Here is a 57,671-nt window from a genome sequence, read left to right as displayed (position 1 = left end):
GTTTATTACCCGAAAAAGTTCGAATAATTCTGTAGTTACTGAAATTGAAAAAATACTGACCGGATATTTTAATGCAAAAAGCAATACCGAAAAAGGATTACCAACTGTAAAATTTCTGGCAGAACAAGTACATCTTTCACCAAGTTATTTAAGTGATCTGCTAAAAAAAGAAACGGGCAAAAACACTCAGGACCATATTCATTTTTATTTAATTGAAGAAGCCAAAAACGTTTTATTAAACAGTGATAAATCGGTCAGCGAAATCGCTTATTCATTAGGGTTTGAATATCCGCAGTATTTCAATAAACTGTTCAAGCAAAAAACAGGGAAAACGCCAATAGAATTTAGAAGTCTGAATTAAATTCGTAATCAATTATCGCTGCAGGTAAAAATATGTTTGGAACCTTTGCTGAGTGAATTAACAATTGCATCCTTTAAGCCGGATCCTAAATTAGAGGTAATCACCCTTAATATTTCTTTTAAATCATTAAAATTATTTGGCTTGACAAAATAGCAAATCGACCCTAAACTTGCAGCTGCTTCCATATCCTTTTTATGCGAGGATGTCGAAATCATAATTACGGGTATATCCTGATACGCCGGATCTTTTTTTAATAATTCCAAACAGTTCCAGCCATTCATAATCGGCATATTGAGATCCAGAAAAATAAGTTCCGGTTTTTCATCAATTGTCTTTAATATTTCAAATATTTCTACACCATTAACGGCACAATGACATACAACATTTTCATTTACATCTTCTAATGCCTCACAAAACATTTCTGTATCATCGATATCATCATCAGCCAATAAAATTATTTTCTTTTCCATAATCTAAATATCATTTTCATTTTGTTTTAAAGGGAGTGTTATAATAAAAGCGGCACCTTTTGTATTACCTTCTGCAACAATATTTCCTCCATGCCGTTCTGCTATTTTTTTACAAAGTGATAATCCTAAGCCGGTTCCTTCGTAACTATCTTTAGAATTGAGACGCGTAAAAGTTTCAAATATCCGCTCTGCCTGTGCAGATTCAAAGCCAATTCCGTTATCTTCCACTGTAATTACAGCAAGACTTTTATCCTCCTGAGTAACTATTTTTGATGATAATTTAATTTCTGGCGGCGTTTCATTTTTGGCAAACTTAATAGAATTATTAATAAGATTATAAAAAAGCTGATAAAGAAGTACCAAAGCTCCTTCAATTGTTGGGAGATCGTGATAATGAATTTTCCCGCCTGTTTTTTGCAAAATGATTTCTAAATCAATTTCAATATTTTTTATAACCTTATTGAGATCAACCAAAGTTGGTTTCTGCAAATCGGCGTTGATTTTAGAATATGCCAAAACGCCATCAATCATATTGTACATACGATCTGTCGCAACGTGAATTCTCTCTATAAACCTGCTTGCAGATTCGTCTAACTTTCCATCAAGATGATCTTCCAGCCTGCTTGTAAATGTTTTAATTTTTCTTACCGGTTCTTTTAAATCATGAGAAGCCACATGTGCAAACTGCTGTAAATCTTCGTTGGAACGTTTTAATTCTTTCGTTCTGTTTTCAACCAGAACTTCCAGTTTTTCAGTAATCGTTTTTTGTTCATGAATATCGGTGCAGGTACCAAACCATTTGACAATCACTCCCGATCCATCTTTTATAGGTACTGCTTTACTTAAAAACCATCTGAATTCTCCTGTATCTCCATTTTTTAATCGCAGTTCAATTTGATATGCAGTACCTTTTTGAACGCTTTGATACCAATATCCCAATACCAGATCAACATCATCCGGATGCAGGAAAGGAGTCCAGCTTGTATCTCCAAATTCATTTTCTTCAAAACCGGTATATTCATACCAGCGTTTATTATAATAATCGACAAAACCATCCGGTTGTCCGGTCCAGATAATTTGCGGTACCAAATCTGCAAGAAGTCTGAATTTTTCTTCGCTTTCCTTAATAATCTGCTCTACCTCTTTTTGCGAAGTAATATCACTTGCTGCACCAAACCATTCAATTATATTATTTTCATGGTCTAATATTGGGATTGCCCTTGAAAAAGTCCAACCTAATGATCCATCTGCGTTTAAAACTCTGTATTCTAATTCAAAAACACTTTTGTTTGCTATTGATTCCTTAATATGATTCAGCACTATTTGCTTATCATCCGGATGAATGTATTTATCAAACCAATTTATAGTTGGTTCTTCAACATCAGATAAAAATCTGCTTCCTTCCATGGTTCGCATTATTGTCCAGTCTGCATTCATGCTGTACACCATATCAGATGAAGCATTAACCAAAGCGCGGAAACGGGTTTCACTTTCCTCCATCTTTTTTCGGGCCACTACCTGTTGTGTAACATCAACCGCTACCTGAATCATACCGGTTATTTTTCCATCTTCCACTAAAGGACGATAGGCCAGATTATAGTAATAATCGACTATTATACCTGTACGGTTATGCTGAACCAGGACTTCACTCTGGTCAAAAGAAATTCCTTTATTATAAACATTTTGAACCTGGGTCCAAACGTACTGCCCTTTTAATTCGGGCAAAACTTCAATCAGGGGCATGCCTATTATCTCCTCGTCGCGACCAATCAGGGTGAGCATATGTTTGTTAATCTGCTCGATAACCAAATTGTCACCCATTAATACCAAAGTTGGAGACGGCGTTTGATCGATCATAGATTTTAATCGGGCTTCGCTTTCTTCTATTTTTTTTCGGGATAAAAACTGATGTTCCTCTGCCAGTTTTATTTCAGTAATATCACGCGTCGTACCTGCAATAGCTTCTACTTCTCCTTTTTCATTTAAAACCGGGGCAAAAATGTAATCGTAAATTCTTTTTCCCAGTTCTGCATGCGGAAAAGAAACTGTTCCCCTAATAGATTTTTTAGAAGCAACAACTTCGTCAATTTCTCTTTCATGCATTGCAGCATGCCATTCTTCATATCCGTTTTCTCTTAAACCTTTTCCAATGGCATCTTCTGCTGATTTCCCCCACATGGTAAGCAAGGCTTTATTGGCATATGTAAACTTGTATGATAAATCGAATACATAGACCAAATCCGGTGTTGTACTTGTGATGGAGTCGTAAAGTCTTTTTTGTTTTTCTGCAGCTGTTAAGGCATTGTTGAGTGTAATTTCTGCTTTTTTTCTTTCGGTTATATCTTCTGTGGTTACAATGAGTAATTCATCTTGTTTTACAGCCGTAAACCGAAACCAAAGCTGTATTCCCTCTCCATCATACCAGCTTTCAAAATTAGCTGTTACTCCGGTTTGAGCCGCTTCAATAAATCTTTCAAGAATACCATTTTTTTTTATCGTGGGAAAAACAGCACTGAACCGTTTGTTTTTGTATTCGATATCGCCAATCCATTTTTTGGTATAAGTATTAAAAAGTAGTATAGAAAAGTCTTCTATTTCGCCTTTATCGTTAAACAAAGACTTTATAACTGCGATTCCGTTTGCAGCAGAATTAAAAACAGTTTCAAAAAAATCATTATTTTCTGTTAATTCCATCGCAGCATTTTAGTGTAATGAATATTTTTTATTGCTATGCTAATGCTAATATAATTAATTTTATGGCATAAATAAAGTAATTATTTATGATTCATTCCGCTTTATAATTTCACACTAAATGCTGTATTTTTTTCAATCTTCATTATAAGGATCAAAATGATTTAAATTAAAAAACCCCTTTATTGAATTCATAAAGGGGTTCGGTTTTTGTTTTATTCAAAAGATTAATTTTTAATAAACTTTTGTACATAACTAGCTTTATCAGTTACAACATTTATAATGTATAATCCTTTTATTAAAGAACTTACGTTAATTTGTTTATTATTAACCTCAGCATTAATTGCTTTTCCTGAAATGTCATAAACATTCACGCCTAATACTTCATCTTCTGTTTGAATATTCAGGATTTCTGCAACCGGATTAGGATAAACTGCCAGTTTTACTTTTGTAAATTCCTCTGTTCCTAAATTAATTGATGCTTTAACAGTAATTGATTTTTCAACAAATTTACCATTCGAATTAAAACTGATTACAACTGTCGCATTTCCAGTCTTTTTTGGTGTTAAAACCAACTCGTCTTTTTCATTTATTACCGCTGTAACAATTTGTGCATCACTATTTGATTTTACCGATTTTGCAATGGCAAGAGATAAATTATCTGCATCCGAAACAATATTTTTTAAATCAATTACGGTTGCATTTTTCACTGAAACTTCTGAAGGCAACGTCGCACTTATTACTGGCGAAGCATTATCCGGAAAAACAGTCATAGCAGGAAACCAGTAATAATCATCTAAAATTTTAGTGTTTGTTAAAACTCCTTTGTTATCAAAAGTATGAATCCAGTTTTTTTGGTAATGCGCTCCAAATCCGCTTTCTGTTGTGTTCAGAATTAATTTATCAGAAACCGGATCAATACGCAATGCTGCTCCATAAGGAATTTGCTTAAAAGTTCCTGTTTGTCCCGGAATTACTGCAAAATTCTCATTGAACGTTTTTGTGGCAACATCAAACTTTACAATTTGTGTTCCTGAATTAAAACTATTAATAGAATTTATCCAATACAAAGCGTTTTGCTGATTACTGTACGTAAAACTTCCTGCATTCCAGGCTCCCCAAGATCCTAAATATTTCGTAGTTGGAATTGCATATTCTGTTAGGGCAAAAGTCGTTTCATTAATATTGATTAATTTTTGATTCTGAATTCCCCAAACACTTCCGTCTTTTGCCTGAACTACAGAATGAAATGCTCCGGTAATAGTAGTTTTTACACTATTTGTCGCTGGATCAATAACCAGAATTCCTGCATTTTGTTTTACAGCAAATACATAATGAGAAGTACGAATCATATTTCCAATTTGTCCGGAATACTGACTTCCGCCGCCTGTTCCTGTTACTAGGCTTCCCACTTTTAGATTGGCAATATCAAAAAGAAAAACTCCGTTTGAAGCACCAATATAACCCGTCTTTTCGTCAACACCTACAAACGAACGTCCGTCGCCTCCGCCAATATCATTAAATCCGGCAATTTTTTTCATCGTTTTTGCATTCGCAACAACTAATCTTCCGCCCGGAGTATATTGACTGTCTCCTCCATCTGAAGCTTGCTTTGAAATAAAGTAAAACTTATCTCCATAAATTGTTCCATACTGCGTTGTTGCCCCAAAAGCCTGACTGCTGTTTGTCGCACTGTAAACACGGTAACTAATATTTCCGTCAGCATTCACAAAATTTACAGATCCGTTGGTGTGACCAAACCATTCTTCGTTTACCAAGAAATAACCCGCAGTAAAATCTGTTGTCGCAACATATGGCGTTACCGCAGTAAAAGTTGACGCAATATCAAACGAATTAAATCCCGGATTATAATTCCAAACATCCCAGGAACCGTTTTCCAAAACACGGATGCTTGCTCCCAAACCAGAATAACCAAATTCAGTATCCGTTGGATTTTTTACCCAATACGACCAATATCCGTTACTTGTCCAGCCAGACTGCCAGTGATCTGCAGCATCAATAGGCGTATATAAATCAAAATCGTATTCTGTCGTATTTACAATTCCGTTTACCGGATAATAAGGATAAGTTACATTTTTATCTTTATAAAGTCCGTTTGTATTGGCTCCGTTCAAATCAAAACCAAGTCCGCCAATTGCAGATCCAAACTGAGTTCCCTGATATAAAAGAGAGAAAAAACGGCGATCTGCTTTTGCAATTGCTTTTAGCATATCTTCTCCCGTTGCATTTCCATCCCATCTAAAACCCCAAATTAAAGCATCGGCATTTTTCTCGTCATTCCATTGTACCACAAATGCCGCTTGATTTGCGCCAGTTCCTACCCAATATTTAATTTGAGCAAAATCTGCCGCGCTAGCCTTTTTTTTACTCGTCAGTTTTTTAACCGATGATTTTTGCTGAATATCATTTCGCGGAACACCTTGCACCGTTACCTGTGCATTGGTAAAGAATGCGATAAATAATAGTACTATTAAAAAGTAATTTTTCTTCATATTATAGTTGATTTAAAAAATTTGTTAGTTTAGATATAAGTCGTAAGCTCCTGCTACTTCTGTAGAAACTTCTCCCAACCAGCCCGCTTCCTGATTGATTGCTGTATGTATTTTAATGAAATCTATTCCGGGAAGTTTTACATAATTTCCGTTTTTATCTACGGCCCAGGCAATGTCAATATTTGAGGCTTTGTCATTATTTGGAGCATTATCGGCATAGCCAAAATCAAAAGATTTCCCTACCCAATAATTTCCTGCGCCGCTTTGATCGTAAAAATTGTCTGCTATTTTTGTTCCTTTCAGCGTATAAGAAGCCTCCGAAATCCAAAGCGGATAATAACTTTGTTCGTGGAATATATTTTTAGATTTATAACCAGAATTTCCGAGATTATCCTGCCATTTAATATATTCAGAATCCATTTGCCAGGATTCATTTCCTTCAGCCACAATTGGAGTTTTATTGGGATCTGGTTTAAAATAAGTGATACTGTAATTTTTTAAAGTTGTGTTTTTAAAATATTCACTTCCTGCTATTTCGTACCATTCGTCTTCATCGGGTTTTCCGTTTTTATTTTTGTCGTAAGCGACTGAAATAATTCCGGCCTCACAAGATCCTGAACGTGCTTCATTCGCCTGATTTCCCCAAAAGGCATTTCCTAAAACTTTAAAATCACGTCCAGCCATATTTGGAATTGTATGATCAAAGCCAAAAACCACATGTCCTCCAAAACCGCCTAATGAAACCATAGTCGTATTTGAACCAACAAGTGCTTTTTTTGCTGCACTAATAAGATTGTTTTGCGTATTCCCCGTTACATATTCCGGAATTGTATTCGTAAACTGACCTGCTGCCGGACGAAAATCAAATACATTCGAGATATATTTGCTGTAAGCTTTTGTCTCTTGTACAACATTGATTGTCGATGTATAAGTTTTTACAGATCCATTAATTTCAACTTTTAAAGTCAGTTTGTAATTTTTTAAATACGGACTAATAAAATCCAGCTGAGAATTCTGCGAAATCAAAGAATCTTCATTTGCAATCCACGTTAACTTTGAATTCGCTGGCAGATTTGGCGCAATATTCAGCACTTTAAATCGGTCAATTGAATAATATTCTTTTAGTACTTCTGCGGGAATTTCAACATTGTCTTCTTCCTTATCGGTTTCACAAGCAATGAATCCCAAAAAGAGAATTGACAGCAACGTGGTTTTTAAAATTTTAAAAGGAATTGTTTTCATTTATGATATTAGATTTTTTTACTTCTTACTTTTCTCTTTTCTCTTTTCACTTCTCACTTCTCAATTTTTAGTGATAAAAGCGATATGCGCCGGAATATTTCCTGCTGTTGTTTTCCATTTCAATTTACCTTCGGGTGTAAAGCAATAGATGTAACCTGTTACGACATAATTCTGGGCATCGGTTATATAAATCTCTTTTGTTTCGGGATTTACCTGAAGTCCGTACGGAATCATAATTTGCTTTTCAGTTCCGTCTGTAATGATTTTATCCGTGATTATTTGTTTGGTTTTCGTGTCGAGGATTCCGTAAATAATTTTGTTGCTGTTGGTTAAATAACTCCACGATACGCTGTAGAAATAAAGTAAATCATCGACCAGACAAGTATCTGAAACCGGAATGTCGAGCTGCATTTTTTTCTCATCGGTTTTGGTATCAATTACAAAAAGATTAGAAGGCGTGTTGTAATAATCTCCTCTGGAACTCACATAAATATCACCGCGGCGGTCAATCTGCATGCTGTACAAATTGATTCCCACATCTATTTTTTTGATTTCTTTGAATGTTTCCAAATCAATTACAGAAACAGTTCTATCGTAATTCGGAACTCGGTAACCTCCGGAATTCGCTACATACAATTTTCCGTTATGAACCACCATTTGTTCGGGTTGATAGCCAACGGTTACTTTTCTTTTTATTTCTAATGATATGGTATCGATTTCGGCAACAAAACCAATTTCTGCATTTGGATCAATGGCAACTGGACCAGAATACGAACTCACATACGCTTTGTCTTTATAAAAAGTCACGTAACGACAATTGGGAATGTCAATTTTTTTGATGCGTTTTGCTGTCCATTTTTCTATGACCTCAACTTTGTTGGAACAATTGATTACAGCGTAGACTTTATTCCCATAAATTTTAATATCGTTCCCTACATCCCCTAATTCTTTTACAACCGTTGGGTTTCGTTCCGAATAAATATCCGTAGTATAATTTCCGGTTCTGTAATTAAAAACGTCAATACTGGCGCGGTTCATTCCCATATTTCCTTCGTTCAGAAGATAAAAACCTTCGATATTTCCGTCGCTTCTTGGTGCAGCAACACTTTTATCTGTTGACGGAAAAATAATTTCGTCTTCTCTGCAGGAAGCAAAAGCCAGAATGATACATAAACTGAGAATTATTTTTGCGGTTATCTTTTTCATAGCTCAATACTTATTATAAATTTCACTGTGCGGCCCGGCATTGGATAATTGTATATCACTTCATAATTTTGGTTGAGAACATTGTTGAGTTCTACTGCGCCTTTTAATTTATAATTATGAAATGCAAAAGATTTTTGAACGGCTAAATCATGCGTATACCATGGCTGAACTTCATTAATTTTTATATTATTGACATTTCCGTTATAGCGTTTTCCGACATAAATAAAACTGTAGTTGAAATTCCAGGTTTCATAATCAGCGTTTAAGATTCCTGAACCGCTATGCCACGGTGTATACGGAATTTGGTCTCCGTAAGAGGACAATTCAAGGCCGCCAAATTTGGTATAATCTTTACTTTCAGAATAGGTGTAAGTAAGATTTGCGGCAAGATTAACTTTGCCGAAATGTGTTCCCATATTCAAAACAGATTCTATTCCTTTTCCTTCTACCTGCCCGATATTCGTCATCATCCAGCGGAAAAGATTTCCGGTTGGCGCGGCGATTATTTTATCTTTTGTATTGGTATAATAACCGTCTAACTGAAAAGAGAATTTGTCGAAAAAACCTTTATTCTGAGGAAAATTATACGTGAATCCAACATCGTACTGATTCATATATTCTGGTCGCAAAGTGCTTGAACCAATCATGGTATAATACAAATCGTTGAAAGTGGGCATTCTGAAAATTCGTTTTGCAAACGCTCTCAGATTAAAATCGTAGTTTTTAAATGGTGTATAGCCTAAAAATAATGCCGGAGTAAATTCTGTTTTGTCTGGAGCTTTTGCGTTGTAGCGAACTTCTTCCTGAACATTGGTTCCAATAACGCTTCCTAAAGCTTTAAAACCGCCAATTCTGTAAGTGCTGGCTAAAGAAATTAATGTAGTATAACGCTGTGGATATGAAAATTGAGTCTGGATTCCTCTTCTTGTGGCGTTTAATCGGTTGTATTGAAAATCTGTAGACAGTGAAACATCCCAATTTGATAAAATACTGTACATATTGACCGCCGTGATATAATATTCCTGCTGATAATAACTATCGTCAGACTGTGCGCCTTCGGTTACGGTTTCGCCTAAAATATTCGTGGTATCTCTGGCAACGTAATGTGTATAATCATAAGCGAATTTTGCTCTTGCCTGAAATTTATATTTTTCGGTAAAGTCTTTTACCAGAAATGCCTGAGTGAAAAAATTCTTGTCGTATTGCCTAAAACCGTCTGAGAATTTGTTTTCGACAATCGCGCCCGGCGCTCCTCTGTCTGAATCATAATAATACAGTTTAGCATCCCAGGAACCTTTATTTATTTTTCCGTAAAGACCGGATTCTACTCTTAAAGCTTCAATATCACTATTATGTCTCGTGGCTGTGGTATCGTAAGCGATTGTTCCGTCGAGATTATTTCTTTTGTATCTGAATTTATATTCTCCGTTCGATTTTATGTATTCAGAACTAAAACTCATGCTCACTTTGTCGCTTAATTTTTGTTCCCATCTAAAAGAAGGATCAAAATAATTGATTGACATTGTCTTGAAACGTACTAAGAGATTTGTTTTTTTATAGCCAATAAAAACCGGACGTTTTGTTCTTAAATAAATTGTAGAAGCCGCCGCAAAGTCTTTTGCCGATTGGAATATTTCGCTTTTCTGTCCGTTATACATCGTTAGGGATTCCATGTCGTCAAGAGAATATTTCCCTAAATCGGTAACGCCGTTTTGTGCATTTCCTAATTGTATTCCATCATAAAAAACACCTACGTGATGTGTTCCCATGTTACGAACATCAACGGTTTTAAGACCGCCAAGTCCGCCGTAATCTTTTATTTGGGTTCCGGCAAAATAACGAAGAGCATCGGCAACATTATGGCTCGACAAATTTTCGAGTAATTTTCCCGAAAGTGTCTGCACGGGAATAACTTCCTGATAGGGTTTTCCTTTTAAGATTACTTCTTTTAAAACCCGCAGACTATCTGTATCTACTTGCGAATGAAGTACAAACGGAATAAAAAGTATAAAAACGAATAAGAGTATTTTTTTTCTATAATACATCACCAATTAATTAAATAAACTTCGGGATGTAATAGCAAAAAGAGATAATCCTGTTATGTAAATAACAGGTCAATTCTTGTTGTCAACTTTATTCCACGAAAGTCTTAAACTATGTGATTGTGGCAGGTCTCCTGACTTGTTCCATCTTTAAAACAGCCTTCTCATCCACACGGGACAATGGCAATAGTAGTGTTTAAAGACTTATATAGAACTTACAGTAGCGGGTCTGTTCAGGATTTACACCTGATTCCCTTTTAACTGTTTTTTCATAAAACTTGAAAAAACAGACCAAAATCTGGCGCAAAGATAGAACTATCCTGAAAAAATCAGGCAGTAATATCTAAAATTAGTTGATTTAAAAATTTAAGCAATTTTTCAGGATCAGATAAAATTTAATCAGCACCGCCGTCGACGCTGTCAAAAGTTTCTCTTTCTTTAGGTGTGATACTGTATTTTACAGAAACCATTGGCCCGTAATACACATCAAACTGAGTTCCGTTTGTACGCAATTGCATCTGACCAATGATGCCAGCCAGAAAATGGATATTGGGCGTTATACCTGCCGTGTAGTAAACTGATAATCGAAAAATATCAAAATGCTCTTCGGCATAATCTTTTGAGGCAAACTTTAGCATTAATTCTGTATAATAGCCAATGTTTGGTGCTAAAAATATAGGTTTCTCTTTGGTTTGACGCAGAAAATGATTCACACCAAATCTTGCTCTTAATCTCGGAATTGTCTGCGGAACTCCGTTTCTGTCATCAAAAAATTTGGTTTCAAAACGCACTTGTTCAAAAATGGAACCTTTTGGCATATCCTGAGAAAAAGTTCCCATTACAATAAGCCTGTTTTCTAAGGTTTCATAATTTCCGGCTTCTTCTACGGCATATTTTTGATTGTGAGCATAACCCAGCCACAGTTTTATATTTTTAAATCCGGAATAAATAAGCCACGGCCTAACTACAACACGCTGTGTATAAGCAAAAGGATTTCCATTTGTATACGCACCTTGTGTCACCAATTGAAAATCGGCCTGTCCACTCAAATGCCATTTTTCATAAATTGGGAAAGCAATATCTCCCTCTTCAATTGATGCCGGAATAAAACCAATAGAATATGGAGCATCCTGCGCTTTTACAATTTGTATAAAAACTGCAAAAAATAATAACAGAAAACCTTTTTTAATCGTACTCATAAATCTTAGTTTACTTATTTAAAATAAAGTTTAAACAGGAGTATAACAAAGATAAAAAGGCTGTGTGTTATGCTTAAAGGATTTAAGGTTGCAGATTATAATATGAAACCAAATTTTCGCAGATTTTTATTTCTTTTTTGAAAAAGTAAGTTTTCCAATTTCCCTTAGAAATTCAGAATCAAACTCAGAATAAGCGCGTAACATATACTTTTCGTCCCGTTCGTGCATGACCAAACGAATTTTTTGAACCATAAGCCAAATAGGTTCGTAGCGTTTGTGTCCTAAAAGATATTGCAATTGTAAAATGGAGAATTTCTTTTTAGAAAGTGTCATTAATTCAATACAAATCATCCAGTATCTAAAGGGTAAATTGGAGTTTTCCATCACGGTTCCGGATCGAAGACTGATTCTGTTTTTGCATTTTTTACATTGAAATTTTAAATCGACTGTTCTGAAAGAATGGGAATTATGCCCGCACTTTTTACAAACCAAACCGTTTTCCAGTCGTTTGTTTTTAAATTCCTCAATGCAGGTTTCTTCGTCATTGTATTTTTCGAAATATTGCCGTAATTCCATTATAAAAAATCGCTTTTCTGAAACTAAATATAAAATAAATCTTTGCTTACAAAAAACGATCTTTAATAAAAAAGAGGAAATTCAAATTAGAAAATCCTCTTTAAAATTATAAAAAAATACAATTACAGTTTGTGGGCTATTTCTTTTTTATACTTATTCAATATAGATTTTGTCATACCTAAATTGGCTTTGGTCGAGTCTACTGCCAAATAAATAAAATACTCTCCGTTATCAGAAACATCAATAATATGAATTTGGGAAGTCAGCGTAATCATAACGTTATCAACAACCTGACCTTGTAATTTTAAAGCTCTTATGGCGTTCATTTCTGCTTTGACGACTTCAAGATTATAGGCAGATGCCAGTTCCGGGTCAAAATCGCTAAAAGCTGATTGTGAATAATAGGACATTCCGCTTTTGATTTCTGCTACAGAAACTGCGATAAAACCAGGTACGTTCTTTTTAAGATCTTCTCCAAATTGTTTTAAAAAATCAGACATATGTTTTGGGTTTAATAGGATTCTAAAATGTTATTTCTTGTGGTACTTGACACAAATTTATAGATCTGATTTTATTTAATTATCCGCAATACATACCTTTTTTTATTTTTTTTCTTACTTTTTTCCAAAACAAAAAGGATACAAAAAAAGGGGAAAGATATCGAATACCTTTCCCCTTTTTATAACTAACCTCTGAATTTAAAAAGTAACAAATTTTGCACCTAAACTGAACCATCTTGCCGGCAAAGGAAATGCTCCAATTTCATAATAAGTAGTATTGAAAATGTTTTGTGCATCAATAAAAATGGTAAACTTTTTAATGGACTGACTAATTCTGGCGTCATTAATCCAGTAAGAAGCTCCTGTAACTCTTTCGTTAAAACGAGTTGCCAATAAAACGGAGAAATCTTTATGCTGAAAATCTATCGTATTGGTTACCTGATGTTTTAAAGACGAAATTAAATATTTAGAATACGGTTCGTCGCGGGTATCTTTAAATTTAGAATCTAAGTAAGAATATCCTAAAGTGAAATTCATTTTCGAATCATCAGAAAAATTAAAACTGTATGATCCACGCATGTTGATTCCGTTTGTAATTAAATCCCCGTAGTTTTGACTTTGCCACGGCACCGTTGTTACCATTCTGGTCCAGTCGATATAATTACTGATTTCTCTGTAGAAATAATTCACGTTTAAGTTTAAAGATTTTCTGTTGAATTTAAACCCGAATTCACTTTGAAAAGCATTTTCAGATTCCAAATCTGGATTTCCAATATTTCCCGGACGCTGATTCAAGTACAAGTCTGTAAACGAAGGAATCCTTTGACTAGTCCCCACATTAGCAATAACCTTAAACTCGTTTGTCAACTCGTAACTTGCATCAAGCCCTGGATAAATCTGCCATTTATAATCTGAATTATAATTAAGATATGTTCCTAAATTCACATTTAATTTCTCAAACAAATACGTTTTGTATTCTGCATAAATCCCCACATTTTCACGATCGTGATCGCCAATGTTTGAGGAATGAATATCTTCATTTCTGAATTCGGCACCAAAACCAATTTCACCTTTTTCAGTTTTGATAGAAGAATTTAATTCTGCCGCAATAGAATTAGTATAATGCTGACTTCTTCCTGCATTCAGGTTGTTATTTCCTAAATATCTGTAATCATCATAATTGTATCTGTAGGTAACTCTTGGCATTATTTTCCAATTGTCTGTAATAGCATGTTTCGACTGAATATTAGCAAAAGTTGTCTGTACTACTTCCGTAGAATTTTTATCGCCGGGTGCAGCGTAAAATCCGTTAGCACCAAATCCGTTTTTTACATAACCAAACGAACCTAAAATTTCGTTAGAATCGTTAACCTGAACATTTCCCTGATACAAAATTTTATTGTTTTCAAATCCTGTATTATAACGGTATCCGTTACTTTTATCATGCGATGCAAAAATCGAATGCTGCTGCTTTTCTTTTCCTAAAACAGCGCCAACCTGAACTCCGGTTCCAAAAAATGTATCTCCGGTATCGTCAGAATCTTTCTCAAAATTAGAACCCGCATAAGTGCTCAATAAAACGCCCGATTTTGTTGGCTTTTTAGTAATAATATTAATTGCTCCCGTTAAACTGTTGATTCCGAAGATTCTCGCAGCAGGACCACGCAAAATTTCGATTCTTTCAATTGCTTCAACCGGAAGCGGCAGATTAAGCATATTATGAGCCGTTTGAGAGTCAATTATTTTCGCACCATTTAACAAAACAACAGTCTGCTCAAAACTTCCTCCGTCTACACTTATATCGGCCTGTCCTCCAAAAGGTCCTCTTTGTCTTATATCAACCCCGTTTGCATATTGCAAAACTTCCTGAAGCGTTCTTCCCGGTAATTTTTTAATCGTTTCGTTACTAATAACATAAACGTTTCTGTTTTGTTTTGAAATTGGCGTGCTTAATCGGTTTTCATGAATAATTACCTCATCAATTTCTATAATCGAATCCTTTTTTGTCTGGGCATAAAAGTTGGTACATATTAATGCTGTAACAGCAAAATAGATTTTTTTCATCCTGGTTTTAATTTTTTTGCAAAAGTAGTACCTTGCCGTACTAATCAAGTATACCAGTTTTGTAATTATGAGTGGTCCGGTTCAAATTCCTTTTAAAAGCTTTATTCAGCTTAAGCCAGAAGAAAGCACTGCAATTTACCTGCAGATCGTTTTTGAATTTATAAAAGCGATACAAACGGGATTTCTTCCAGAAGGAACAAAACTTCCGGGAACACGCATTTTATGTAAACTTTTAGCCGTAAACCGAAACACTTTAATAAAAGCTTTTCAGGATTTAGAATCGCAGGGCTGGATTGAAACGCTTCCTAATAAAGGAACTTTTATCCTTTCTCAGCACAAAGAAAAAAGTAATGCCGAATTTATAGTTCCAAAGGAAAATAAAACGCAGGAAATCAATATTGGTTTTGAATTCAAACGTTCGACCATTCTTGAAAACCCTACCGAAACCAGTAATCTTCCGTATCAGTTTAATGACGGAATGCCGGATTTAAGATTGGTTCAAAATGATATTTTGGCGCGACTGTATGTTTCAAAATTAAAAAGACAGAAAACATCCAAAACATACGAGCAGATTCAAATTCGGTCGCATTTAAATTTTAAAACTCATTTCTCGAATTACCTCAATCTTACTCGCGGATTACGAATTGCTACGGCAGATTTATTGACGACAAGCAGTCATGAAATTAGTTTGTATCTGGTTACAAAACTGCTGATTTCTCCGGGCGATAAAGTCGTTGTCGCTTCTCCGGGATATTATATTTCAAACATGACTTTGACGAATACCGGAGCGCAGATTATCACGATTCCCGTTGATCCCGACGGAATTGACACGAATCGTTTAAAAGAGATTTGTGAAGAAACCAAAATCAGGCTTTTATATCTGACTTCCAATTATAATTATCCAACGACTATTTCTTTGAGTGCCAAAAGAAGAAAGGAATTACTGGAACTCGCCAATCAATACGGATTTGTGATTCTGGAAGATGATTACGATTTTGATTTCCATTATGATAATAATCCTATTTTGCCTTTAGCGGCTTTTGATTCCAATCAAAAAGTGGTTTATATTGGTTCGTTTGGACGATCGCTTCCGTCTGGATTTAGTTATGGTTTTGTCGCCGCTCCGCCGGAATTTATTTCTGAATTAGAAAAACATCAAAATATTCTGGAACCCGGAATTGATGTTTTAAAAGAACAAGTTTTAACCGAATGGATTAACGAAGGCGAAGTGCATCGGCTTTCGAAAAAAAATAAAAAAATCTACAAAGAACGTCGGGATTATTTTATTTCCTTATTGAATGAAAAGCTGAAAGGCAAAATTAAATTTAAAGTTCCCGCGCGTGGTTTGGCGGTTTGGATTGAATGGCTTGATAAATTCAATTTGATTACACTGCAAAAAGAATGTGCCAAAAATGATTTGTTTCTGCCCAAAACTATTTTATACCAAACAAAAGATGTAACCGCGACAAGATTAGGTTTTGGACATTTAGAAAAAGAAGAAATGGAAAAAGCAGTTTCTATTTTATGTAAATCTATTGAAGCGATTGGAACACAAAAGTCCTGAATTTGAACACTTTTTAAGCTTATAGTTTTTTGAATTTTGCTTTATAATTAAACACAAAAATTATGAGCAGTCAAAAAGTATGGTTTATAACCGGAGCTTCAAAAGGAATGGGACTTGAAACTGCAAATGCAGTCTTAAAAAATGGCGATAAAGTAGCCGCAACGTCCAGAAATCTAAAAGAATTAATCGACCAAATTGGGAATCAAAATGAAAACTTTCTTCCGCTTCAGGTTGATATTACAAATGATGCAGCAGTAAAAAACGCGATTCAGACTACAATTGATACTTTCGGAAAAATTGATGTTGTCCTGAATAATGCGGGTTATTATTTAGTGGGAAGTATGGAAGAAATAAGCGACGAAGAATTCCGCAAAACGATCGATGTCAATTTATTTGGAACTGTAAATGTTATTAGAAATGTGATGCCCTTTCTGCGTCAGCAAAAATCGGGACATATTTTAAATATTGCTTCCAATATGGGCTATATTGGTTATGCGAATACGGGAAGTTATAATGCTGCTAAATTTGCCGTTATCGGACTTTCTGAAGCTTTGGCACAAGAAGCAAAACAATTCGACATTAAAGTTACTGCAATTGCGCCGGGAATGTTTAGAACGAGTTTTATGAGCGACAGCACTTTGGCGCAGGCCAAAAATAAAATTCCAGTTTACAATGTAGAAAAGCACGTAAATATGCTGAAAAGTTTTGACGGAAACCAGCCCGGCGACCCAAAAAAACTGGCTAGAATATTAATTGATGTTACCCAATTAGAAAATCCGCCTGTGCATCTTCCTTTAGGAAATGACAGTTTTAACTCGATTATTGAACATCGAAAAACCGAAGCCGAAGAAATGGAATCATGGAAACATCTTTCGTTTGCGACTAATTTCGATTAATTTGTAAATTTGTTTAGATGAAAAAATCGGTTCCACATAAAATCAAAAGTATTTCAGAACTGCATCAGTTATTTGCACTTCCTAAACCAGATCATCCTTTAGTCAGCGTGATTGATTTTGCTTTACTGAGTTATAAACACAGCGATATCTGGGAACATTTTTCGAATGATTTTTACTGCATTACTTTGAAAAAAGGCGTTAACGGGAAATTCAAATACGGCCAGCGTGATTATGATTTTGATGAAGGAATGATAACGCTCACAAAACCAGATCAAATATTTTCGGTTACACAGATAAATGATAATCCTGTTATGGGTTTTATGCTGGTTTTTAAAGCTGATTTAATCCGAAATTATCCTTTAGGAAAAATGATTAATAATTACGGTTTTTTTTCTTATTCCATTGCCGAGGCATTACATCTTTCTGATAAGGAAGATGTAATTATTTCAGGGCTTTTAAAGCAAATGCAGGACGAACTGAAAAACAATATTGATCATTACAGTCAGGATTTGATTGTGGCGCATCTTGACTTGATTCTTAATTATATTAACCGATTTTACGGCAGGCAGTTTATTACCCGAAAAACCGCTGCACATGATTTATTAAGCAGATTAGAAGAATTATTATTTGATTATTTTGAGAAAGAAAATCCTGTTTTAAAAGGACTTCCTACGGTGCAGTATTTATCGCAGGAATTAAATATTTCTGCCAGTTATTTAACCGATTTACTTCGAAATATTACGGGTTTAAATACCCAGCAATATATTCAGAATCATATTATTGAAAAATCAAAACAATTGCTTTCGACAACGAGTTTAAGTGTAAACGAAATTGCCTTTTCATTAGGTTTTGAATATTCGCAGTCGTTTAGCAAACTCTTTAAAAAGAAAACCAATTTAACGCCGCTTCAATTCAAAAAATCTCTTAACTGATTTTAAAAAATCATTCAAAATTTTGAATTCAGCTTATTTTTTATATAATTTTGTACCGATCATTACAAAATAAATCTGCGATGCGAGGAAGACCGACAATTTACGAAGACGCTAATATTATAAAGAAAGCTCAGGAAGTTTTTTGGCAAAAAGGATACAGTGCCACTTCACTGAGCGATTTGCAAAAAGCAACCGGAGCCGGAGCCGGAAGTTTTTATAATACGTTTAAAGGCGGTAAAAAAGAGGTTTTCCAAAAAGCAATTGAAGAACGCAGATTGGCTTTTGATGCTTTTAAAATTGAATTAAATAAAAGCGATTCACCTTTAGAATTGATTAAGAATTTTTTTAGAAGTATCGCTGCCGCGGATGAAAACGAACATCTTAAAGGCTGTATCATTGCTAATACGGTTGTTGAAATGACTTTTATTGATGAAAAACTAGAAGCCAATGCGGTGCAGATTTTAAAAGAAGTGGAAGAAATGTTCACGCAGGCGATAAAGCTTGAACAGGTAAACGGAACTTTAAAAACAAAAACGGCTCCCGAAATATTAGGGAAATATTTGATCACTTTTTGGTGTGGATTAAATACGCTGCGCCGAATGTACCCCGACAAAAATGTCTTAAAAAATCAAATCGAAATGCAATTAGCTGTTCTCAGCTAATTTTTTTGATTATTTATGTATCAATCATTACAAAATTAAAACAATAAAAATGAATTTAAAATTAGAAGGAAAAAAGGCTTTTATAAGCGGTTCAACTCAGGGAATTGGTTTTGCAATTGCGCAACAGTTATTAAATGAAAAAGCAGAAGTTATCATTAACGGCAGAAATGAAGAAAAAACGAATCTTGCCGTACAAAAATTAAAAGCTGAATTTCCCGATGCAATTGTTTCTGGAATAAAAGCTGATTTTAGCAATAAAGAAGAAGTTTCAAATTTATTGAGCAAATTAGACAATATCGATATCTTGATTAATAATGTCGGCATTTTTGAATTAAAGGCTTTTGAAGATATTCAAGAGGAAGATTGGTACAAAATTTTTGATATTAATGTGATGAGCGGTATTCTTCTTTCACAAAAACTTTTACCGAAAATGCTGGAGAAAAATTCAGGACGAATTATTTTTATCAGCAGTGAATCTGGAGTGAATATCCCCGGAAATATGATTCATTACGGAATGACAAAAGCATCTATGATGGCTGTAAGTAATGGTTTGTCCAAATTAACAAAGGGAACAGAAGTTACAGTAAATACCATTCTCGGCGGGCCAACTTATTCTGACGGCGTTGCGGCTACCATTGAACATATTGCTTCATTACAAAATATAGAAGTCGAGCAAATGAAAAGTGCTATTATTCAGCAGACAAATCCGGATTCTTTATTGCAGCGTTTTATAAATCCAGACGAAATTTCTTCTCTTGCGGCTTATCTTTCAAGTCCGCTTTCGATTGCAACAAATGGTTCTTGTTTACGCGCTGATGGCGGGGGTTTTAAAAACTGTTTAATCTAAATATTCTAAAGCCTTGACAATAAAAATCAAGGCTTTAGTTTTTAATTTATTTAAGATGTTTTTCGATAATTTAAAACGGCGGCAATATTCAAAACAATAGCAAAACCTATAATGACTAAAATGTGTTTTTGAACATCTTTAAAACCGCTTCCTTTTATTACAACCATTCGCATTACATCAATAAAATAACTTATTGGATTAAATTTTGAAACTGTTTTTGCCCAATCCGGCATACTGTCTATTGGTGTAAATAAACCGCCCATTAAAACAAATATCATTACAAAAAAGAACATAATAAGCATGGCTTGCTGCTGTGTGTCGCAGATTGTGGAAACCAATAACCCGAAACCTAAAATAGCCAGCAAATAAACGGCGATAAAAGCGTATAAAACCAACAGATTTCCCAGCGGAATTATTCCGTAAAAAATCCAGCCAACTAATAATCCTAATGTAAAAACTACATTGCCAAGAATCCAGAACGGAATTAATTTCCCTAAAATGAAATGGTATTTTTTGACCGGAGAAACATTAATTTGTTCGATTGTTCCGGCTTCTTTTTCTTTTACAATATTTAATGCCGAAAGAAATCCGCCAACAAGTGTCACCAAAATAGCCAGAATTCCCGGAACCATATACAATTGATAATTTAAATGCGGATTGTACCAGTTTGATGATGTAATTTCAATTACCGGCATAGCATTAAAACTTGTTGGAACATTCATTTTTTTACGCAAACCATTATTGTATTCTCTTATAATATCGCTGATGTAACCAGCGCCTAATCCGGCTTTTGTTCCGTTAATGGCGTTTACACCAATAAAAAGCTGCTGTTTGTTTTCTTTTATAAGATCTTCTTCAAATCCATGTGGAATTTCCAGAATTAAATCGGCATTGTCTTCTTCTAATTGTGTGAACGCTTGTTTATACGAATCGTTATAAGTTCTTAATTTGAAATAACCGGAAGCAATAACCTGATTGATTAAATCTCTGGAATAATCAGATCGGTCGTTGTCCACCACAGCCAGATTGATATTTTTGATTTCATAATTGGCTGCAAGCGGCAAAATAATAAGCTGTATAACGGGCATTACCATAATCACGGCTAAAATGGCGCGATTACGAAATATTTGTTTGAACTCTTTGATGAGTAAAAATTTGATGATTCTCATGACAAACGTATTTTAAAGCTTTTAAGACTTACAATCAATAAGAAAATGGTGATTCCGAACAGGATTAAAGTTTCTTTCCATACATAGGAGAATCCTAGTCCTTTTATCATGATTCCTTTTACAATGATATAATACCATTTTGAAGGCACAACATTTGAAAACCACTGCAAAGGCAGAGGCATATTTTCGATAGGAAACATAAAGCCACTGAAAAGTAAGGTTGGCAAAAGCATTCCTAATAATGAAATCAACATGGCAGTTTGCTGCGAATCGGTTTTAACCGAAATAAAAATTCCTAAAGTCAAACAGGTTATAATGAACAAAGTGCTTTCTGCAAAAAGTAAGAGTATGTTTCCGGCAATGGGTAAATCGAGCACAAAGACGCTCAATAATAAAATGGAAACTACATTTACCATTGAAAGTAAAAGATACGGAACTGCTTTTGAAAGTATCACCATTAAAGGTTTGAACGGAGAAACCAAAAGAATTTCCATGGTTCCGGTTTCTTTTTCTTTTACAATAGCAATTGCCGTCATCATCACGCAGACTAACATTAAAACCAAAGCCATAACGCCGGGAACAAAGTTTGGCGCGCCTTTTAACTGCGGATTGTATAGCATTTTTACTTCGGGTTTTATCTGCAACGGCACTGCATTTTCCTGATTCAATTGTGCCTGATAATCGTTTATAATTGATGAAACATAATTGGTCAAAGTTGTCGCATTATTTGGGTCTGATGCATCGGCCAAAACTTGAATCTGTGCTTTATTTTGATGTAAAAGCTGGTTATTAAATCCTTCCGGAAATATCACTGCCATTTTTATTTCACCGGTTCTAAAAGCGGCTTCCAGTTCTTTACTTCCGGCAAGGGTTTTTCTAATTTCAAAATAACGGCTTGCTTCTATTTTAGTAATGATTTCTTGTGAGGCAATATCTTTGGCATAATCAACGACTACTATTTGGGAGTTTTTTACTTCATTGGTTAAAGCAAAACCAAAAATAAGAATCTGCACCACCGGCATTCCAAAGAGAATCAGCAGTGTTTTCTTGTCACGCAGTACGTGCAAAAATTCTTTTTTTACGAATGTTAGAAATTGTTTCATATTCGGATTATTTTTTCTTTTATCCTGCAAGGTTTCCAAAACCTTGTAGGTATGCTATTATTTGGTGCACTTTATATTTAGACCTACAAGGTTTTGAAAACCTTGCAGGATGGAATTCGTTTAGAATATGGTCTATTCTTAATACCTACAAGGTTTTGAAAACCTTGCAGGACGAACAACTATTCTCCGCGTTTGGCTTCTCTGGCAAGATGATAAAATACCTCATCCATTGTGGTTACGCTAAATTGTTTTTTTAGGTTTGTAGGCGTATCGAGTGCTTCTACTTTTCCGTCGACCATTATCGAAACTCTGTTACAATATTCGGCTTCGTCCATATAATGCGTGGTCACAAAAATGGTAATTCCGTTTCCGGATGCTTCGTAAATCAAATCCCAAAATTGTCGGCGTGTTACAGGATCGACGCCGCCTGTTGGTTCATCCAGAAACACAATTTCTGGTTTATGAATAATCGCGGTTGAAAAAGCCAATTTTTGTTTCCATCCTAACGGAAGTGAACTGACTCTTTTGTCTGCCTGATCTTCCATTCCTAATTGTTTCAAAAGTGCGGCACTGTTTTCTTTGATGGCTTTATCACTTAAACCATAAATTCCGGCAAAAAAGGTAATGTTTTCCTGAACCGTCAAATCATCGTATAACGAGAATTTCTGACTCATATATCCTATACTTTTCTTTATTTTTTCGGTTTCTTTATAAATATCAAAACCTGCAATTTTTGCTTCGCCGGATGTTGGGTTCGATAAACCGCAAAGCATTCTCATGGCTGTTGTTTTACCTGCACCATTTGCGCCTAGAAATCCGAAAATTTCTCCTTTTTCCACTTCAAAAGTGATGGCATCTACGGCGGTAAAATCTCCAAATCGTTTGGTTAATGCTTTGCACGAAATTACTTTCTCGTTCATATTTTTTTTCTGTTGCTTAATTTTTTAAACACATAGGAACATAGATATTCGTTGAGTTGAAAAGGCGTTTCACTTGTTTAAACAAACATAGATAGAGATGTTTTAAAATGACATTATATTTAATATAGCCAGTGGTTTCAACCACTGGGACGCTGGATAATCACGATGCGTTTCCAGTGGTTGAAACCACTGGCTATGTTTAAAAAAATGAGTAAAATGAAAATTCAATATCTATGTTCCTATGTGTTTAAAAACCATATTAACTTAAGAGCTTAATAAAACTGTCTTCTATCGTTACGGCAGCTTCTTTTATTTCTATATTTTTAATTCCTTTTGTTTCCAAAAACTGTAATAAATCTGCTTTATCTGGGTTTTCTTTGAAAGAAAAATGAGCAAATTCTCCAAAAGCATAACTCATTAACCGATTTGGATATATTGCCAAAGCTTTCAAAAGTGAATACATATTATCTGCTTTTACAGCAAAAAGTGCATCAGGATAATTCTGGATTATATTTTTCGGACTGTCGATTGAAAGAATTTTTCCGTCCTGAATCAATGCAATTCTGTCACAAAGATTGGCTTCGTCCATATAAGGTGTTGAAACAATAATGGTAATATCCTGTTTTTTCAGTTTTTGGAGCATTTCCCAAAATTCCTTTCTGGAAACAGGATCAACTCCGGTTGTAGGTTCGTCCAGAAACAAAACATTTGGTTTATGGATTAAGGCACAGCACAAAGCTAGTTTTTGTTTCATTCCGCCCGATAATTTTCCTGCTCTTCGGGTTTTAAAAGGTTCAATCTGAACATAAATATCTTTGATCAAATTGTAATTTTCCTCAATTGTGGTTCCGAATAATGTGGCGAAAAAATTAAGGTTTTCTTCGACTGTTAAATCCTGATACAAGGAGAATTTTCCCGGCATATAACCAATTGTATTTCTGATGGATTTAAACTCTTTTACCACATCCAATCCGTCAATTGAAGCCGAACCGCTATCTGCTAATAAAACCGTGGTCAGAATTCTGAAAATACTGGTTTTTCCTGCGCCGTCCGGGCCAATTAATCCAAAAAGTTCGCCTTTGTTTACCGAAAATGAAACATCATTTACAGCAACCTTTTTCTCCTTTCCGTAGGTTTTGGTAATATTTTTTACAACAACGGATTCCATTATTTTGAAAGTTTGAGTTTAATTTCGCCATACATTCCAATTTTCAAATAACCATCATTTTTAACTCTCACTTTAACAGCATAAACCAAATTGGCGCGTTCGTCCTTTGTTTGAATTGTTTTTGGCGTAAACTCCGCTTTATCGCTAATCCATTCAACCACACCGCTATATTCTTTATAAGTTTTGTTTGTGTCGTCTACAAAAACTTTTACATTGTCGTTTAATTTTACACCCGGTAATTGATCTCCGGTAATATAAACCCTTAAGTTTATGGTTGATAAATCGGCGATTTTATAAAGTGGTTTACCAATTGTCGCCATCTCCCCTACTTCAGCATATTTTGTCAAAACTGTTCCGTTTGTTTTATTGACAATTTTCGATTTAGCCAGCTGATCCTGAATTTGACTTATCTGAACTTTTAAGGTTTGGGTTTCATCGTCAATTCCTGTTGTGCTGATATTAAGCTGCGTTTGTAAAGCGGTAATTTGTTTTTGAATAACCGAAACTTTTGTTGTGGCATCATCCAGTTGTTTTCTCGTTGCGGCATCGGCTTTTACTAAATTTTGCATACGCTGCTGGTCTAGTTTAGCTTGTTTTAATTCTTCTCTGTAAACATCTAACTGCGAATTGATATCGGGTTTTTTACTCTGTGTTGCTTTAATTTGTGCCACAAGCTGATCACGTTTCAGCGAAAGCTGTATGGTATCAATATAACCTACGACTTGGTTTTCTTTTAAAATATTCCCTTCTTCAACTTTTAATTCTTTGATTATACCGCTTGCTTCTGCCGGAATAATGGTTTCTACTGCTTCAAAAGTTCCTGTTGCATCAAATTCGTTCTTATTATCAGAACATGATATTGCTGTTGCTGCTATTATTATAAATGCTATTTTTTTCATTTTATGCTTAATTACCGGTTATTAATTTTTGTCTGTATTTTGCTAAAAGCAAATCTGTTTCATGAATAATTTTGTTTTGCGTTGCTGCGTTTTCTTCGTTTACTTCCCGCAGATAATCGCTGGAATCAATTACGCCATTATCTAATTGTGCCAATGCAGCTTTTTTGACATTGTTTCTAAGTGTTATAATTTCATTATCAGAAACCAGATATTCTTCGAGTTTTGTTATTTCTGCACTTTGTTGTTTTATGGATTGATTGGTATTGAAAAGAAAAACTTCTTTGTCGACTTCGAGCTGCTGTTTATTAATGTCGATAATTTGTTTTTGTTTTTTATCTGTATAAAGTCCCGTTAAAGACCAGTTTAGTCGCACTCCGCCAATGTAATAGGATTTCCACCCAACTTCGAGCATATTCAGTCCCGGATTTCCGTAACCGCCCTGTACGAAGAAATTGAACTTGGGTAGATTAGCAATATCAACTGTTTTTTTACCTAATTCCAGACTTTCATTTCTGTATTTAAAAAGCTGTAATTCAGGACGATTAATTTCAATTGAATTTACAATATTTTCAGGTGTTTCTAATTTTGTGTCTGGAGATAATTCTGAATTGATAAAAAGACCCAGCATATCTAAATAGGCTTTTTTGTAATTTCGAATGCCAATTGCAGTTTGGTCGGCTTTTAGATATTCTGCTTTAAGCAAATCTAAACTGCTTCTGTATGCTGTTCCATTATTCAATTGTGCCTGAACGGTTTTGATTCCGATATTGATATCGTTTTTTAGTAAATCATTTTGATGCAGCTGTTCATCAAAAACTAAAATTCCAAAATAGAGTTCGGTTACTTTTTGTTTTACTGCATATAAATCAACCTGAAGCTGCTGTTCTGAAACTTTGGTTTGTTTTTCTGCAACTTCTTTCTGCTGTTTTAAATTTCCTCCGTCATAAAGCAGCTGATTCACTTCAGCGTAAGCGCGATACTGATCTTTATTTAAAATGGGAACCTCAACGCCGGGAAGACTAACTGGCAGCTTTGTAACATCTGACTGATACGTTGCCTGACCAAAAATGTCGAATTTAGGATAATATCCTTTGGCAATATTATCAATCGTGAATTCGCCGCTTTTGGCAATTAAATCTCGTTTTTTAGGTAACGGATAATTTTCTTCTGCTAATGCGTAACAATCCTGCAGTCGTAATAACTTGTAATTTTGCTGTGCATAAAAATGAAATACGGGTATAAAAACCAGTATAACTACTAATAACCTTTTCATATTCAACTATTTAATTTTTAATATTTCGTTTTAATCATTTGATTAAATTTAGTCCAAAAAAATAGCTAGGAGTTCATCATAGCTTTAAACCATTGTACAATCAATGTTTTTCTTTCTTCTGCAAAATCATTCATTTGACTTGGTGTCATAACTCCGGCTGATTCTAAAACTGGTTTTGCTATAAAAGGAAAAATACACATTGATAATAAATTGATCATAAAATGAAGCGGATTAATATCCGGTTTTCTTTCTTTCAATTGTTTTACAAAAATGGATTCTGTCAATAATTTCCCGGCTTGTACTTTGTTCCCAAAATGTTCGGGATTATTTCTTATTTCGCTTAAAACAAATAATGGCAAACCTGGATTTTGAAGCAGCATCGTGATATAATTATCGGCTATCAACGTTACTTTTTCTTCTATAGAAGTGGTTTCGCCATTCACTATGGGTGCAATTACACCAAATAACTTTGCCACTTTCTCTGACATTACCAATTCAAAAAGTTTTTCTTTACTTCTGAAATAATAATTTAAAAGCGCCAGATTAATTCCTGCTTCTTCGGCAATATCACGAGTACGCGTGGCAGAATATCCTTTTTGTGTAAATACTATTCGTGCTGCTTCTTTTATCTTTTCTTCGGTACTTGCGTCTTTGTTTTTTGGGGTCATAATTTTGTAAATGTTTGACAAATATATAAATGTTTTTTAATTAAACAATAGATTTAATCAAATGATTAAAAAATATTTTTAACCTAATAATAAGATTTTAAATTACTTACACAAAAAATGCCTGCAAATTGTGGATTTACAGGCATTGTAGATAACTAACAAATATTAACAATAAAAACTAAATGCTCACTAAAAAGTAGTTTAGTTTATTTCGAAAATTCAACTGTATTTAGTTTTTTCCAGCTTCCGCGGGTAAAATCCGGGATTTCTACCGGAGCTGAATTATGGTCTAAAGAGATTTCTGTTAACGGACTTAAACAAGACCATTCGGCTAAATCGTAAACATCCATATCCAGCGGAAGTCCTTTTTGAAGGCAGTAAAACATTCTGTAATCCATAATAAAATCCATTCCGCCGTGACCGCCGACTTTTTTAGCCAGTTCTTCGATATCTTTTACGATTGGGTTTTTATATTTTTCCATTAAAATCTTTTTCACATCTTCCGAAACATATTCTTCGGCATTTAGATTTTGATAGTTTTTAGAAATTTCTGCTCCAACTTCTTTTGCATCAATTGCATAACCTTCTACCGGATATTTATTGGCAAAACCTTTTGTTCCGGATAATTGATACATTCTGCTGTAAGGTCTTGGACTTGTAACATCATGCTGAATCTGGATTGTTTTTCCCATTTCGGTACGAATCATCGTCATCGTGTGATCTCCATTTCTAAAGTCAGTTACAACTTCGCCTGTTTTTTCTTTTATAAAGGCAGGATTTCCAACTGCTTTTGTATCCATAGAAACCAGAAAATTCATTTTATCACCTCTATGGATATTTAATGCTAAACATGCCGGGCCCATTCCGTGTGTTGGGTAAATATCACCTCTGTGTTTGCGGTTGTAATCCATTCTCCAGTTGTTCCAGTAATTTCCCCAATATGGCTGTAATCCGTGAATATAAGAACCTTCTGCGTGAAGAATTTCTCCGAATACGCCTTGTTGTGCCATGTTTAATGTTGTTAATTCGAAGAAATCATACACACAGTTTTCCAGCATCATACAGTGTTTACGTGTTTTTTCTGAAGTATCAATTATATCCCAGATTTCACTCATGGTTAAAGCTCCGGGAACTTCTACAGCTACATGCTTTCCATCTTTCATGGCTTGCACGGCAATATTTGCGTGGTGTTTCCAATCGGTTACAATATAAACCAAATCAACGTTGTCCAATTTTGTTACTTTTTTCCAGGCATCTTCTCCAAAAAATTCCTGTCCTTTTGGTGCTCCAAGTTTAGCTAAAGTATCGTTTGCTGCTTTTGTTCTTTCTTCGAGCATATCGCATAAGGCTACAATTTCTACTCCGGGAACATGCGGAATACGTCCTACGGCGCCCGTACCGCGCATTCCCAGACCAATAACTGCTACACGAACGTGCGGAATTGCAGGAGTTGCTAAACGCAAAACATCTGTTTGTCCTTTGTCTCTTTTTGGTGCTTTTGTTTTAATAAGCTGCGCCGATGTGTCGCAGACTTTGAATAGCAAAAGTGCTATTAGTAAAAATCTTAAACTTTTCATTTTTTTTATTTTAGTGATATTTTTGTTTGAACGTTTTTATTTGTAACATTTTGTTTATTACACTTTTATATAGGTTTTGTTTTTGTGCATGTACCAAAGTATGAAATAGAGAATTCCGAATCCGGCTAAATCGCAAAAGGCGTCATAATATGCTCCTGTAAATTGCTCGAAACCAAAGAAAATCTGTTTGGCGATTAAGGAGAAATTAAAAACATGTGAACCAACATAAGCGGCGATTGCATTTAAACCAATTACTCTAAACGGATAAGCCCATTTTGTATAACCCTGAACGTCGACAAGCCAATAGAATAAAGCTAATAAAACAAAGCTGATTCCTGATGAAAAAATTACAAATGAACTTGTCCATATTTTTTTAATAATAGGATGCCAGATACCAATTATTAATGAAAGGATAATTGCGGTTACTCCGATTAATAAAAGATATTGTGCTATTTTTTTTCTTGAAAGAGAAGATAAAAGCAATTCTCCTGCAAATAATCCTGATAATGTTGTGGCTGTAAATCCTAAACCTGTTAAAAGCCAGGAATACTGTGTTTGATCATAAAAGGGTCCAAAAACCTGCTGATCGATAAATATGGGAAGATTTTTTTCTGGTAATAATTCGAAATTGTGACCAAAGTAACTTGGAATGGATAATAATACGGCATACAAAACAAGACAAACTACAAAGAAGATGTATCTTCCTTTTTTCGACAAATTTAAATAGGCAATACAGGAAAATAAATATCCAACTGCAATAGCCTGAAGTGTATTACTAAAGATGTGAAACTTTGAAATATTCAATTCGAGAAGATTTCCCTGCACGATCCATCCTAATATAAACAGTACTACAAATCGTTTTAAAATGTGTCTGTATAATTTAAAATCTGAATACGTTTCTTTGCTTCTGTTTCCTAAAGAAAACGGAATTACAACGCCTACAACAAATAAAAATAAGGGCATTATGACATCATACAAATGAAAACCAATCCATTCCGGATGTTCGAACTGGTCGGCCAGTGTTTTTGTTAAACTGGTATTTGCCGCTGTATTCAAATTATAGAAAAATCGGTCTGCTACTATAATCATCAAAAGATCAAATCCTCGCAGTACGTCTACAGACATTAATCGGTTATTGGCAATTGTTTTAGTCATTTACTTCTTTTTAAAATTGTTTTAACACATAGGAACATAGTCTTTTTTTAATGGGTAAAGGCGTTTCACTTGTTTAAACAAACATAGACTATGCGAAAAATCCTGATTTTATTTAGATCTCTGGTTAAGCCTTAAAATCTATGTTTCTATGTGTTAAAAAAATTGCGCTCAACAGAGCTAATTTATATTTACTCGATAGCTTATGCCATTTGGCTTAAAAAATTAATCTCCAAAAAACTCTTCGCCAAATGGCACATTTTGACCGGCTATCGATGACAAACTACAATTGTAATGTAGAGAACTTAGGTGCTTCCGGGAAGTTGGCAACTAATCCCCAGCCTCCATTCATTTCGGTAATGGCAATACCTATTGAACTTCCTAATGTTCCTAACTGTGATTTTGGGATGCTGAATTCGATCGCATTTGTGGTATCATTTAAACTCACAATTGGTGATGCTTTTAAATTTGCTCCAGAACCTGCAATTCCAGCCCATCCCCAGCCTCCGTTTGGATCTGTATGGTTATAAAATTGTCCCCAGCCGTTGGTTACTACAGGGCCTTCGAATAAAAATTCTGCTCCTGAACCTTGTGACCAATTGCTGTGTAAAAATCCTGTTTGGGTATTTCCATCGGTATTGATGTACATATCTACCAATTCCATCAGCATTTTTTTGTTTCCTTCTAAATACACATTTACATTTGGACCTCCAGCCCAAATTTTAATTTTTTGGATTGAACCATTTCCTGATGTATTTTGATCTGTTACGGCAACATCATCCCAATCTGTAAATTTTCCGTCGATTTTAATATCAATAATTATAATTCTTGGGGCAGTAATGGTTTTAGTGATAAAAGCTTCTTCTCCTTTATCGTTTGTTACGGTCAAAGAAACTCTGATTTCGCCTCCAATTTTATAGGTATAAACCGGATCTTTTTCTCCTGATGTATAATACAAATCTCCAAAATCCCATCTGTACTTTGTACCGTTTGTAGAAAGATTGGTAAAGGTAAATGTACTTCCATCATTTGTAAATGAGAAATCTGCGGTTGGTTTTGTTGCCGAATCGTCTGATGATGCACTATCGCTCGAACAAGCCGTTAGCAATAACATAGCAACAAGCAATGTTATGTATTTGGTTAGTTTTATTTTTTTCATGGTTTTTAATTTAAATGTTTTGATAACTATTTAATGATAACCGTTTGTGATAATTTATTGAATCCAGTTGCGGCTTCCCAAACTCCTGTATTGGCAAAACGAATACAATAATCTGGTCTGTCAACTAGTTTTGTTGAACTGTCTTCTATTTTTAATAACAATTCATAAGTTCCTGCCGGAATTCCGGATAAGCTCACCGATTCTTTTAAATCGTACGTTACTCTTGGTACTACTTTTCTAACATCGAAGTTTAATTTTTTCTTATAAACCATTCCGCCAGAAGTCGCTCTTAATATTAAATAAGCATTTTTAGGATTATAAACTGGGGCAAAACCTCCATTATTTAGCAATGCTTCAAACTCTAAAGTTCCGTTTAAAGCAGCTTCTTTTTTTAGACTTGAAGATGCTAATGAAAGTCTGTAACCCAGTTTTCTTTCAAAATCTGTAAAGCAGTTGTTGTTTCTCCATTCCTGCAAAACCGGACCATAATAATCAAGATTTAAATACGTCCATTTTAGCATTGTCATTTCTTTTTCAGCAGTAGTACAGCTTGCGATTGGCACATCTGTTGGCGGACAAGTTTCTCCTCCTGTTGGGACATAAAGGGCTTCGTTGCTTATGTATGTTTTTTCGGAAGTGATATCTATGTATGTTCCGTAATCGTCTACACTTGCCATGAAACAGTCATTATGAAATCCTAAACGAGCTGTATTTGAAGTTCCGTAACCAACGTTCGCGTCCATTGCAATTGTAGTTGCAACATAGTCTTGTTTGATTTTTGGAGTTCTTAACTGAATTTTTACTTCTTTTGGAAAAGAGGCTAAAAGTTTGTCTATAATCAGTTTTTTGTTTGCCGGCGTTGTAAGCTGGTTTGTAGTATAATACCATTCTCCCCAAGCTCCAACAAATCCTGCCTGAACAAAAGCAATGACATCTTTGTTTTCTTCCAAAATTGGTTTCAACTGATCTAAATGTCCAGAGATAACGGCTACAGAAGCATCTGTACCATCTTGTGCATCTGTATACGCAAAACGCAAAACACATTTTAAACCTGATTCTCTTAAACGTGTAAAATCGGTTTTGATAAGATCTAATTGTGTCTGGCTTAAAGCCGAAGTTTTAAACTTTTCCAAATAATACAAACGCAGAATAAGACTTACATTTTCCTTTTTCAGATTATTTAAAGAGGCTGCTGTCATTGCTGCTCCTTCTGAATTTACCTGCCACGAATGCATAAATCCACGCTCGGGATTTGTGAACACTTCGTTTGAAGCGGTGTAAGTTACTTTTTCAACTCCGTTTACTTGTTCGCCTCCTTCATTTTTGTCACCTCCATCGCTTTGACAGCTTGATGCGACATTCAGAAAAAGGCAGATTAACATTAGTAAATTTTTCATTTTTTGTATAATTAAATTATCTGATTTATTTTATTCCTTCACCAATTGTGATAGCCGTCTTCTAATTAATTATATCCAGGGTTCTGAATAAATTTACCTTTTCCTTCACTTATTCTGTCTAATGAAAATGGGAACAACGCTTTGTATGGAGCACTTTGACTTGCTGCACCATTTAAGTCAAGAGCATGTTCTGTAAATTTTCCGTGTCTGATTAAGTCTGAACGATATTGTCCGTTTTCGCACCAGTATTCGTGTGATCTTTCTAAAAGAATCATATCATTGAATTTGGCAAGTGTGTTGTAATTAGCTAATTGAATTTCACTGATTTTAGCTCTTTTTCTCACGATGTTTACCAAGTCAATTGCTTCTTGTGTTGGCGTTCCTGTTTTGTTTACCAATGCTTCTGCTTTTGATAATATTACATCTGCATAACGGTATACCACAATATCTACTGTTGTTAAAGCTGTTGTTCTGGCAGCATCCGGATGAATTTTTAACGGAATTGGCCCTAACTGCATATAGTTTGCAGGATTTGCTCTGTTGTACGTTACACCATCTGTTCCTGTAAACTCGGCAATAAGTGCCGTTTTACGAATGTCTGTTGCTTCAAAAGAATCATAAAATTTCCATGAACTTTGAATAGTTCCATAACCTCCACGTTCAGGGTAATTAGCCGGTAATACCATTAACTGCCATTGGTTTTCACTTGTTCCTGCATAATCTGCCGGAACCGCCCAAATTACTTCTTTGCTGTTAACAGGAGGTTTAACATCCCATAATCCAACATAATCTGCGTCTAATCCGTAGTAGTTCATTGCCATGATTGCATTCGCTTGTTCTTCAACATCTGCCCATCTTTTTTCATGCAGATATAATCTTATCAAGACCATTCTTGCCATTCCGTTGCTGAATCTTCCGTATGGTGTGTCGCCCGGAGCTTTTAAATCTGCTGCGGCTTCTTTAAGGTCTTTTTCAATAAAGCTTACCATTTCTGCATTTGAAAGTCTGGCCAAAGGCACTTCGTTCAAAGGGCTTTTAAGAATCTCAAGAGGTGCTACAACAAGCGGTCCGTATAAATCAAAAAGTTCATAGGCTAATAATCCTCTTGCACATTTAATTTCGGCAATAGCATTTTTCTTAACCAGCTCGTTTACATTGGCATTTTGTATTCTGTCAATGCTCAAGGTCATACTGCTTATTTTATTGTAGAACACATCATAAAATCTTGTAAAAGATGTAGAACTGGCTTTGTAGCTGTGTAATGATGCTTCTTGCTGTACGCCGTAAGGTCCCTGAAGAATTTCTGTCGTGGCATCAAGTATAAACATTAATCCGTTTTCTGAAGTAGAATGAATACCGTTTCCGTAAGAACCTCTTAACGGATAGTATGCAGAAGCTACTATTGCCTGAACATCAGCCTCCGATTTAGGAAATATACTCGGATTAATCTCATCGTAATTGATAGACTCAATATCTTCATTACATCCTGAGAAAACTAGTAATAGTAAAACTATTGTATAATTTTTTAAATTTTTCATGTCTTTTTGATTAAAACTTAAGATCAATTCCTACTGTGTATGTTTTTACATTTGGATATGCTGCTGCATAACCATCTGTTTCAGGATCTATACCATCATATTTTGTAATGGTAAAAAGGTTTTGCCCATCAAGTCTAATGGCTGCTCCCTGTATGTATTTACCAAACCATCTTTGTGGAAAATTATAACTAAGCGATACGCTTTGTAAACGAACAAACGAAGCATCCTGCATAAAGAAATCACCTGAACCATATTGTGTATATCCAAAGTGTGAACCCGGACGTGTGTTTGTTGGATTATCCGGTGTCCATCTGTCGTAAACACTTCTTAATGCATTTCTTCCGTTTTGTGCTACTCCTACTGCAGTTACACCATAAGTAAAATCGGTTTGATCTACAATTTTTCGTCCAAACATTCCATTAAATACAAAATTCAATTGGAAGTTTTTCCAGATAATTGTATTGCTTAAACCCGCAGAAAAATCAGGATCTGCAGAGCCCAGTAAAACAGTATCAGCTTCGTCAATTTTTCCGTCTGGTGCTCCGGTTCTTAAAAACACTCCTTTTTCATCTGTAACCGGATTTCCAGATGCATCTCTAACAAAACCGTTAAGATCTTTTATTTTAATTTGTCCCGGATATAAATCTGGCTGTGCCGGAACTACTTCTCCAATCTGCATAATACCATCAGCAATCTGGCTGTATTGTGCACGTACCGGATCGTTGTAACTCATATATACTGAAGGTTTCCAGTCTGGAGCTCTTTCTTTCCAATTGGTTTTATATTGTGAATATGTAAAAGTTGTATTCCATTTAAAATCCTGAGTATCGATGTTTTTTGAAGTTAAAGTAACCTCAACACCTTTAGTTTGTGTACTGCCTATATTTGCCCAAACAGTATTGATTTCATGATAACTATTAATAGGTTTTTCCATTAATAAATCAGAAACTACTCTTTCATATACCTCTACCGAACCTGATATTCTTCTGTTTAATAATTCAAAATCAACACCAAAATTCTTTTCTGTCGTTGTTTCCCATTTCAAATCAGGATTTTCTAATCTGCTGGCAAATACTCCAGTCCAAATTGATTCATCTGAGTTTAAATAAGCTGGCTGTGCATAAAATGCCCCTTTAGAAAGTCCGGCAGAATTACCAACAGAACCATAACCAAATCGCAGTTTAAGTTGTGATACATAATCTGTAATACCTTTCATGAATGGTTCTTGCGACACATCCCAACCCACCGAAATTGATGGAAACAAAGCATATTTTTTATTTGCTGCAAAGAAACTTACTCCGTCACGACGGATGGTAGAAGTTAACAGATATTTGTCTTTATAAGAGTAGTTTACTCTTGAAAAATATGAACGGTAACTGTCTTCATTTTTTGATGATGTAGTTAATTTTGTTCCTGCTCCTGCATTCATATTATGCCATAAAAAAGCATCTGTGATAAAATTACTGTTTCCTAATGATGCTCTTTCATTTCTGTAGGTTGACTGAGAATAACCTGCCATAAAAGTAAAAGAGTTGTCGTCTCCAATTTTCGTATTATAGGTCAATATAACATCTAGTAAATCATCATTCTTTTTTTGTGTATTGAAAGTTGCTTTACCATTTTCTAATTGCCCATACAGGGTAGTTCTTGGCAAATAATTACCTCTGCTTGTCTCGCCCTGATCAAAACCTGCCTGAACTCTTGCAGTAAGACCTTTTAATGGTTTTATTTCTGCATAAAAATTGGTCAGTGTTCTGTCTATTACTCCTTCGTCTGTAATTGTTAACAATGAGTATGGATTTGGTTCTAAAGCATTATCCGGGTTAATTGGATAATTACCAAATTCATCAATTGCTTCAATATTTGGACTTTGCTGTATAGCAGATCTTATAATTCCTGAATTTTCAAATTGATCACCGCCTAATTGTGAGTTTTGATTTTTGATTCGGCTTTTAGTCATATTCATTCCAAAAGTGACATAATCAGTTAGTTTTTGATCAATGCTAAAATGAACCGTACTTCTTTTTAATCCTGAATTTTTAACAATTCCTTCCTGATTGAATAAGTTTCCTGATAAAAAATATTTAGTCGATTTTGTCCCGCCTCGTATAGAAAGGTTATTTTGCTGCACCATTCCATCTCTTGTCACTAGTCCAAGCCAGTCTGTTCCTTTTCCGGCATTTCTAATCTGCTCATCAGAATAGAATCTTTTAAACGGAATTCCGTTAACAGGAGCAGCATTTGCTTCTTCCAATGTTTTTGGAGAATATGGATATACTTTATTAATAAATTCCCAGTTTTCTCTGGCAGCGTCATTTCTTAGCTGCATCCATTCCTGTAAATCCAGTACCTCATAACTATCATTATATTTTTGGTACGAATATGAACCAGAATAATCAACTCTTACATCTCCTTCTTTTCCTTTTTTGGTTGTAATCATAATGACACCATTTGCAGCTCTTGCACCATAAATTGCAGAAGCACTGGCATCTTTTAAAACCTCTATAGATTCGATATCATTTGGGTTAAATGAGTTTAAGATACTCTGCGTACCACCATCATAACGGTTTCCTGTTCCCGGCTGTTGTAAATTTGTAACCGGAAATCCATCAATAACAACTAAAGGATCGTTGCTTGCATTAATAGAACCCGCACCACGAATCTGGATATTAAATCCACCACCTGGCTGAGCACTGTTTTGTACGATTTGCAAACCCGCCACTTTTCCCTGAAGTGCTGTTAAAACTGATGGCGCTGAAGATAAAGTAAGCGTTTCTCCTTTTACAGAAGACATTGCTCCTAATACATTTTTCTTCTTTTGAGTTCCGTAACCTACAATAATAACCTCATTTAAACTTTTTGACGATGGTACTAATGAGACTTTAATTGTGGTTTGTCCGGCAATTGCAACTTCTTTTGTTTCGTAACCTACGTATGAAAACAAAAGGGCTTCTGTAGCGGCAGGAACTACTATTGTATAACTTCCGTCAAAATCAGTGGTTGTTCCTCTTGACGATCCTTTCGGTACAATGGTAACACCAATCATTGGCTGCCCTAATTCATCTAAGACAGTACCTTTAATTGTTATATCTGCTTCTGACTCTTTATTTATAATTTCTGATTTCTTCTCATTTTCTGTAGAAGAAACTGCGCTTACTTTAAAAACAGAAACTATCAGAAATAAGACCGTGAGTAATGTCTTTAAATTAAATTTTATTTCCTGATAGTTACTGTATAGTAACTTGTTACTTTTTTTCATATTATTCTGGTTAGTTTAATGGTTAATGTGAAAAGCAAACTTTGCGTGAGTAAAAATTGGTTAAGGCTTTTTCAAACACAAAGCGAAATGGGTCGGTTATGTTTTTTTTGAATTCATAATTTTTGTCTGTTTTTTGTTTTTGTTTTCGTTTGGTTATTTTTCTTAATTGATATTCTTATTTTATTTTTTTTCTTTTAATAATCAGCTGCTTATTTATTTTTTAGGAAGTCCTTTTTTGAGTTTTAAAATTGATTTTTAAGCTTAAAAAAATGGATAAAAAAAAGCTGTTTTTTGACTTAACTATGGCTAAACTAAATAATATTTTTTAATAAACAATGACAAAACCGAAAAAATGTGTTCGTGCACATAAAAAAAGTGTTTTCGAGCACATTTTTTAGAAAAAGTATTATTAAATTCTTATCATTTTCAAATATTTATCTTGTAAGAATTTAAAAATTTGTCTAAAAAATTTTATTATCAATCGAAAACCAAATCATTTATTTTGATATCCATTTAATTAAAAATCGCAGTTAAATGATTTTTTTATTATTTTAAAATCAGCACTTTATTCGATTTAGAATAAAATTTTTATTTAAACTGAGATCGATTTTTGAACGATCATTTTACACTAAATTTTTAATGATTGAGATGAATTTTTCTGCCAATTCATCTGCATTTTTCTGCGACTTACTTTCGGTGTAAATTCTAATGATTGGTTCTGTATTTGATTTTCTCAAATGCACCCATTCTTCGTCAAAATCTATTTTAACTCCATCGATGCAATTCGGATTTTCATTTTTGAATTTTTGAGTGATTTTTTCCAAAATTTCGTCGACATTAATTTTCGGTGTTAACTCAATTTTACTTTTGCTCATGTAATAATCCGGATAACTTTCGCGAAGCGTTTTACATGAAACTTTTTCATTTGCCAAATGCGATAAAAACAACGCCGTTCCAACTAATGAATCTCTCCCGTAATGTGATGACGGATAAATAATTCCACCGTTGCCTTCTCCGCCTATAATGGCATTTGTACTTTTCATTAATTCGACAACATTTACTTCGCCAACCGCACTTGCCTGATATTTTCCGCCATGTTTTAAAGTAATATCACGTAATGCCCTCGAAGAGGATAAATTAGAAACCGTATCCCCTTTTGTTTTCCCCAAAACATAATCGGCGCAAGCGACCAAAGTGTATTCTTCGCCAAACATTGAACCGTCTTCGCAAATAATCGCCAGACGATCAACATCAGGATCAACCACTATTCCGAAATCGGCTTTTTCTGTTACGACCAATTCTGAAATATCTGTCAAATGTTCTTTTAAAGGTTCCGGATTATGCGGAAAATGTCCGTTTGGTTCACAATATAATTTCACGCATTCAACTCCCAATTTTTCCAGTAAACTCGGAATCGCAATTCCGCCCGTAGAATTAACAGCATCAACAACCACTTTGAAATTGGCTTTTTTAATGGCTTCAACATCAACTAAAGCTAATTTTAAAACTTCATCAATATGTTTTTCGATGTAACCTTCTTTCTTTTCGTATTTTCCTAAATCATCGACTTCTGCAAATAGAAAATTTTCATCTTCTGCGATTTTCAGGATTTTTTCTCCTGCTTCAGCATTTAAAAATTCTCCTTTATTGTTTAATAATTTTAAAGCGTTCCATTGTTTCGGATTATGACTTGCTGTGATGATAATTCCACCATCTACTTTATCCAATGTTACGGCAACCTCAACAGTTGGCGTTGTCGACAAACCAATATCAACCACATTAATTCCTAAACCTGTCAACGTATTCGAAACCAGATTACTAATCATTTCTCCCGAAATTCGGGCGTCTCTCCCTATAATTACGGTTAATGATTGATTTGAGTTTTCACTTTTAAGCCACATTCCGTAAGCCGCGGCAAATTTCACCGCATTTACCGGAGTCAAATTTTCATTGACAACCCCGCCAATTGTACCTCGTATTCCTGAAATTGATTTTATTAATGCCATTTTTACTTATTATTATTTTTATTTTTTGCCACAGATTAAAAGGATTAAAATGATTTTTTTTTCCACGACTCGAGCGATAGCGAACAGGCGAAGCAATTGCACGAATTATCACGAATTTAATTTGTGGAAATTTGTGTAATTCGTGGCAAACTATAAACCCATTTTATTAAACTTAGAATCTTAGCATCTCAGAACCTTAGCAACTTAATAATGCCATCTCACGAAAGCCTCCATTGCTGCGTAGCTTGAAAGTCCCATTTGTTGGTAGACTTGTGCGGTTTCACGGTTTCGGTCTTCGGCTCTCTGCCAGAACTCTCTTGAATCTGTTCCCTGAAAAACAACACCGTCTTTTTGTGATTGGTGTTTGAAGATACCGTGGCGTTTTGCCAAAACCTGATCCGGGCTCATTGGAACAGCCATTTCAACTTCGTCAATTCCCCATTCCTGCCAAGCGCCTCTGTATAACCATAACCAGCAGTCGTTCATAAATGGTTTTGGTTTTAAAGCTTTTACAGCTTCAAAAATAGCGTCCAGACAAACTTTGTGCGTACCGTGTGGGTCTGCTAAATCTCCTGCAGCGTAGATTTGATGCGGTTTAATTTTTTCAATTAAATCCATTGTTAATTGAATATCTTCCTGTCCGATTGGTTTCTTCTCGATTGTTCCAGTTTCGTAAAAAGGAAGTTCCATAAAATGAATCTGATCATCAGTTAATCCAACAAAATGGCTTGTTGCTCTCGCTTCACCTTTTCTGATTAGCCCTTTGATGTATCTTACTTCGGGAATATCAATTTCACTGTTCTTTTTATTCTCTAAAAACGTTTGTGCTTTTTTGTAGATGTTATCTGCTTCTTCGCTTTTAATATTGAATTTTTCATTGTAATCAATCACGAATCTTGCAAAACGTAATGCTTCATCATCCGCAACAGCGATATTTCCAGAAGTCTGATAAGCCACGTGAACTTCATGTCCCTGTTCCTGCAGACGCATGAATGTTCCTCCCATACTAATGATATCATCATCAGGATGCGGACTGAAAATCAAGACGCGTTTTTTAGCAGGTTCTGCTCTCTCAGGTCGATTGGTGTCTTCCGCATTTGGTTTTCCTCCAGGCCAGCCTGTAATGGTGTTTTGAAGTTTATTGAATATTTTAATGTTGATGTCGTAAGCAGGGCCAGAATCTGCCAATAAATCGCTCATTCCGTTTTCGATATAATCGGCGTCGGTAAGCATTAAAATTGGTTTTTTAAGATCAAGTGCCAATCCTAAAACTGCTTTTCTGGTTAGTTTATCTGTCCAAACGATTTTTTCAACAAGCCACGGTTTGTTGATTCTTGTTAGTTTTGAAGAAGCTTCTTTATCTAAAATAAAAACAGCATCATCATGTTCTTGCAGGAATGAAGCCGGAACTCTGTTTGTAACTTCATCTTCAACAGATCTTTTTACAATATTTGCTTTTCCTTCTCCCCAAGCCAGTAAAATAACTCTTTTGGCTTCCATAATTTTTTTAACTCCAAGTGTGATTGCTGTTCTCGGTGTATTATTTAATCCAAAGAAATCTTTACTTGCCGCAACTCTTGTAATATGGTCTAAAGCGACTAATCTTGTTTTTGAGTTTTGAAGCGAACCCGATTCGTTAAAACCAATATGCCCGTTTCCACCAATTCCAAGAATCTGAAGGTCGATTCCGCCTAAAGCTTCGATTTTTGCTTCGTATTCGTGGCAGTAATCTGCGATTTGTTCTTTTGTTAAAAGTCCGTCTGGAACATGCGCGTTTTCAGGTAAAATATCAACATGGTCAAACAAAAGTTCTTTCATAAAACGAACGTAACTGTTGATTGAGTTAGGTTCCATTGGATAATATTCATCCAGATTGAAACTGATTACGTTTTTAAAACTTAATCCTTCTTCTTTATGAAGTCTTACTAATTCTGCATACAATCCTTTTGGAGAAGAACCTGTTGCCAAACCTAAAATACAAGGCTTGTTTTCTTTTTGTTTCGACTGGATTAAAGCTGCAATTTCCTGTGCAACGGCTTTTGAAGCTTCACCTGAATTTTCAAAAACAACAGTGTTGATGTTTTCGAAGCGTTTTTCAAAACCGGTTGCTTTGTCTATTTTACTTTTTAACATTGTGGATATTTTTAATATGTTTTTGATTTAATTTTTGAATGCCGTTTGGGTTAAAAAAGGCATGAGTTGAGCTGGAGCAATTCAAATTTGGGTGTTTGAGTGCTTTTTTATTTTTAAATGAAATGTTTGTGTTCTATAAGGTTACTCCCAATCTTGTCATCTCGACGAAGGAGAGATCGCACTAGAAACTCCGCAAACTAAGTCGTCAATCTTTGTCGAGTTTTTTAGTGCGGTTGCTTCGTTCCTCGCAATGACCCTACTTTGGGTTATTTACCATTTCCTGTATTTATGTCCTTTGAATGCAAAAAACACAATCATTAAATAGGCTGGTAATAATATCAAATATGCCAATTGATTTCCGCTTTTTGCTGTTTCGGTAATTCCTGAAGCTGCATTTGAGGTGTTAATTGTATCGGCAAGTAAACCGTAAAATAACGGAAAAACTGCTCCGCCAATAATTCCCATAATTAGAATTGCGCCACCAATTTTTGTATATCCTCCTAAATCCTGAAGCGCCATTGGCCAAATTGCCGGCCAACAAAGTGCGTTTGCTAAACCTAATAAAGCAACTAGAATAATTATAACAGGCAATTGTGGAATTCCCGGCAATTGAACCATAATTTTAGGAGAAAGTATTACGATTAAAGCAACCAAAATAAGTCCTAAAAATCCTGATACTTTTAAGGCAGAAACCTGCGAAACGTATTTTGGAATCAATGTAATTCCTAAAATATATCCGATAACCATAAAAGTCATGGTAAAGGAAGTCAGCTTTAAGTAAAAAGAACCGCTTTCGCCATAAACTCCCAATTGTTTTCCGAATCCGCCGATGGAATCTCCGGCAAGAACTTCTGCAGCGATATAAACCATTAAAGTGATTACGCCAAAAACCAATTGCGGATGTTTGAAGGCTTGTTTTATTTGTTTGAAAATACTTAAATGTTCTACTTGTCCTTCATCGTCTAAATTGATTTCAGGAAGCGGAGAAAATTTTACCAAAACAGCCAAAACCACCATAATCACTGCCATATAAATATACGGAGTTTGTAATTGCAAAGCCAACGCATCTAAAGCACTTTCTTTTTGAACGGAAGTCATAACGGCAATTTTATCGGCAGAATAATCTCCAATATTAGATAAAACCAAAGAAGTCAATAATAACGGAGCCAGAAAACCTGCCAGTTTATTGGCAATTCCTAAAACGCTGATTCTGGCTGCGGCACTTTCGCGCGGACCAATCACAACTACATACGGATTTGCTGCTGTTTGCAAAACGGCTAAACCGGTTCCCATTACGAATAATGCGATTAGGAAAAATCCAAAAGTTCTTGATGCTGCGGCGGGATAAAATAAAAGTGCCCCAACAGCAATTACGCCTAAACCTAATGAAATTCCGTTTTTGTAACCTACTTTTTCGATTAAAAATGAAGATGGAATCGCCATTACAAAATAGGCAATATAAAAGGCAAACGTCACAAAATACGATTGTGATTCGGTTAGTTCGCACGCTAATTTAAAAAATGGAATCAGCGGCCCGTTTAACCAGGTTACGAATCCAAAAATAAAAAACAAAGAGGTTAAAATAACCATGGGAATCAAAGTGCTGTTTTGCTCTTTTTTTAAGGTAAGATCGATTTGTGACATATTTTTGGTTTGTTCTTTGTTAGTAATTTTTAACACATAGAAACATAGATTTGGGCGGTTTAAAAAAGACATTCACTTATTCAAATAAACATAGCTATGTGTGGAACTTGTTTCTTTGGTATTCTTTTTTATACACATTTAAACCTATGTTTCTATGTGCTTAAATATTCTTATGCATTGTATATTTTGATCTAAAAATTATTTACTGACTAATTCCTGATGGTAAAACAGAATGGTTTCTTCTAATGCCTGATCAATTGTGTATTCTGGTTTAAAACCTAACTGATTGAATTTTTCAGGATTAGCTTTTGAATGTTTGATATCGCCGGGTCTTTCATCTAAAAATTTGATCTGCGATTTAGAATTGGTGATTTTTATAATTTTTTCGGCCAGTTCTAAAACCGATGTGCTGTGCCCTAAAGCAACATTATAAGTTTCGCTTCCTTTTTGCGAAGCGAGAATATTCGCTTTTACAACATCTTTCACATAAATAAAATCTCTGGTCTGCGATCCGTCTCCGTAAATGGTTATTGGTTTGTTTTGAAGTGCTTTATTGATAAAAATAGGCACAGCCGCCGCATAAGCCGATTCTGGATTTTGACGCGGGCCAAAAACGTTGAAATATCTTAAAGAAGCTGTTGGAACCTGATATTGATCTAAATACATTTTTAAATAATATTCGCCGTCTAATTTGGTAATCGCGTATGGTGTCATTGGTTCCGGAAACATCGTTTCTACTTTTGGTAAAACCGGATTGTTGCCATAATTGGCTGCCGATGTTGACAATACGACTTTACAAGCTACATTATTTTTTGCTGCTTCGAGAATATTAATCGTTCCTATGGTATTGATTTCGATACATTCTTTGATTTTCAAAAGAGATTCGGGAACGCTTACTAAAGCTGCCAAATGAAAAACACCGCTTGCTCCGCTTATCACTTCATTAACCAAATTTTCGTCTCGAATATCCCCTTTTACAAATTCAACATTTAATCCGTTTAGGTTGTGTTCGAATCCCGTTCTAAGACTATCAAGTATCAAAACTTTATGTCCCTGATTGGATAAATGTTCTGCAATATGGCTTCCTATAAAACCGGCACCTCCGGTAATTACATATTTTTTCATCTTTTTTATTTTAATGATCCTATGAAATTCAAATTATAATCTTCCATTTCCCTGAATTGTTCGGTAAGACTTTCAATTAACTTAAATTGGTTTCTTGAACGATCTAAATTATGTTCGGGATATTCTGTTTTATAATACACATCATCATTTAGGAAATCCGTTAAAAAACGCAAAGCCATTATAAAAGTCATAGTTTTTGCGCCAAGCGGAAGATATTTTATTTCTAATGTTGAAAGCGATGAATTTGTCTTCTCTAAAAAGCCTTTTACATACGCTTTGTAAAACTCTAAATTGAAATTTACCAAATCGAGATTTTGTTCGTCTTCGGCTGCTGTGTTGCAGATTGTTCTGATCGCATCTCCAAAATCATAATGAATAATTCCCGGCATAACGGTATCTGTATCAATCACACAAAGTCCTTTTTTATTTTGGTCAAAAAGTGCGTTGGAGATTTTTGTATCGTTGTGCGTAACTCTAAGTTTGATTTTTTTGGCGTCTTTTAAATTTTGAAGAATATGCATTTCCTCTTTTAAATCCTGAACATTTTGAATTAAGATTTTTGCCTGCTCAATTCTTTGTTCTGAAGCTTCTTTTAAAGCAGTATCAAACTGCGAATAACGAAACGCCATATTATGAAAATTCGGAATTACTTCTGTCAATTTTCTGGCGTCGAAATCGCTTGTCAGGTTTAAAAATTCGCCGAAAAGCTTTCCGCCTTCGTATGCAATTTCTTGGTTGTTTACGGTTTCAAAAGTCAAACTTCCTTCAATATAAACCATTACATTCCAGAAATTTCCATCTTTGTCCTGATAATAAAAAATGCCTTTTTTTGTTCCGATGAAAGTTAAAACCCTGCGCTTTAATTCAGCTTCAGATAAATTTTTTAATTTTTTCTGTAAATGTTTACTAACGCTTACTTTATTGGCAATTAATCCCGGAACATCTTTAAAAACACCTTCGTTAATACGCTGTAAAATAAATTGTTTACCACTTTGAGTCGTTAGTAAATACGTGTCATTAATATGACCGGAAGACAGTTCTTCGAAGGTTTTAAAAACCTCGATATGGTCAAACTGTTCGAATATAAATTTTAGTTGTTCGGCTGTCATATTACCAAAGATTTGTTGGATAAACTTTTTGCGCTCTTAACTTTTCAATTTCTTTTTTTACTATTTCTTTATCCTCTTTATAGGTTACTCCAAACCATTTTGCATTGGACTGAAGTACTTCGACAGACGCATTATCTGATTTTAAAATCTCATTTACGACAGATGTAATAAAAAACTCGGCTTTTAAATCGTGTTCGTTTTCTTTTAGGAATTGCTCAAAAAGTGCACCTCCAAATTCAAAACATTTTGGTGTAAAGCCCCAAAAATTCATAGAAACGATTGTATTTTCATCAATAGGAATAAATGCTCCGTTATCGTCTTTACGCATTAATTTCCCGTCTATTTTTTCGATATGCGTACGTTCAGTAACATCCGTCAAGTAATTATTTTCATCAACCTGACATTCACCTCTGGAAACAAAGCCATGATCTGAAACGGTATTTTTTAAAAGATATGCCATCATATTAAAATTGTATGATTCTTTATCTAATTCTGTCAAGGCTTTTGCCATGATTTCAAAAGCTTCTTTTCCGTAAAAATCATCGGCGTTTATGATGGCGAAATTTTCGGTTACTTCATCTTTTGCCATTAAAAGTGCGTGTCCCGTTCCCCACGGCTTTTTTCTTTCGGGATTTAAGTATTGCGGCGGTACATTTTCAATTTCCTGAAAAACATATCCTACCTCAGCTTTTCCTTCTAATTTTTTATTGAATATCTCTTTGCACTCTTCTTCGATGTTTTTACTTATAATAAATACAAATTTTCCAAAACCTGCCTGCAATGCATCATATATCGAAAAATCCATAATGGTATCTCCTTCGGGCGTAAATGTATCTAACTGTTTTAATCCTCCATATCGACTTCCAATACCTGCCGCCAGGATCACGAGAGTAGGTTTACTTTTGCTCATTTAAATAGTATTATTAGTTGGTTATTATTTTTAAGGTTTTTGGTCGTTTTTCGGCTTTTCAAAATGATTCTGACAAAGCGATTATTTTGCAATTTTTAGATATTGAAAATTTCTCTTATAAATTGAAAAATAAATATTAATCTAACAATTATATCGTTAATATGATGCGTAATGTGATTAATATTCGGCTAAAGTATATATTAATATTTTATAAAAAAAGAAAATTGTGTTAAAATGTGCTCGAACACAATAAAAATGTTTTCGAACACATGTAATTTAATATTTTCTCATATTTGATTTTTATATATATTTGTTTCTATATGGATAAGATTTATACAATTAAGGATATTGCAGAACTTGCAGGAGTTTCAAAAGGGACTGTTGACCGTGTTTTGCATAAAAGAGGAAAAGTGTCTGAAGATGCCCTGAAAAAGGTGAATGAAGTTCTGGACAGAATTGATTATCAGCCTAATTTAATGGCACGAAGTTTAAAGAAAACGCAGATTTACTCTATTTGTGTCCTTATTCCTGATTCTGCAAACGATCCGTATTGGCAGCCTTGTATTGATGGTATAAACGATGCCAAAAAAGAGTTTAAATCTTTTAACGTAAAAGTGGAGATTTTCCTGTTTGATCCTACAAGTACGGCTTCTTTTGTAGAAACGAATCAAAACGTATTAAATTCTTCTCCAGATGCGGTTTTGCTTGTGCCGTTATTCCATAAAGAAGCTCTTGACGCTATTGAAACTTATAATTCTAAAGGTATTATTTCGAGTATTTTTAATAATCAGCTTAAATCGAGTGCGATAAAAAGTTTTGTTGGACAGGATTTATTTCAAAGCGGAAGAATTGCTGCACGTTTATTAGATTTATTGATTAAGAAAGGTACAATCGCAATTGTTCATATTGATGAAGATTACGAAAATGCCATTCACATGCAGGAAAAAGAGAAAGGTTTTAGAGATTATTTTGAAAATCTGGAAACCGGAAAATTCGAAATTAAAACCTTTAAAGTAAAACATCCTCAATTTAAAACTACTTTAAAAGAATATCTGGAATCAAATCCAGCTATTGAAGGTCTTTTTGTAACGACTTCTAAAGCGTATCAGGTTGCAAAAATTATTGCCAAAAATCCTGAAAAGAAAATCGCGCTTGTGGGTTATGATTTATTAGAGAATAATCTGGAATATCTGAACAATAAAACGATAGATTTTTTGATTCACCAAAACCCGAAACGTCAGGCTTATTTAGGAACTACAAGTTTGATTGAGCATTTTATTTTTGAAAAAGAAATTAGTCCCGAAAAATTACTTCCAATTGATATTGTAAATACGGAGAACGCTAAGGATTACTTTTTATAGGTTCTTTGCGGGTATTTTATTTAAACACATAGAGACATAGATTTTGTTACGCTTAAAAAAGGCGTTTCACTTGCATTAACAAACATAGATCTCAAAGTTTGTCATTCCGAGGAACGAGGAATCTTCACAAGAAACTCTACAAAGATTGGCGATTCTTCATGCGAAGTTACTTACGAAGATTCCTCGTTCCTCGGAATGACAAGATTGTGTAGAAAAGCTATGTGCATTAATGCAAGTGAAACGCCTTTTTTAAACGCACAGAAAAGCTATGTCTCTATGTGTTTAAAATATCCACCAAAGATTGGCAAATATAGCCCGCGGTTTCAACCGTGGGAAACGAGTTATGATAATTTATTGTGCTCTCATTGTGTTCCAGTGGTTGAAACCACTGGCTATGTTTTATGTAGCTAAACCTAAAGTTAAAGTGCTAAAAGTACTTCCTCGGAATGACAAGATTGTGTAGAAAAGCTATGTGTATTAATGCAAGTGAAACGCCTTTTTAAACGCATAGAAAAGCTATGTCTCTATGTATTTAAAATATCCACCAAAGATTGGCAAATATAGCCCGCGGTTTCAACCGTGGGAAACGAGTTATGATAATTTAATGTGCTCTCATTGTGTTCCAGTGGTTGAAACCACTGGCTATGTTTTATATAGCTAGCCTAAAGTTAAAGTACCAAAAGTACTTCCTCGGAATGACAAGATTGTGTAGAAAAGCTATGTACATTAATTCAAGTGAAACGCCTTTTTTAAACGCACAGAAAAGCTATGTCTCTATGTGTTTAAAATATCCACCAAAGATTGGCAAATATAGCCCGCGGTTTCAACCGTGGGAAACGAGTTATAATAATTTATTGTGCTCTCATTGCGCTCCAGTGTTTGAAACCACTGGCTATGTTTTTTATAGCTAGCCTAAAGTCAAAGTTCCAAAAGAACTGGCAATATGAAAATTAGGAGTTTCCGTATTTGGATTTACCCACGTAATCCAGGTTGGTTCAAATAATTTATTTTCCTGTTTGATGTATTTTGCTCTGAAAATTCCGGCTTCAATAACGTTGTCTTTTATTAAATGAAAGTTTTTCAGCGATTGAATGCTGATGGCGAATTCTACAATAAAATGATCGCTTTTTATACTTGATTTTACCGACAGATTATTTTCCGGCCAATTCCAGTCAAAATCAAATTTCTTTTTAGGAGAAGCAATAAAATCCATGATTCTTGGTGTAGGATCAATTTCCAGACAATAATACGGATTTAGGTTTTCATCTGTTCTAAAGAAAATCTCAACTCGGTCTGATTCTCCAATACTGTCAATTGAATCATCTTGTCTGTCAATGTGAATGCTATCATCGTAAACCTTGTAGCAGAAATAAATATTCTCCGTATCCCATAACGATCTGAATTCTATTTTTTCAGGTTCTAAATCACTCCAGGGCGAAGTAAAATCGATTAATGTTTCTGCTTTATCCCAAAAGGGATTATCACCCAAACCATTTATTTGTAAAATGTTTTTCTCGATTCGGTTTACATTGTAATTTTTCATTCTAAAAAGGTACGGAATTTTGAAAAAAATAGAAAGGAGCAAAAGAAAAAATTCTTCTGCTCCTCAATAGTATTATTTTAAGTAAATTTTATTGTGCGTTATTTCGTTATCGGCATTAATTTGAAGAATTATTAATTGTGAATTGACCTTCAAACTTGAAATATTAATTCTTGCTGATTCAACCGAACTGAAATCTTGTTTTAAAAGTTCTCTTCCGTTTAAATCTAATAAAATTATATGGGCTGAATTGACGCTTTTTCCGAAATTAATATTGATTTCATCTGAAGCCGGATTTGGGAAAACAGAAAAGCTTGGGGCAATTTGTTCTTCAGCAACTACTGTAGTTGCAGCTTTTTTAGAGGTCGATCCTGTCTGTAATTCAGAACATCCAATATCGATTCTTCCGTTTCTTTTACGAATATCATCATCAAAATCTAAAGTTCCCGAATTAGTCGAACTATAAGTTGGATCACCTTTATCTGTCGCAAAAGCTCCCGAAGCCAGCGTAAAATTAAAAGCAGCAGCGTTTGTAAATCCTGGTAAACCAACTACAGAATTTACGTCTTGTCCGGTTGCTGTGGCAAACTGTGCCGCATTATACGATCCGGTTGTTGAACTTCCGTTAAAACTTGTTCCTGTTAAATCGATGATAAAATCGGTATTTGTTTCTCTGTAATATAAATTATAGTTTGAAACAAAACTTGAAATCGTGTATCCGTAAGAAGCTAAAAATGCTTTTTTACCCGTTGTCGCATACATAATATTGTTTTTGTATGTAATTCCCGAACTGTTTTGAAAATGCACTTCACCTCCGTAAATATCGGCTAATGTAGAAACTGCAGTTCCCTGAATTGTAGTAACTCCGTTAATCGTTGCTCCGGTTCTGTTTTTGTAAAAAGTATTATTGAAGATTTTGGTATTTCCCACACTTGTAGTATAACCAGATCCGTTAACACCTCCAAAAATTGCTCCTGTGATTACATTGTTATAAACCGAATTGTTGTTGACAATATGTCCTGTAGAAAGACCTCCGTTTCCGGTTGAAGTATTTTGTTCTGCACCAACAGAAAGTCCTACTCCACAATTGAAAACTTCATTTCTTTGTACCGTACAATTTAAAGCACCGTCTACATAAATACCCGCGCTATTGGCAACAGCACTCATACAATTAAAAACTTCATTGGAAGCAATGATACCGTTTCGCGCCTGATTATTGCTTGCTGCTCCGGTTGATAAATAATTTCCTGCGGCCACAATTCCAATATTCGCAATGTCATAAACCGTATTTCCAGAAACCGAAAATCCGTTTACGTTTCCAGTTACGGTTACAGCTTCTCCCCAGCCTGTTGCGCAATTTGCAACTTCATTAGTTTCGATTTTTACGTTTGTAATGGCATATGTTCCGTTTCCTCCGTCGACTTTTATGGCATTGGTAACAATACCGCTGTTTGCAGGAATCGCCGAAAGATTATTGCTAATCCAGCCGATATTTTTAACAATACAATTTTTGATTGTAATGTTATTCAAATTGGCTGTTGCACCAGAATTGGCTAAAATCCAGATTCCTTTACTTCCGTTTCCAATTTTGTTCGAAATCGTTAAACCATCTATAGTAACATTGCTTGTATTCACAATTCCTAAAACATACGTATCAGTACTTGTCCATCCTGAAGCATTTACAACAACGGCACCAGATCCGCTTTTTTGAATGGTTAATGGCTTTCCAACAAAAATTGGTCCCGTTACGGCATACGTTCCGGAAAGCACTAAAACTGTTCCTCCAGATGGCGCGGCCTGAACTCCTTTTACAATGGTTTTATACGGCAGCGCAGCGGTTCCCGTACCTGTTGTATCGTTTCCTGTTGTTGATACATAGGTTTGCGAAAAACCTTGTACAAAACACATTAAAATAAAAAATGTAATTTTCTTGACTTTCATAATTTTGATATTTTGGGTTAACAACTAAAAAAAATTATAGATAGAATATTGCAATATTTTCTATTTCAAATAAGCCGCTTCTGCCTTTCAATTTTAGAACTAAAAACATCAATTTAATGTTCTATTTTGTTCTTTTTGAATCACATAAAAAAGCTTATTTCTGACTAAAGTAAATATTGTATTGTAATTTGCAAGAAAATAATTAGAAAAAATGTGTTCGAACACAAAATTTTAATATTTTGAAAGTTTTTTAGTACAGGTTTTTGACTTATTTTGACAAAACATTAAATGTGTTTGAGCACAAATAAATATTATACTACAAATAATATTGTGTTTAAATTTTAAAACCAAAAAAGATGCCTTTAAAATTGAGTTTTTAAAGGCATCTTTTTATAGTAATTTTGAAGCTTAGTTTTTCAATCTGTATTTATTGAAAATGATAAAAACGATACCCACAATTGCAAGCAAAGAGATGTTTGCTAATCCTAATAAAAACTGACTTTTTACAGCGTATATATTCACAAAACTATAGCTAAAAAGAGCACTTACCATATAAGCTCCTCCGCCGGTTAATCCGCTGGCAACTCCGGCATTTTTAGAGAATCGGCTTAAACAATAACCCAAAACAATATTGTATATAAAACCGCCGCAGATATTCAGTCCCATTGTAAAAATGACCAAAGTGTAAATATTACTTTCTAAAGAAGAAGTAAAAATCATCAACAAAGCCAAAATCAGCTGAATGGTTATGGCTGTTCCCACTTTTTTTGCCAAAGGTTTTTTGATCATCGATTTTGCCGTGATTCCGCCAATCATAACAGACAATCCAGATAATAAAGCGCTGTAACCTGTTGTTATTGCCGAATATCCAAAAATACGTTCTATGATAAACGGACTGGTTAAATTGAACATAATAACGATCGCAAAAGTGATTCCCAGAATTACGAACCCTAAAGTAAAATCAACCGATTTCAGCATGTTTGAATACGTATTGGTAATGGCTTTAAATTTAAACGGATGCAGTTCTTTTATGGTTTCTCCACTATGGCGAAGTTCTAAAAGTAACATAAGCAGTGATAATCCGCCAAGGAAATAGAAATTAGATTTCCAGCCGAAACTATGTTCCAGGTATCCGCCTAAAAATGGAGCCATAATTGGCGCGCTGGCCCAAATGATAGAAAACAAACTAATGTAACTTTTTAATTTATCACCTTTAAATAAATCGACAAAATAAGCACGTTTTGCAATTACAATAAAAGCAATCGCAATTCCCTGAATAATACGCATGGCATAGATTACATAAATATCCGGAACGAGCGCAATAACAAAACTGGCTGCTGAGAACACGGCAAGCGATGCAATGCTGATTTTAAAACGTCCAAAACTGTCTAATATACTGCCAATAAAAATTTGGCTTATGCCGAGGCTGAACATAAAAAATACTAATGTAAGCTGAATGGCCGATGCCGAAACATTCAAATCTTTTGCCATTGCAGGAAGCGAAGGCAGATAAATATCTGTTGCAAATCCTGATAACGGAATTAAGGCTAAAGCCAATATGGTACTGAATCCTTTGTGATCCTCTTTTAAATTTCTCATTCTAATTATTAATTTATTTATTACAAAATAGACCAATCGGTCTAAAATACTTTAAAAAAAATATGTTAGATAACATATCTTTCAAATTCATTTTTTAAGATTTCTAAAACAACTTCCATTTGGTTGTTGTTATCAAAAACTTTTCGGCATAAAATAGCGCCTTCTATCATCGAAAATGCCATTATAGCAAATTTTTCAGGGTTGATTTCTGCCAAAAGTTCTTTGTTTTCAATTCCCAATTCAATTATATCCGTATATCTTTTATGCGCTGAGAGAATAGCTTTTTTTACCTGTTCTTTTATAGCTGGGTTTGTATCATCTGCTTCAATTCCAAAATTTAAAATTGGACAGCCGTCGGTCATGTTATCTTTATTTTCATAAACAGCCAATAATTTATAAAGCTTTTCTTTTGCTGTTTTTCCCTGCGAAACCGCATTATCTAATTTGGCCGCTAACTGCGATCTTAAATACAAAAACGATTCTTTACAAATTTCTTCTTTGCTTTCAAAGTTTCCGTAAATACCGCCTTTTGCCAGCTTTGTCGCTTCCATAATGTCGCTTAAAGAAGTTCCGGCCATTCCTTTTTTATTGATAATCGCAGCCGATTTTTCAATAATAAACTGTTTTGTACGTTCTGCTTTACTCATAATCTTTTTCATTTTGACACTGCAAATTTAGACCGATCGGTCTAAATTTGCAAGCTTTTTTTAATTTATTTTTCATAAATCATTAAAAGTCAAGTAAAATCAAGGGTTTGTATTTCTGTTTTAAAAGAGAAAACGAAGCAATTATTAAAGAAAATAATCCAGTTTTAATTTTTCAAAAGCAATTTTATCGGTAGGAAGAACGAGCGGACAAGCCTCTGAATTAATATCAAACCATTCTAATTTTTCGATAGTTGGAATTTGAACATCTAATTCTTCAATATTTAAAATCTTAACCTGATAATAAATAGTAAAGATCTGCCTGTTATCTTTCATTCTGGAAACTATAAAATTTTCTTGTGTGTAAATATGTTTTACAACTTCTATTTTTAAGTTTAGTTCTTCCATAAATTCTCTGTGCAGACAATCAATTGTTCCTTCGCCAAATTCAAGTCCGCCGCCCGGCAGTTTGCAAATATGTGATCCGGCATAGCTTTCGTGCAGCGCTAAAACTTTGTTATCATTTACACAAAACGCATAGACTCTGACATTAAATCCAATTAATTCGCTCATAAAGTTTTAATTAACAACTTGTCGTTTTACAAAAATAAGCAATTGATCGCCTGCTGTTGAATAATATCTATTTAAAAAATAAATAGTAACTTTTCATGCTTTTTATTCAAACCTCAGCTTCCATTATGACAACCGACATTATAGAATTACATGATTGTATTGTTTTAGTAGAGCAATCTAATACGACTAAAACTATAGTCCAGAAATGCGAAATTGACGGTGATGCCGTGGGTTTTGCTTTTTATGGTTCGGGCAATGTTGAGCTGGAAATCAAGCATAATAATCAGACGAAATATTTGATGAATACGACGGGTTTGGCAATTTGTTTCTTCGGAAATCAAAAAGTCGAATTCTCGCATAAAATTGAACCAGATAAACCTTTGCAGTCCATTAGTATTTTTACAAAACTGAAAAACCTGAATTCGCTTCCGCAGGCAGAAAGGGAGATTTTCGAAAATTACCTGCCACAGTTATTAAACCCGAAAGAGCATTTTGTAAAAGGCCCTTCTTTTTATATGACACTTGAAATGCAATTGGCGGTTCAAAAAATCTTTAATACATCTTATACCGGAAATACACGTTTCCTGTTTTTAAAAAGTCAGATCAATGAACTTTTGGCGCATTTCTACGGACTTTTAGCTTCTGATAAAAAATCGGAATTATCAGAGATTGATAAAAACAAACTTTTTCAGGCTAAGGAAATTGTAACAACGCATTATTCTACGCCTCCTTCGATTACGCAATTATCGCAAATGGTGGGTTTAAACAGTAATAAACTGAAGAAGAATTTTAAAGAGCTTTTTGGGATTCCGGTTTTTAAATATGTTCAGGAAGAACGGTTGAACAAAGCGTATGAATTACTCCGCGAAAGCGAAAAAACAGTTCAGGAATCGGCTTGGGAAGTTGGGTATGAAAGTTTGAGTTCGTTTTCGAATGCTTTTCATAAAAAATTCGGAATGCGCCCGAATGATGTAAAACAGCAATTCTTTTCAAACAAATCATAATTCTTTTACGACAAATGATTCTTTTTTAATCGAAGCAACTTTGTATCAGTAATCATTTAAAAAGATATTGATATGAAAACCAAAATTTTAGTTCTGGGTTCTACCGGAAAAACAGGAAGCAGAGTTGCTGCAAGATTAGAAAACAATGCTGAAGTTGAACTTCGTTTAGGTTCACGAAATGAGAAAATTCCATTTGATTGGGAAAAACCAGAAACCTGGGAAAATGTTGTAAAAGATATTGATACGGTTTACATCACTTTTCAGCCAGATTTAGCAGTTCCTTTTGCTGCAAATGCGATAGAAAATTTCACCAATATTGCCACAAAATCAGGCGTTCAAAAAATAGTTTTACTTTCTGGAAGAGGCGAACAAGAAGCGCAGGTTTGCGAAGAAATCGTAAAGAAAAATGCTAAAAACTGGACGATTATCCGTGCCAGCTGGTTCAACCAAAACTTTAGCGAAAGTTTCTTTTTAGATCCAATTTTGTACGGAATTGTTGCTTTACCAAGAGCCGAAGCACTTGAACCTTTTACAGATGCTGATGATATTGCCGATGTTGTGACAGCTGCACTTTTAGACGAAAGTCATAACGGAAAAACGTATGAACTAACCGGTCCAAGATTATTGACTTTTAAAGATGCGGTTAACGAAATTGCCCATGCAAGCGGCAGGAATATTAGTTTTCAAGGTTTGAGTTTAGAAGAATATACGCAAATGCTTAAAGAATATCAAATTCCTGATGATCACATTTGGCTTGTAAATTATCTTTTTGAACAGGTTTTAGACGGAAGAAATTCGAGTGTGACTTTTGATATTGAAAAAGTTTTGGGCAGAAAAGCAAAAGATTTTAACGCTTACGCAAAAGAAACAGCCAAAACCGGAATTTGGAATCCTGAAAATTAAAAAGATGAAATATATAAGAGCCATTTTTTCGGAAATTTTGGTTTGGTTTGCCGTTAGTATTTCTTTTTATATTTTAGAACAAATTCCTGTTGTAAAAGATTCCTTTTTTGAGCAGTCGGTTATTGTGGCGATCTCTATTGTATTTTTTGCCATTGGCGCGGCGAAGTTTTATTATCTGAAAAATTATAAAATGAGCGGTTTAAAACTCGGAATTATAATGTCGCTTACGGCTTTGTTTCTGGATATAATTATTACGGTTCCTTTTGTTGAAATTCCAAACGGACGAAATTACGAGAGCTTTTTTACGAGTCCAATTTTATGGATTTTGGCTTTTGTAAATGCGGTTTCTGTTTTTCTTTGGCGAAAGCTAAATAAAAATGTGGTTTAATTTTAAAGTATATTGTTTGGGAAATAAAAAATGGAAGGATCGCATTTATATCTTTCCATTTTTTGTGTCGTTTTTTATTAATTCAAGTTGCTGGTTTAATAAATAAATTAGCTCTAAAAGAAGTTTAATCCCTACGGGATATTTTTTCTGTTAGATTTTATTATTCTACTACCAATATTTAACTCCTAACGGAGTAATAAAAAATATCTCGGAGAGATTACATATTGGTAGAAATCAATTTATTTATGTCAATTTTTGTCCCGTAGGGACTACTACTACCTATTTAAATCCTAACGCAGTAACAAAAAAATATCTCGGAGAGATTACATATTGGTAGAAATCAATTAATTTATGTCAATTTTTGTCCCGTAGGGACTATATTTTATTAACTAGCAACTTAAAAAATTAATTAATGTTCTTTAAGGAACATGGTATCAATTTCATCTAAAAATTCAAACTCATTCATGGGAAAAAGCTGGTGCACGACTTCTAAAATTAATGGCAAATTAATTGCTGTTGTTCTATCGGTTTCTGAAATTTTGTGTACATTATTTTCAAGTCCCAAAATACAGAGTTTTAGCATGTCGTTAATCGTGCATCCAAGTTCATAATAACTGGAAAATTTAACCTGTGCAATGTAATTTTCATCTTTGTTATTAGCCGTTTTGATAGTATTGAAATAAGAGCACATTAATTTTCTAAATTTCTCTTCATTTTCCATTTCATTTTTTTCCATAGTTATGTTACTTGTTTTTATTTAAACAATAATTTTTTAGTAATTTCTTTATTTTATTATATAAGAAAAATCGTATTTTTACTATTCGCAATTAACTAACAGATTTTATCGTAATCAACAAATGATAATTGTTTACTACAAAGTATTTTTGTTTTTTACAACGATCAAAAAAATTTAATAATTTTTAGATATCTTTGAGCTATGACTACAACAGCAAAACCAAAACATATTGGCAGAAACATAAGCCGAATTAGAGAGCTTAGAGGTATGAAACAGGAAGCGCTTGCTTTTGCAATTGGTGTTACCCAGCAAACAGTATCAAATATTGAAGGAAGCGAAACCATTGATGAAATTCTTTTAGAAAAAATTTCTAATATCCTAAATGTATCATCAGAAGGAATTAGACAATTTAGTGAAGAAACGGTTTTTAACATTATCAATAATACATTTACTGATAGCAGTTCAAATAACAATAACTATTTATGTTCGATAAATCCATTGGAAAAAATTCTTGAATTACATGAACGGTTATTACAATCTGAAAAAGATAAAGTTGAGTATTTAGAAAAATTACTTAAATTGAAATAAGTATCGATTTACTAAAATAATAAAGAGGCTGTCTCGACTTTGAGACAGCCTCTTTATTATTTTACATGTTTCTTTGTTCTGTAGGAACATTTCATTGGTAGAAAATTATATTGTTATAATGGTTTTACGTTCCGTAGGAACGTCTGATTCACATTTTTTTTAATAATCTGAATTATCAAACGTTCCTACGGAACGCAAATGCGGCTGTTCACTATTTTTTTCTACCTGCGAAACATTCCTATGGAATGATAAATCGAATATCAAAAAGTGACCAATTAAGTCACTAAAAAAAACAAAATAATTATAGAAAAAGAGGCTGTCTCGACTTTGAGACAGCCTCTTTATTATTTTACATCTTACTTTTTTCCGTAGTAACATTTCATCGGTAGAAAAATTATATTGTTATAATGGATTACGTTC

The 57,671-nt window shown here is 34.4% G+C and carries 45 protein-coding genes, 1 pseudogene and 1 riboswitch (1 of these 47 running past the window's edge); of the genes and pseudogenes, 11 read left to right on the top strand and 35 right to left on the bottom strand.

The annotated features are described in order from the left end of the window. Positions 1-361, top strand: partial view of a helix-turn-helix domain-containing protein gene (locus FLAPXU55_RS13130; protein ID WP_180858190.1) — the end only. It extends 551 nt beyond the left edge of the window; 361 of the gene's 912 nt are visible here — the last part of the coding sequence; the start codon falls outside the window, past its left edge; its stop codon occupies positions 359-361. A gap of 8 nt (positions 362-369) precedes the next feature. Here FLAPXU55_RS13130 and FLAPXU55_RS13125 read toward each other — a convergent pair whose 3' ends face one another. The 10 genes and pseudogenes from FLAPXU55_RS13125 to FLAPXU55_RS13080 form a co-directional block, all read right to left on the bottom strand. Continuing rightward, positions 370-831, bottom strand: coding sequence for a response regulator (locus FLAPXU55_RS13125; RefSeq protein WP_053474238.1), 462 nt, complete (start codon positions 829-831; stop codon positions 370-372). Between the two features lie 3 nt (positions 832-834). After that, positions 835-3,525 (bottom strand): PAS domain S-box protein, encoded by a 2,691-nt coding sequence (locus FLAPXU55_RS13120; protein WP_180858188.1) that lies wholly within the window; start codon positions 3,523-3,525, stop codon positions 835-837. A 224-nt stretch (positions 3,526-3,749) separates the two neighbouring features. Then, positions 3,750-6,035 carry a T9SS type A sorting domain-containing protein gene (locus tag FLAPXU55_RS13115; RefSeq protein ID WP_180858186.1) on the bottom strand — a complete coding sequence of 762 codons (2,286 nt, stop codon included), beginning with the start codon at positions 6,033-6,035 and terminating at the stop codon, positions 3,750-3,752. Positions 6,036-6,059: 24 nt separating this feature from the next. After that, positions 6,060-7,277: a cell surface protein gene (locus tag FLAPXU55_RS13110; protein ID WP_180858184.1), complete on the bottom strand. Its 1,218-nt coding sequence runs from the start codon at positions 7,275-7,277 to the stop codon at positions 6,060-6,062. Positions 7,278-7,337: 60 nt separating this feature from the next. Further along, a complete protein-coding gene (locus tag FLAPXU55_RS13105) occupies positions 7,338-8,483 on the bottom strand; it encodes a DUF5074 domain-containing protein (protein WP_180858182.1) in 1,146 nt (381 codons plus the stop codon). Further along, positions 8,480-10,528 carry a TonB-dependent receptor gene (locus FLAPXU55_RS13100; protein ID WP_180858180.1) on the bottom strand — a complete coding sequence of 683 codons (2,049 nt, stop codon included), beginning with the start codon at positions 10,526-10,528 and terminating at the stop codon, positions 8,480-8,482. Before FLAPXU55_RS13100 ends, FLAPXU55_RS13105 begins: the two co-directional genes overlap by 4 nt. Positions 10,529-10,632: 104 nt before the next feature. After that, positions 10,633-10,836: riboswitch (cobalamin riboswitch) on the bottom strand. An 84-nt stretch (positions 10,837-10,920) separates the two neighbouring features. Continuing rightward, positions 10,921-11,724 carry a DUF2490 domain-containing protein gene (locus FLAPXU55_RS13095; protein ID WP_235992047.1) on the bottom strand — a complete coding sequence of 268 codons (804 nt, stop codon included), beginning with the start codon at positions 11,722-11,724 and terminating at the stop codon, positions 10,921-10,923. A gap of 129 nt (positions 11,725-11,853) precedes the next feature. Next, positions 11,854-12,300, bottom strand: a pseudogene (locus tag FLAPXU55_RS13090) (transposase); the annotation flags it as partial. 122 nt (positions 12,301-12,422) lie between these two features. Further along, positions 12,423-12,800 (bottom strand): hypothetical protein, encoded by a 378-nt coding sequence (locus tag FLAPXU55_RS13085; RefSeq protein WP_053474230.1) that lies wholly within the window; start codon positions 12,798-12,800, stop codon positions 12,423-12,425. Between the two features lie 198 nt (positions 12,801-12,998). Further along, entirely contained in the window at positions 12,999-14,864 is a 1,866-nt protein-coding gene (locus tag FLAPXU55_RS13080) for a TonB-dependent receptor plug domain-containing protein (protein ID WP_180858169.1), read from the bottom strand. Positions 14,865-14,931: 67 nt separating this feature from the next. Between FLAPXU55_RS13080 and FLAPXU55_RS13075 the strand changes: the two genes are divergently transcribed. The 5 genes from FLAPXU55_RS13075 to FLAPXU55_RS13055 all read left to right on the top strand — a co-directional run bounded on the left by FLAPXU55_RS13075 (position 14,932) and on the right by FLAPXU55_RS13055 (position 19,765). After that, positions 14,932-16,428, top strand: coding sequence for an aminotransferase-like domain-containing protein (locus FLAPXU55_RS13075; protein ID WP_180858167.1), 1,497 nt, complete (start codon positions 14,932-14,934; stop codon positions 16,426-16,428). Positions 16,429-16,490: 62 nt separating this feature from the next. Next, positions 16,491-17,324 (top strand): SDR family NAD(P)-dependent oxidoreductase, encoded by an 834-nt coding sequence (locus tag FLAPXU55_RS13070; protein WP_180858165.1) that lies wholly within the window; start codon positions 16,491-16,493, stop codon positions 17,322-17,324. A 17-nt stretch (positions 17,325-17,341) separates the two neighbouring features. Then, positions 17,342-18,256 (top strand): helix-turn-helix domain-containing protein, encoded by a 915-nt coding sequence (locus tag FLAPXU55_RS13065; RefSeq protein ID WP_180858163.1) that lies wholly within the window; start codon positions 17,342-17,344, stop codon positions 18,254-18,256. 80 nt (positions 18,257-18,336) lie between these two features. Further along, positions 18,337-18,918, top strand: a complete 582-nt coding sequence (locus FLAPXU55_RS13060; RefSeq protein WP_180858161.1) for a TetR/AcrR family transcriptional regulator — start codon at positions 18,337-18,339, stop codon at positions 18,916-18,918. 49 nt (positions 18,919-18,967) lie between these two features. Then, positions 18,968-19,765, top strand: a complete 798-nt coding sequence (locus FLAPXU55_RS13055; protein WP_180858159.1) for an SDR family NAD(P)-dependent oxidoreductase — start codon at positions 18,968-18,970, stop codon at positions 19,763-19,765. A gap of 50 nt (positions 19,766-19,815) precedes the next feature. On the opposite strand, the gene FLAPXU55_RS13050 is transcribed toward FLAPXU55_RS13055, so the two are convergent. The 19 genes from FLAPXU55_RS13050 to FLAPXU55_RS12960 all read right to left on the bottom strand — a co-directional run bounded on the left by FLAPXU55_RS13050 (position 19,816) and on the right by FLAPXU55_RS12960 (position 45,974). Further along, a complete protein-coding gene (locus FLAPXU55_RS13050; protein ID WP_180858157.1) occupies positions 19,816-20,934 on the bottom strand; it encodes an ABC transporter permease in 1,119 nt (372 codons plus the stop codon). Next, on the bottom strand, positions 20,931-22,037 hold the full coding sequence (locus tag FLAPXU55_RS13045) for an ABC transporter permease (RefSeq protein WP_180858155.1): 1,107 nt from the start codon (positions 22,035-22,037) through the stop codon (positions 20,931-20,933). Before FLAPXU55_RS13045 ends, FLAPXU55_RS13050 begins: the two co-directional genes overlap by 4 nt. Before the next feature lie 179 nt (positions 22,038-22,216). Continuing rightward, the gene (locus FLAPXU55_RS13040; protein WP_180858153.1) at positions 22,217-22,957 is read right to left on the bottom strand and encodes an ABC transporter ATP-binding protein; all 741 of its coding nucleotides are present in this window, start codon (positions 22,955-22,957) and stop codon (positions 22,217-22,219) included. Between the two features lie 259 nt (positions 22,958-23,216). Continuing rightward, positions 23,217-24,125 carry an ABC transporter ATP-binding protein gene (locus FLAPXU55_RS13035; protein ID WP_180858151.1) on the bottom strand — a complete coding sequence of 303 codons (909 nt, stop codon included), beginning with the start codon at positions 24,123-24,125 and terminating at the stop codon, positions 23,217-23,219. Further along, entirely contained in the window at positions 24,125-25,024 is a 900-nt protein-coding gene (locus tag FLAPXU55_RS13030; protein WP_180858149.1) for an HlyD family secretion protein, read from the bottom strand. The genes FLAPXU55_RS13035 and FLAPXU55_RS13030 overlap by 1 nt, the downstream gene beginning before the upstream one ends. 7 nt (positions 25,025-25,031) lie before the next feature. Then, entirely contained in the window at positions 25,032-26,297 is a 1,266-nt protein-coding gene (locus FLAPXU55_RS13025; RefSeq protein ID WP_180858147.1) for a TolC family protein, read from the bottom strand. 65 nt (positions 26,298-26,362) lie between these two features. Continuing rightward, complete coding sequence (locus FLAPXU55_RS13020; protein WP_180858145.1) at positions 26,363-26,965, bottom strand: TetR/AcrR family transcriptional regulator; 603 nt, start codon at positions 26,963-26,965, stop codon at positions 26,363-26,365. 206 nt (positions 26,966-27,171) lie between these two features. Beyond that, complete coding sequence (locus FLAPXU55_RS13015; protein WP_180858143.1) at positions 27,172-28,542, bottom strand: Gfo/Idh/MocA family protein; 1,371 nt, start codon at positions 28,540-28,542, stop codon at positions 27,172-27,174. A gap of 57 nt (positions 28,543-28,599) precedes the next feature. Beyond that, complete coding sequence (locus tag FLAPXU55_RS13010; protein WP_180858141.1) at positions 28,600-29,697, bottom strand: acyltransferase family protein; 1,098 nt, start codon at positions 29,695-29,697, stop codon at positions 28,600-28,602. Between the two features lie 280 nt (positions 29,698-29,977). After that, positions 29,978-30,853, bottom strand: coding sequence for a PKD domain-containing protein (locus tag FLAPXU55_RS13005; protein ID WP_180858139.1), 876 nt, complete (start codon positions 30,851-30,853; stop codon positions 29,978-29,980). A gap of 26 nt (positions 30,854-30,879) precedes the next feature. Continuing rightward, a complete protein-coding gene (locus FLAPXU55_RS13000) occupies positions 30,880-32,250 on the bottom strand; it encodes a DUF4832 domain-containing protein (protein WP_180858137.1) in 1,371 nt (456 codons plus the stop codon). A 65-nt stretch (positions 32,251-32,315) separates the two neighbouring features. Continuing rightward, positions 32,316-33,788 carry a RagB/SusD family nutrient uptake outer membrane protein gene (locus FLAPXU55_RS12995; RefSeq protein ID WP_180858135.1) on the bottom strand — a complete coding sequence of 491 codons (1,473 nt, stop codon included), beginning with the start codon at positions 33,786-33,788 and terminating at the stop codon, positions 32,316-32,318. A gap of 10 nt (positions 33,789-33,798) precedes the next feature. Next, complete coding sequence (locus FLAPXU55_RS12990; protein WP_180858132.1) at positions 33,799-37,047, bottom strand: SusC/RagA family TonB-linked outer membrane protein; 3,249 nt, start codon at positions 37,045-37,047, stop codon at positions 33,799-33,801. A gap of 623 nt (positions 37,048-37,670) precedes the next feature. Beyond that, a complete protein-coding gene (glmM, locus tag FLAPXU55_RS12985) occupies positions 37,671-39,053 on the bottom strand; it encodes a phosphoglucosamine mutase (RefSeq protein ID WP_180858130.1) in 1,383 nt (460 codons plus the stop codon). A 204-nt stretch (positions 39,054-39,257) separates the two neighbouring features. Further along, positions 39,258-41,186 (bottom strand): glucosamine-6-phosphate deaminase, encoded by a 1,929-nt coding sequence (gene nagB / locus FLAPXU55_RS12980; protein ID WP_180858128.1) that lies wholly within the window; start codon positions 41,184-41,186, stop codon positions 39,258-39,260. 270 nt (positions 41,187-41,456) lie between these two features. Continuing rightward, positions 41,457-42,830 carry a sugar MFS transporter gene (locus FLAPXU55_RS12975; RefSeq protein ID WP_235992046.1) on the bottom strand — a complete coding sequence of 458 codons (1,374 nt, stop codon included), beginning with the start codon at positions 42,828-42,830 and terminating at the stop codon, positions 41,457-41,459. A gap of 198 nt (positions 42,831-43,028) precedes the next feature. Next, complete coding sequence (locus FLAPXU55_RS12970; protein ID WP_180858126.1) at positions 43,029-43,955, bottom strand: NAD-dependent epimerase/dehydratase family protein; 927 nt, start codon at positions 43,953-43,955, stop codon at positions 43,029-43,031. 5 nt (positions 43,956-43,960) lie between these two features. Beyond that, positions 43,961-45,064: a phosphotransferase enzyme family protein gene (locus tag FLAPXU55_RS12965; protein ID WP_180858124.1), complete on the bottom strand. Its 1,104-nt coding sequence runs from the start codon at positions 45,062-45,064 to the stop codon at positions 43,961-43,963. Position 45,065: 1 nt separating this feature from the next. After that, entirely contained in the window at positions 45,066-45,974 is a 909-nt protein-coding gene (locus FLAPXU55_RS12960; RefSeq protein WP_053473962.1) for a sugar phosphate nucleotidyltransferase, read from the bottom strand. Between the two features lie 320 nt (positions 45,975-46,294). Here FLAPXU55_RS12960 and FLAPXU55_RS12955 point away from each other — a divergent pair, with 320 nt between their 5' ends. After that, entirely contained in the window at positions 46,295-47,335 is a 1,041-nt protein-coding gene (locus FLAPXU55_RS12955; protein ID WP_180858122.1) for a LacI family DNA-binding transcriptional regulator, read from the top strand. Between the two features lie 907 nt (positions 47,336-48,242). On the opposite strand, the gene FLAPXU55_RS12950 is transcribed toward FLAPXU55_RS12955, so the two are convergent. The 5 genes from FLAPXU55_RS12950 to FLAPXU55_RS12930 all read right to left on the bottom strand — a co-directional run bounded on the left by FLAPXU55_RS12950 (position 48,243) and on the right by FLAPXU55_RS12930 (position 53,632). Continuing rightward, positions 48,243-48,878 carry a carbohydrate-binding family 9-like protein gene (locus FLAPXU55_RS12950; protein WP_180858120.1) on the bottom strand — a complete coding sequence of 212 codons (636 nt, stop codon included), beginning with the start codon at positions 48,876-48,878 and terminating at the stop codon, positions 48,243-48,245. Positions 48,879-48,950: 72 nt separating this feature from the next. Next, the gene (locus FLAPXU55_RS12945; RefSeq protein ID WP_180858118.1) at positions 48,951-50,816 is read right to left on the bottom strand and encodes a T9SS type A sorting domain-containing protein; all 1,866 of its coding nucleotides are present in this window, start codon (positions 50,814-50,816) and stop codon (positions 48,951-48,953) included. A 408-nt stretch (positions 50,817-51,224) separates the two neighbouring features. Next, the gene (locus FLAPXU55_RS12940) at positions 51,225-52,415 is read right to left on the bottom strand and encodes an MFS transporter (RefSeq protein ID WP_180858116.1); all 1,191 of its coding nucleotides are present in this window, start codon (positions 52,413-52,415) and stop codon (positions 51,225-51,227) included. 65 nt (positions 52,416-52,480) lie between these two features. Then, positions 52,481-53,062: a TetR/AcrR family transcriptional regulator gene (locus tag FLAPXU55_RS12935; RefSeq protein WP_180858114.1), complete on the bottom strand. Its 582-nt coding sequence runs from the start codon at positions 53,060-53,062 to the stop codon at positions 52,481-52,483. Positions 53,063-53,206: 144 nt separating this feature from the next. Beyond that, on the bottom strand, positions 53,207-53,632 hold the full coding sequence (locus tag FLAPXU55_RS12930) for an NUDIX domain-containing protein (protein WP_180858112.1): 426 nt from the start codon (positions 53,630-53,632) through the stop codon (positions 53,207-53,209). Between the two features lie 95 nt (positions 53,633-53,727). Between FLAPXU55_RS12930 and FLAPXU55_RS12925 the strand changes: the two genes are divergently transcribed. The 3 genes from FLAPXU55_RS12925 (at position 53,728) to FLAPXU55_RS12915 (ending at position 55,927) form a co-directional block, all read left to right on the top strand. Then, positions 53,728-54,636, top strand: coding sequence for a helix-turn-helix domain-containing protein (locus FLAPXU55_RS12925; protein ID WP_235992045.1), 909 nt, complete (start codon positions 53,728-53,730; stop codon positions 54,634-54,636). Between the two features lie 72 nt (positions 54,637-54,708). Then, positions 54,709-55,539 (top strand): Rossmann-fold NAD(P)-binding domain-containing protein, encoded by an 831-nt coding sequence (locus FLAPXU55_RS12920; RefSeq protein ID WP_180858108.1) that lies wholly within the window; start codon positions 54,709-54,711, stop codon positions 55,537-55,539. A gap of 4 nt (positions 55,540-55,543) precedes the next feature. Next, positions 55,544-55,927 (top strand): DUF5367 family protein, encoded by a 384-nt coding sequence (locus FLAPXU55_RS12915; protein ID WP_180858106.1) that lies wholly within the window; start codon positions 55,544-55,546, stop codon positions 55,925-55,927. Positions 55,928-56,336: 409 nt separating this feature from the next. Here FLAPXU55_RS12915 and FLAPXU55_RS12910 read toward each other — a convergent pair whose 3' ends face one another. Further along, positions 56,337-56,663: a hypothetical protein gene (locus FLAPXU55_RS12910; RefSeq protein ID WP_180858104.1), complete on the bottom strand. Its 327-nt coding sequence runs from the start codon at positions 56,661-56,663 to the stop codon at positions 56,337-56,339. Between the two features lie 201 nt (positions 56,664-56,864). Between FLAPXU55_RS12910 and FLAPXU55_RS12905 the strand changes: the two genes are divergently transcribed. Further along, positions 56,865-57,251: a helix-turn-helix domain-containing protein gene (locus tag FLAPXU55_RS12905; protein ID WP_180858103.1), complete on the top strand. Its 387-nt coding sequence runs from the start codon at positions 56,865-56,867 to the stop codon at positions 57,249-57,251. Positions 57,252-57,671: the final 420 nt, after the last annotated feature.

The organism is Flavobacterium panici (assembly GCF_903819335.1).
GTDB classification, from domain to species: Bacteria; Bacteroidota; Bacteroidia; order Flavobacteriales; family Flavobacteriaceae; genus Flavobacterium; species Flavobacterium panici.
This window is presented reverse-complemented; position numbering and strand designations above follow the sequence as displayed.

Coding starts and splice junctions, on each gene's coding strand:
- FLAPXU55_RS13125 (WP_053474238.1), bottom strand. CDS start 831: ATGGAAAAGAAAATAATTTTATTGGCTGATGATGATATCGATGATACA.
- FLAPXU55_RS13120 (WP_180858188.1), bottom strand. CDS start 3,525: ATGGAATTAACAGAAAATAATGATTTTTTTGAAACTGTTTTTAATTCT.
- FLAPXU55_RS13115 (WP_180858186.1), bottom strand. CDS start 6,035: ATGAAGAAAAATTACTTTTTAATAGTACTATTATTTATCGCATTCTTT.
- FLAPXU55_RS13110 (WP_180858184.1), bottom strand. CDS start 7,277: ATGAAAACAATTCCTTTTAAAATTTTAAAAACCACGTTGCTGTCAATT.
- FLAPXU55_RS13105 (WP_180858182.1), bottom strand. CDS start 8,483: ATGAAAAAGATAACCGCAAAAATAATTCTCAGTTTATGTATCATTCTG.
- FLAPXU55_RS13100 (WP_180858180.1), bottom strand. CDS start 10,528: ATGTATTATAGAAAAAAAATACTCTTATTCGTTTTTATACTTTTTATT.
- FLAPXU55_RS13095 (WP_235992047.1), bottom strand. CDS start 11,724: ATGAGTACGATTAAAAAAGGTTTTCTGTTATTATTTTTTGCAGTTTTT.
- FLAPXU55_RS13085 (WP_053474230.1), bottom strand. CDS start 12,800: ATGTCTGATTTTTTAAAACAATTTGGAGAAGATCTTAAAAAGAACGTA.
- FLAPXU55_RS13080 (WP_180858169.1), bottom strand. CDS start 14,864: ATGAAAAAAATCTATTTTGCTGTTACAGCATTAATATGTACCAACTTT.
- FLAPXU55_RS13075 (WP_180858167.1), top strand. CDS start 14,932: ATGAGTGGTCCGGTTCAAATTCCTTTTAAAAGCTTTATTCAGCTTAAG.
- FLAPXU55_RS13070 (WP_180858165.1), top strand. CDS start 16,491: ATGAGCAGTCAAAAAGTATGGTTTATAACCGGAGCTTCAAAAGGAATG.
- FLAPXU55_RS13065 (WP_180858163.1), top strand. CDS start 17,342: ATGAAAAAATCGGTTCCACATAAAATCAAAAGTATTTCAGAACTGCAT.
- FLAPXU55_RS13060 (WP_180858161.1), top strand. CDS start 18,337: ATGCGAGGAAGACCGACAATTTACGAAGACGCTAATATTATAAAGAAA.
- FLAPXU55_RS13055 (WP_180858159.1), top strand. CDS start 18,968: ATGAATTTAAAATTAGAAGGAAAAAAGGCTTTTATAAGCGGTTCAACT.
- FLAPXU55_RS13050 (WP_180858157.1), bottom strand. CDS start 20,934: ATGAGAATCATCAAATTTTTACTCATCAAAGAGTTCAAACAAATATTT.
- FLAPXU55_RS13045 (WP_180858155.1), bottom strand. CDS start 22,037: ATGAAACAATTTCTAACATTCGTAAAAAAAGAATTTTTGCACGTACTG.
- FLAPXU55_RS13040 (WP_180858153.1), bottom strand. CDS start 22,957: ATGAACGAGAAAGTAATTTCGTGCAAAGCATTAACCAAACGATTTGGA.
- FLAPXU55_RS13035 (WP_180858151.1), bottom strand. CDS start 24,125: ATGGAATCCGTTGTTGTAAAAAATATTACCAAAACCTACGGAAAGGAG.
- FLAPXU55_RS13030 (WP_180858149.1), bottom strand. CDS start 25,024: ATGAAAAAAATAGCATTTATAATAATAGCAGCAACAGCAATATCATGT.
- FLAPXU55_RS13025 (WP_180858147.1), bottom strand. CDS start 26,297: ATGAAAAGGTTATTAGTAGTTATACTGGTTTTTATACCCGTATTTCAT.
- FLAPXU55_RS13020 (WP_180858145.1), bottom strand. CDS start 26,965: ATGACCCCAAAAAACAAAGACGCAAGTACCGAAGAAAAGATAAAAGAA.
- FLAPXU55_RS13015 (WP_180858143.1), bottom strand. CDS start 28,542: ATGAAAAGTTTAAGATTTTTACTAATAGCACTTTTGCTATTCAAAGTC.
- FLAPXU55_RS13010 (WP_180858141.1), bottom strand. CDS start 29,697: ATGACTAAAACAATTGCCAATAACCGATTAATGTCTGTAGACGTACTG.
- FLAPXU55_RS13005 (WP_180858139.1), bottom strand. CDS start 30,853: ATGAAAAAAATAAAACTAACCAAATACATAACATTGCTTGTTGCTATG.
- FLAPXU55_RS13000 (WP_180858137.1), bottom strand. CDS start 32,250: ATGAAAAATTTACTAATGTTAATCTGCCTTTTTCTGAATGTCGCATCA.
- FLAPXU55_RS12995 (WP_180858135.1), bottom strand. CDS start 33,788: ATGAAAAATTTAAAAAATTATACAATAGTTTTACTATTACTAGTTTTC.
- FLAPXU55_RS12990 (WP_180858132.1), bottom strand. CDS start 37,047: ATGAAAAAAAGTAACAAGTTACTATACAGTAACTATCAGGAAATAAAA.
- glmM (WP_180858130.1), bottom strand. CDS start 39,053: ATGGCATTAATAAAATCAATTTCAGGAATACGAGGTACAATTGGCGGG.
- nagB (WP_180858128.1), bottom strand. CDS start 41,186: ATGTTAAAAAGTAAAATAGACAAAGCAACCGGTTTTGAAAAACGCTTC.
- FLAPXU55_RS12975 (WP_235992046.1), bottom strand. CDS start 42,830: ATGTCACAAATCGATCTTACCTTAAAAAAAGAGCAAAACAGCACTTTG.
- FLAPXU55_RS12970 (WP_180858126.1), bottom strand. CDS start 43,955: ATGAAAAAATATGTAATTACCGGAGGTGCCGGTTTTATAGGAAGCCAT.
- FLAPXU55_RS12965 (WP_180858124.1), bottom strand. CDS start 45,064: ATGACAGCCGAACAACTAAAATTTATATTCGAACAGTTTGACCATATC.
- FLAPXU55_RS12960 (WP_053473962.1), bottom strand. CDS start 45,974: ATGAGCAAAAGTAAACCTACTCTCGTGATCCTGGCGGCAGGTATTGGA.
- FLAPXU55_RS12955 (WP_180858122.1), top strand. CDS start 46,295: ATGGATAAGATTTATACAATTAAGGATATTGCAGAACTTGCAGGAGTT.
- FLAPXU55_RS12950 (WP_180858120.1), bottom strand. CDS start 48,878: ATGAAAAATTACAATGTAAACCGAATCGAGAAAAACATTTTACAAATA.
- FLAPXU55_RS12945 (WP_180858118.1), bottom strand. CDS start 50,816: ATGAAAGTCAAGAAAATTACATTTTTTATTTTAATGTGTTTTGTACAA.
- FLAPXU55_RS12940 (WP_180858116.1), bottom strand. CDS start 52,415: ATGAGAAATTTAAAAGAGGATCACAAAGGATTCAGTACCATATTGGCT.
- FLAPXU55_RS12935 (WP_180858114.1), bottom strand. CDS start 53,062: ATGAGTAAAGCAGAACGTACAAAACAGTTTATTATTGAAAAATCGGCT.
- FLAPXU55_RS12930 (WP_180858112.1), bottom strand. CDS start 53,632: ATGAGCGAATTAATTGGATTTAATGTCAGAGTCTATGCGTTTTGTGTA.
- FLAPXU55_RS12925 (WP_235992045.1), top strand. CDS start 53,728: ATGCTTTTTATTCAAACCTCAGCTTCCATTATGACAACCGACATTATA.
- FLAPXU55_RS12920 (WP_180858108.1), top strand. CDS start 54,709: ATGAAAACCAAAATTTTAGTTCTGGGTTCTACCGGAAAAACAGGAAGC.
- FLAPXU55_RS12915 (WP_180858106.1), top strand. CDS start 55,544: ATGAAATATATAAGAGCCATTTTTTCGGAAATTTTGGTTTGGTTTGCC.
- FLAPXU55_RS12910 (WP_180858104.1), bottom strand. CDS start 56,663: ATGGAAAAAAATGAAATGGAAAATGAAGAGAAATTTAGAAAATTAATG.
- FLAPXU55_RS12905 (WP_180858103.1), top strand. CDS start 56,865: ATGACTACAACAGCAAAACCAAAACATATTGGCAGAAACATAAGCCGA.